The following is a 56834-nucleotide window of genomic DNA, read 5'->3' as shown; positions in this document are numbered from 1 at the left end:
GCGTCTTCAAGATCGAATACGACATCACGGACTACCTGACCGCCTACGCGGGCTATGGCCAGCGCAAACTGGACTGGGACGCCTTTGCCGCCAACCCCGTGCTGCAGAATTCGCAGGGCGATTACTCCTTTTTCGGCGGCTGGCAGCGGATGACGGTGGACAGCAAGTCCACCGAAGCCGGCCTGCGCAGCAATTTCAAGACCGGTCCCGTGAGCCACAAGGTCGCCTTCAGCTACACGCTGCTGGACCAGGACTCCGACCTGGGCTTCAACACCGGTTTCCCGCCCGGCAATTCCAACATCTACGCCGGCAACACCTTCGACACGCCGTCCATCTCCGGCGTCAGCAATCCTCTGAACCGCTACCAGAGCGTCAAGCTGACCAGCTACGCGCTGGCCGACACCCTGGGCTTCATGGACGACCGCCTGCAGTTGACGCTTGGCGTGCGCCGCCAGAACGTGCAGGGCCAGAACTACAACTTCACCAACGGCGAGCCCAGCGGCCCGCGCTACGACAAGAGCGCGACCACGCCGCTGGCCGGCGTCGTCTTCAAGGTGCGGCCGGACCTGTCGGTCTATGCCAGCTACGTCGAAGGCCTGTCCCAAGGCGACACCGCGCCGACCAGCGCGGCCATCACCAACCCGGGCGAGACGCTGTCGCCGTTCAAGTCCAAGCAGAAGGAAATCGGCGTCAAGTACAACCTGAACGACAACATGCTGGCCACCGTCGCGCTGTTTGAGCTGACGCGGCCCAGCTCCGGCATCTCTGGCAACACCTTCGGCGAGTTCGGCGAACAGCGCAACCGCGGCGTGGAAGCCAGCTTTGCCGGCGAAGTCACCAAGGGCGTGCGTCTGTTGGGCGGCATCAGCTATATCGACGCCGTCATCAACAAGGCCACCACGCCCGATCTGCAGGGCAACAAGGCCATCGGTGTGCCCGACTGGCAATTCAACCTTGGCGCCGAGTGGGATACCCCCTTCGTCCCCGGCTTGACGGTGTTGGGCCGCGTCATCTACACCGACAGAACGTATGCCAACGCCGACAACAGCCTGTCGGTGCCAAGCTGGACCCGCGTCGACGCCGGCGCCCGCTACGAAACCAAGATCAGCGGCACCCCCGTCACCTTCCGCTTCAACGTCGAGAACCTGTTCAACCGGAACTACTGGGGCACCGCCACCGCCGGTTATCTGTTCGTAGGCTCGCCGCGCACCTACACGTTCTCGACCAGCATCGCCTTCTAAGGAGGCAGATATGTCCACGCAAGCCTGGTCCTGGATACACAAGTGGAGCAGTCTGATCTGCACGGTCTTCATGCTGCTGCTGTGTCTGACCGGGCTGCCCCTGATCTTTCACGAAGAGATCGAGCACCTGTCAGGCGTGGTCGAAGCGCCGCCCATGCCCGCCGGCACACCCAACGCCAGCATGGACCAGATCGCCCAGACCGCGCTGGAACGGCGCCCGGGCGAAGTCATCCGCTACATGTTCTGGGATCAGGACGAGCATCCCGACATTACGTATGTCTCGATGGCCAGCGCCGTCGACGCCCCGCCCGAGGAGAACAACGCGGTTGTCATCGATTCGCGCACGGCCAAGGTCCTGGACGAGCCGGCCACCGACGAAGGCTTCATGTACGTCATGCTCAAGCTGCATACGGATATGTTCGCCGGCCTGCCGGGCATGCTATTTCTGGGCGCAATGGGCCTCTTGATGGTGGTCGCCATCGTGTCCGGGGTGGTGCTGTATTACCCCTTCATGCGACGTCTGAAGTTCGGCGCGCTGCGCACCCAACGCAGCACCCGTGTCAAATGGCTGGACTGGCACAACCTGCTGGGCATCGTCACCGTCGTCTGGCTGCTGGTCGTTGGCATCACGGGCAGCATCAACACCTTGAATCGCGTTGTGTTGAGCCTATGGCAGATGGACCAGATGGCGGAAATGACCGCGCCGTTCCGCGGCCTGCCGCCGGTTACGCAGCCCGCACATCTGGAAGACTCCATCCGCACCGCGCGTGCCGCGGTGCCGGACATGGCGGTGAGCCTGGTGGCGTTTCCCGGGACGATGTTCTCCAGCCCGCACCATTACACGTTCTTCATGAAGGGCAATACGCCCGTGACTTCGCGCCTGCTCAAGCCGGCGCTGGTGGACGCGACGAATGGGGAACTGACCGACACGCGCGAAATGCCGTGGTACGTGAAGACCTTGTTCCTGTCGCAGCCGCTGCATTTTGGGGATTACGGCGGCTTGCCGTTGAAGATCCTCTGGGCGGTGTTGGATCTGTTTGCGATCGTGGTGCTGGGTAGCGGGTTGTACTTGTGGCTGCGCAAGCCCAAGGCTGCGACGGCCGCCAAGCCCTTAACCGAGGATGCTGCCGAAGCCGCCAATGCGCTGCGTCAGAGCGATAGTCAGGAGGCCGCGCAATGAACAGGACGAGCGAGGCGCGCGGCGCACGCACCGAACACCTGCAGTCGGCTGGCGAGGTGTTCCGCGCGCCCATCTGGCTGGGCGTGGCGTCGGTGGTGGGACTGGTGTCGGCGCTGCTGGGCGATGGGGTGTGGGATGGCGTGTCGTGGTTGGCGATCTTTGCGCCGATCGGGGCGGTGTGGTGGGCGTGGCGGAGGCGGGGCGGGTGAAGTCTCCTTCATCTCGCCGCCGGCAGCTCGTCAGTGGCGCGCGGCCATCAGCGTAAGCACGTCGCTCAGCGATTGAACGGAGTCCGCTGACTTTGACGTGGCTGTGTGCCGGTCAAGGTGATAGCCGTGAATGCCGAATTTTCGTGGCCCGATCATGTCGGCCTCGATGGTGTCGCCGATCATCAGCACTTCATCGGGCCGGCACGCAATGCCATCACAAAGGTATTGGTAGATCTCGGCTTGCGGCTTCACGGCGCCGGCTTCGTACGACCAGGCGCAGAAGTCCGGCCGAATGGGCAGCAAGTCCAGCACCGGCGGGCCATACGGCGCCGCCAGGTTGGAGCAAAGCGCGACCTTGATGCCGCGTTCCCGCAATGCAAGCAACGTCGGCGTGGCATCCGCGAAAAGCGAGATGGATTGAATCTCTTCACGCAATTCGGCTTCAAGCGCGTTCAGGTCTGCATCGCTGACCACTCCGCCAAACAGGCTGGCGGCCTGTCGCAGGTCGATCGGATTGCTCATCGCGCGGACCCCGTCGTCGCGCTGGCGCGGACGACCCGCTTCATGCAGCAGCCGGACCAGCTTGCGGAACGGTCGAGTCGGCCGTTCGATGTGGACCAAGGTTCCGAATACGTCGAATGCCACGGCCTTGATTGCCATTGAACCTCCTGCGCCAATGAGGCTTTCCGGTGATTGGCCGGACCGTGATGTCCAACCTGTCTGCGACGGATTCTAGCGGCAAAACTTCCGGCGGATTGCTGGATCCCTTGGTCTTCGGATGAGCAGGGACGCAGGAGCACCGGGTGAGGGGCTACTCGTCGCGAGCGACCGTGACGAATATGCCGTCGGCTTCGTTCAAGCGGGGGCCCGCCGGCAGGATCATTACCGAAACGTCATCGGGCAGATGGGACGCCAGCGCATTCAGGCGTTCGCTGACGATGCTGTCCAACGAATCGCGGCGCGACTCTGCTGACACCGCAAGGCTTACCCCAACCTTGTTCCAGCTTTCCCAGGATTCCGGCGCTTGCCGGTATGCCACTGTCGTCCATTCCGATGGGTTGATGATGGTGCCGTCCGCCAACCGTGGGGGCGCATCGCTCCAGGCTTCCAACTTCTCACGTGTCGCGCCGGAGTAGATCCACGCAGGGGGCGGGCGGATTCCCTGGGCGGGCTGGGCGGAAATATCCAGTTTGGCGGCCAGCGCCTCCAATGCCTGATCCGTGGACAGCTTGGCTTCCTTAAGCCGGGCGGGATCGATCGACAGCCATAGCTGGATGGGTTCCGGCGTATTGCTCCAGATCTGGGTGATGGTTTGGTTATCGCCAACACCACGACCGATCCTGTCGGCGACCAGTTGTTGCAGCTCGGGCTTGCTGAGACGCGGACTGGCCACCAGCAGGTAGAGATCCGCGCTCGGGACGGCGCCCCACACGAGGGCCGGCGGCTGGATGGCGTCTGATGGCGTTGCCTGCGCGGCATTGGCTGGCAGGTAGACGCAGAGGGCCAATGCGGCAAGCCAGCTGCAGCGCGCCGGCCAAAAGCGGTGAATCCAGGTCATCAGAGGCATAGGTTTTTAGTTGTTCAAATGCTGTTAAATCCCGCACGCGATGGTCACGAGCGGGGAGTTGATGGACATGATCATTGTTTCGATACCGGTCTGGAAGCGCTGAGTCGCGCTCCTGACGGATCTGACGGGTTGAGGTCCGGGATTATCCCAGACGGCAAAAACCCGCAGAGCGCGAGCTGGTGCGGGTTTGAGGTACTACTTGGATATCAGTCCAGACAGGTGTCTGGTGCCCGGCGGCCGGAATCGAACCGGCACGCCTGTCTTGCGCCTGGATTACTCGCTTTTCTCTGCGCGAACAAAATGATCAAGGCAAGATTGATGATGAGCATAAACGAACCAACGTCGATATCTAACGCGCTCACTCACGCGCCGCGGCAAAGGCCGGCCGCGGCGCGTGCGCCTATCACCGCCGACGCGCGGTCAGCCAGTCGATCGGCTGTAGCGCCTGACCGACGATACGGATCTCGCCGACGCTGCCAAAGAACCCATCAGCCCGCGCGCCATCCCACGAACCGGCGCCGACGATCCACGGCATGTTGGCCGCCAACGTCGCCAGGCCGCGAGCGCCTGAGGCGTTGCGCAGAACCGGCGCGCCTTCCACGTACAGAATGGTTTCGTGCGTGGTGTCATCGTTCACCACGGCAACGTGCATCCACTTGTCGGGGATGATCTCGCCAGACCAGTTTGCCTTGGGACTACGCGATCCCGTGTCGTCCGGCACCACTTCCCACTGGATCTCGCGCAGGCTCGACACGGCAAACAGCAGCGGCGGGGATTCGGGATCTCCGCCCGAAAAGCCCGCCAGATCGCCGCGCTTGCCGTCACGCGTCATGATGTTCATCCACGCGTGCTTGGACGCGACCCAGTCGCGGTCGATCTTGATGAAGGCTTCCACCGTGTAGCCGTCGGTCGCGGTTTCACCGTTGATGATGGCCGCGGCATCCGTCGTGAAGTAGCTCATGCGAGCCGTGTTCTTGTCGGTGTTCAGGAAGCGCACCGAGCCGGGCGCGGCCGACAGGTAATGGTGATCGTCGGACCAGACCACATCACCCACCTGCGCACCGGCTACGCCGTCGATATTCAGCGGCGCGCGCCGCATCGGATTCAGACCTGCGCGGTCCGCGATCACCTCGCCCACCGGCACCGGCTGTCCATTGGTGCCGCCAAAGAAGCGCCAGTGCGCCAGCGTGCCTTGCACCTGCGGATAATCATCCGGATCGGCGGCGGGTTTCTGCTCGGCGGCGACGGGATCCGTGTAGTTCGCCAAAATCAATGCGCGCGCCTGGTCGATCAGCGCAGTGTGCGACGGCGTAGCCGCCTTGAATTCCTTATTGAAGCCGCCAAAGCGCTTCGCAAAATCCATCTTGATGGTGAACTGCTCGTTCGCGCCGGTCAGAATGGCCTGGTCAAACGTGTTGAGCGTGTTCTTCGGCTTCTGCGGCACCCACGGCGAGAACGACAGGACCCGGATCTCGTTGTTGCTGAGGTCGAACTCATACAGACGCATCAGGCCGTTGCCGCCCTGATAGGCCATCTGATAATCCACCACCATTTCCTCGACCGAATTGCCGAACGCATTGGTCTTGGTCAGATGCGCGGCGCCGTGATAGTGGCCGTTCAGCGTCATGAAGATCTGATCGTTGTCGCGGATCAGCTTGTCCCAAAGCATCAGCCCGTAGGGCACTTCCAGCGGCGTGACGCCGTCCTTGTCGATGTTCAGCAACTGGTGATTGACCAGGATCACCGGCAGTGTCGGGTTCGCGCGAATGACCTGGTTGGCCCAGGTCAACGCGTCATCGGAGATGCGCCACGACAGCGACAGCACCATGAACTTCTGGCCCTCGGCTTCGAACACGTGATATTCGTGGAACCCGCTAGGATCGCGGCCGCCAAACGTGGCCTGGTTCTTGGCGCGATCGGCGCTGAAGGTTTTCAAATAGGGCTCGTTAGCCAGATTGCGCTGCGCGTCCGTGGCGCTGGCCTGGCTGCTGGCGTCGACGTAGTCGCGGTCCAGGATCACGTCGTGGTTGCCGGCCAGAATCGAGTACGGGACCTTGGCTTCTTCCAGAATCGCCATGGCGGCATCTGCCACTTTCCATTGATCCGGTTTGACTTGTTGATCGACGACGTCGCCTAAGTGGATCAGAAACGGAATCCCCAGCGACTTCGAATGATCGGCCACCCACTGCGTCTGCGCCTTGAACGGCTCGCTGCCGTACTTGCGCATGAACTGCTGGTTTTCGGCGTCGGTTGCGTAGCGCGAATAGAACTGCGTGTCCGGCAGTACTGCTACTGCGAAGCTGGAGATGTTGACGGGTTGGGGTTGCGGCTCGGGTTGGGGCTGCGGTTGTGGTTGCGTACCGGGGGTTTCGGGCGACGTGGTGGCATCGTCATCGTCGTCGCTGGAGCAGGCAGACAGCAGCAGCGATCCGCCAACCGGCAGGAACGTGGCGCCGAAACCAGCCTTGAGCAGACTGCGACGGCGCGGATCGGCGTCGGTCGGCAGTGCCGCGAGTTTGTTGGCAACCTCAAGTTTGCCGTCGTGCTTGTCGTTCGCCATCTGTGCTGCCCTTCAGAAAAAGCGGGAAGCTTAGGTAGGGCGGATGACGGGATGATGAATGATGGTGGCTGATTTTTTTGTCAGGTTTAGGGGGGGGGATTGTGGTCGACGCCACTGTTCAGAGTCTTACGCGCGGCTGAAAATGGATCATGTTGATCTGGACTACGCTGGCGGAGGTCGTTTCGAGTAGCCGCGCTTGACGTCGCTAAGTAGTCTGCTGCGCAAGCAGCGAACCTGCCTGTGCAAACGCCTCGCGCGGTAGCGTGGACATGCCGTGGTCGAAACCCATCGCATAACGGTCGCAACCAGGAAGTTGTGGCCACGCATCAATCAGCGCTGCAACTTGGTCGAGCCACTGGGAGCTGGGACCGATCTGCTTGATCAAAAACCAGATCACAGCGATAAGGCCGAAAAGACGTCCACGCGCGTGGTCGGTCAGTGTTAGCGCATTGAAATAGGGGTGGGGTAGGTGCGCGAGAGCGTTGCTGGATGACTGGTTCCAAACTCGAGCGTGATGCGCACATCGATTTCGCAATGTGTTGATCTGCTGCAACCAGTCCTTCAGAACCAGACTGTTCGCAACCCCCAGTCGATTGGAAATTCGCTGTCGGTGCTTCCCGCGAAGCATCTCGAAGTACTTGGATAGGAGACCAAAGTCCCAGGCTTCGACCGCGACCCAGAACGGAATCGCTCTCCTATTGTCGCGATGCCATACGATGCAGTCTTCCCGGGATCGGTTGAGTTGCGCGCGCTGGCGTTGAGACCATTCTCGCCATTGGTTGCGCACCTTACCCTTGTGAACATAATCGGCACAGGCACGGGGCATGATGAAGCGATCCTGTTCGTACGCCATTGGATCGTGGAAACCGACCTCGTGGGCGACCACTGACCGAAGATGTACTTCGATCCGCTCGATTGCGTCGAGCGCGAGAAGTCTAAGACGCTTATCAAAAAGGTATAGGTCGAAGACATCACGGAAAGCCGTGCCTGGCACAAAATGATCTGCGCGTAACGGTCTGCCTGCGTCCCCGGTCATTTGTCGCCCGTGTTCGTTCATGCACGGAATCCGGCAGGGATACCAGTATCCGCTCAGCCGGTAATAGCCGACCTGGGAGAGCTTGCGCTGAGTGCGGCCTGCGTCACCGATGTCCATGCCGCGCTCGGCGAGCACGCTCGCGAGTTCGACGTATGTCTTATGCGGTTTTGGCGGCGCCGTCTGAACCAAGGCAATGTCTCAGAAATGAGAAGGCCCAAACATGCAGCCGGACAAGCCGACTACAGAGGTTTGGGCGCGATTGCAGTGATTGTTGTCTCTATCGTCGGGAGGGGTCAAGCGTTCGCCCGGCCCTCCGTAGGGTAGGTTGCCAAAACAAGACGAGTCCGACGAAAAATTGGGGCGCCGCCTCTTCTCTGCCTCGCACAGAGTTCAAGTCGGAATCTCGGCACCGTCATCGGACGCGCCACATCGACTCGGCGATATACGCGGGGGAGACTCTGTTATGCAGGCACAGACCGAAAGCGGACTGAGTTTTCAGCAAGAAGGCCCTGCAGGGGGAAATCGCGATTTTGAGGGGGGCGCAGAGATTAGCGCTTTTAACGCGTCACCACGCATGGAATTCTGGTGCCCGGGGCCGGAATCGAACCGGCACGCCTTGCGGCGGGGGATTTTGAGTCCCCTGCGTCTACCAATTTCACCACCCGGGCTAGGGGGTCGCGAGCGCGTCCAGGTGACGGCTGCGGGAGATGCGAAGACCGCGATTATATGCGGTCTTTTTCATCTTGTCAGGCGATGGCTAGGCGAGCCTGCCGTCCAAGGGGAAGGCCAGGGCTGCTAAACCCCGACCGCACCCCCACAATCCTCACTTCTTCTCAGGCAAGAACCAGTTCATCACCAGTGCGCAAATCCCGCCGGTGGCGACGCCCGATTCCAGCACGCTCTTCACCGAGTGCGGCAGGTGCGACAGGATTTCCGGCACTTGCGACACACCCAAGCCCAGCGCCAAAGACACGGCGATGATGAGCAACGCCCGGCGGTCCAGCTGAATGCCCGCCAGGATGTTGATCCCAGACGCGGCCACCGCGCCGAACATTACCATGGCTGCGCCGCCCAGGACGGGTTCGGGCACGGCTTGCAGGACGCCCGCGACAACCGGGAACAGACCCAGCAGAATCAGCATGCCCGCAATCCACACGCCGACGTGGCGGCTGGCGATGCCGGTCAGCTGGATGACGCCATTGTTCTGCGCAAATACCGAGCTGGGAAACGTATTGAACACGCCTGCCAGCAGCGAGTTCGCGCCGTTGACCAGCACGCCGCCCTTGATGCGCTGCATCCAGAGCGGACCTTCAACCGGCTGCTTGGAAACCTTGCTGGTGGCAGTGACGTCGCCAATCGCTTCCAGGGACGTGACTAGATAAATGATCAGCATCGGTACGAACAAGGCCCAAGAGAACCCCAGGCCAAAGTGCAGCGGCACCGGAACCTGGAAGACGGCGGCTTCGCGGGCGCCGGTGAAATCCAGACGGCCCATATAGGCGGCGGCGATGTAGCCGACGGCCAGTGCCAGCACTAGCGCAGTGCTGCGAATCCACACCACCGGCACGCGGTTGAGCAGGATGATGGTGGCCAGGACGAGGCCGGACAGGGTCAGGTTCTCGGCGCTGGCGAAGGTGCCGTTGGCCATGGCGCCGAAGCCGCCGCCCATGCTGATGAGGCCGACCTTGATGAGCGTCAGGCCGATCAGCAGCACGACGATGCCGGTGACGAGCGGGGTGATGAGGCGTTTGACGAAGGGCAGGATGCGGCTGATGCCCATCTCGACAAAGGACCCGGCGATGACGACGCCGAAGATGGCGGCCATGACGGCTTCGACCGGCGTGCCTTGCTTGACCATGACCGAGCCGCCGGCGATCAGCGGGCCGACGAAGTTGAAGCTCGTGCCCTGCACGATGAGCAGACCCGCGCCGAGCGGCCCGAAGCGCTTGCACTGCACGTAGGTGGCGATGCCGGAGATCACCAGCGACATAGAGACGATGAGGGTGGTGTCGCGGCTGCTGACCCCCAGGGCCTGGCAGATGAGCAGGCCGGGGGTGACGATGGGGACCAGGATGGCCAGCAGGTGCTGCAGGGCGGCGACGAAGGCGACGGGAGGCGCGGGGCGGTCGTCGGGGCCGTAGACCAGGTCGTGGCTGGTGTCGGCGTCATCGGACGTGCCGTGGGGGGCGGGTTGGGTCAGGGAGGCGGGTTGCATGGCGGGAGGGCCGGCCGGGAGGGGGTAGGTGAGAAAAGTGCGGGATTTTACCGGGGACAGCCGCCTGTCAGGTTGCTTCTCCGCCACCCCGGTCTTGAAAAGTTCCCATTGGCCCCCACATCAGTAGGGTTTCCGGGCGGCCGCGCGGGCGCATCGCCCCAGTCGACCGATATTTGTCCCTAATTTATTTTCCGAGCCACGTAGAACTATGAGCCAAACCGCCACGAATTCCGCGTCCGAAACCCTGGGGTTCCAGGCCGAGGTGAAGCAACTGCTTCATCTGATGATCCATTCGCTTTACAGCAACAAGGAAATCTTCCTGCGCGAGCTGGTGTCGAACGCGTCGGACGCCTGCGACAAGCTGCGCTTTGAAGCCATCGACCAGCCGGAATTGCTGGAAGGCAACGGCGAACTGGCCATCACAGTCAGCTACGACAAGGCCGCCCGCACCATCACGATCTCCGACAACGGCATCGGCCTGTCGCGCGAAGAAGCGGTGGCCAACCTGGGCACGATCGCCCGCTCGGGCACGCGCGAGTTCTTCTCGCAGCTGACCGGCGACAAGCAGAAGGATGCGCAGCTCATCGGCCAGTTCGGCGTGGGCTTTTATTCGTCGTTCATCGTGGCGGACAAGGTGACGGTGGTCAGCCGCCGCGCCGGTTCCACGGACGCGATCCAGTGGGAATCCGACGGCCAGGGCGAATTCACGATTGCCGCCGCTGAAAAGGCCAGCCGCGGCACGGACGTGACGCTGCACCTGCGCGCTGACGAAGACGAACTCCTGAATGGCTGGAAATTGCGCGAGATCCTGCGCCGCTACTCCGACCACATCTCGCTGCCGATCCGCATGGCCAAGGAAGAGTGGGATCAGGAAAAGGGCGAGCAGGTCAAGACCGACGAACTGGAAACGGTGAACCAGGCGAACGCCCTGTGGGCCCGCAGCAAGTCCGAGGTCACGGAAGAGCAGTACCGCGAGTTCTACAAGACGGTCTCGCACGACTACGACGATCCGCTGGCCTGGACGCACAACCGCGTCGAAGGCCGCAGCGAGTACACGCAACTGCTGTACGTGCCCAAGCATGCGCCCATGGACATGTGGGACCGCGACGGCCGTCATGGCGTGAAGCTGTACGTGAAGCGTGTCTTCATCATGGACGACGCCGACCAGCTCCTGCCGTCGTACCTGCGCTTTGTGCGCGGCGTGATCGATTCGGCGGACCTGCCGTTGAACGTGTCGCGCGAAATCCTTCAGGAAAGCCGCGACGTGCGCGCCATTCGCGAGGGTTCGGCCAAGCGCATCCTGTCGCTGCTGGAAGACCTGGCCGAGAACAAGCCGGAAGACTACGCGACGTTCTGGTCGGAGTTTGGCCAGGTGCTGAAGGAAGGTGCGGGCGAGGACTCGGCGAATCTTGAGCGCATCGCCAAGCTGATGCGTTTTGCGTCGACGAATTCCGGTGATCAGGCGCAGACGGTGTCGTTTGCCGACTACGTGTCGCGCATGAAGGAAGGCCAGGACAAGATCTATTACGTTACGGCGGACACCTTCGCCGCGGCCAGCAACAGCCCGCATCTGGAAATCTTCCGCAAGAAGGGCATCGAAGTCCTGCTGCTGTCGGATCGCGTTGACGAGTGGATGCTGTCGTACCTGCGCGAATTCGACGGCAAGTCGCTGGTGTCGGTGGCCAAGGGTGGCCTCGATCTGGCGGAACTGGCCGACGAGGAAGAAAAGAAGCACCAGGCCGAAGTGGCCGAGGACTTCAAACCGCTGGTCGAGCGTCTGCAAAAGACGCTGGAAGATCAGGTCAAGGAAGTGCGCGTGACGCTGCGCCTGGTGGATTCGCCGGCATGCGTGGTGGTGGGCCAGAATGAACTCAGCCCGCACCTGTTGCGCATGCTGAAGGCCGCCGGCCAGGAAGCGCCGAACGTGAAGCCGGTGCTGGAGATCAATCCCGAGCATCCGCTGCTGGCGCGAATTCGTGCGGCTGATGATGGCGAGTTCGATCAGTGGGCGCGTCTGCTGCTGGATCAAGCGCTGCTGGCCGAGGGCGCGCAGATTGCGGATCCGGCGGCGTTCGTGAAGCGGTTGAATGCGCTGCTGTTGAAGTAAGCGGCTGGGTGGTTCAACAGAGAGGGCGTCCGAAAGGACGCCCTTTTTGTTTTTGGGTCCCACGGGCGGGGCGCGAAGCGGCCGCGCCTTCGGAAGACGTCTGATTTGATCTTGAGGATTACCGCTCGGTAAGTTTCCAGCTCGAATGTCGTGAAAATGGCCTTAGGATTACCGATCGGTAACTTTGGGGATAAGGCGATGACGACCACGCGCGAGCTTGATGCGATTCCTGCGGTCGTGTCTACGTCAACCGAGTTGGGGGCTCTGATCAGGGCTGTGCGCCGGCGGCAGGGCTTGCTGCAAGTCGACTTGGCGGGACTGGGAAATTCCGGAAACCGGTTCGTGGTCGACTTGGAACGGGGAAAGCCCACCGTGCAGCTGCAAAAGGTGTTCGACATGTTGGACCTCCTCGGCCTCGAAGTGGAAGTTCGAAGGAAGCGCCCTCGGTTTGGCTAATCGCTTGTCGATTAATGACCTGAAGTCAAAAGTGTTTGCCCGCTAGACGCCTTTTTCTGCAAGTATCCGGCCGTCATACTGCACGCCTGTCTATCCGATGCGCCGGCCATTTCAGGCCGGGCGCGCCCCAGGAACTCCCTGCCGGCGCCGTCGAACCCAAGGAACTTGCATGAATCCCCAAGAAACCCAGCCGGTGAAGGCCGGCCCGCCGTTGTTGGCGCTTGCCGTCGGTGCGTTTGGCATCGGCGTGACCGAGTTTTCTCCCATGGGCCTGTTGCCCGTCATCGCCGAGGGGGTGAACGTGTCCATCCCCAGCGCGGGCATGCTGGTCAGCGCCTACGCGATCGGCGTCATGATCGGCGCGCCGCTGATGACGCTGGCGTTCTCGCGGTGGTCGCGGCGCAAGGCGCTGATTCTGCTGATGGCGATCTTCACCATCGGCAATATCCTGTCGGCGCTGTCGCCCAACTACACGACGCTGCTGCTGGCTCGCCTGGTGACCAGCCTGAACCACGGCGCGTTCTTTGGCCTGGGCTCGCTCGTGGCCGCCAGCGTGGTGCCGCGCCATAAGCAGGCCAGCGCGGTGGCGACGATGTTCATGGGGCTGACCATCGCCAACGTGGGCGGCGTGCCGGCCGCGACGTGGCTGGGTCAGACGATCGGCTGGCGGATGTCGTTCTTCGCGACGGCGGTGCTGGGCCTGATTGCGATGCTGTCGCTGTGGTTCGCCCTGCCGGCGGGCGAGGCGGGCCGGCGTCCCAACGTGCGCCATGAACTGGCCGTGCTGCGCAGCCCTGCGGTGCTGCTGTCGCTGCTGACCACGGTGCTGGGCGCGGGCGCGATGTTCACGCTGTACACGTATATCGCCCCGACGCTGGCCGAGATTACCGGCGCGTCCCCGGCGTTCGTGACGGGCATGCTGGTGCTGATCGGTCTGGGCTTCACGTTGGGCAACGGCGTGGGCGGACGCATGGCCGACCGCTCGCTCGATGGCACGCTGATCTTCTTCCTGGTGCTGGTCATCGTGGACCTGCTGGCGTTCCCGTGGCTGGCGTCCACGCCGGTCGGCGCGGCTGTGGCGCTGCTGATCTTCGGCGTCGCGACGTTCGCGGTGGTTCCGCCCCTGCAGATGGGCGTGATGCGCGCCGCGACCGATGCGCCGGGACTGGCCTCGTCGATGAACGTGGGCGCGTTCAACCTGGGCAACGCGGTGGGCGCGGCGGCCGGGGGCGCGGTGATCTCGGCGGGCTTGGGTTACGCGGCGGTGCCGATCGCCGGCGCGGTGATCGCAACGGCGGGACTGGCGCTGGTGCTGGTGCAGCGCGCCGGGAACATGCGGCGGCGCAAGCTGGCAGTGCAGGGCTGCTGAGGTTTCGGCCTGCGGGCCGCCCAATGAAAAGCCTCGGTGGACGTGGATCCGCCGGGGCTTTTTGTTTGCCGTGAGCATCGCAGCCAGACTGGCACTCCCCACGGTCAGGATTTCGCCTGATCAGACAGAAGAATAAGCTGCGCCAGATTCGCCCCATATGAAAAAGGGCGTCCCGCAGGACGCCCCTTCATTCAAAGCCAGAATTCAAATCTAGGCCGATTCATCAAGCCTCGATCCGCTCAACCTTTCCGACCAGCAGGATGTACGACAGCGCGCCAAGCAACGCCAGCGACGATACGTACACGATGGCCGGCGCAAAGCTGTCCTTGGACACCAGCAAGCCAATCACGATGGGCGTGCAGATCGACGACAGGTTGCCGACGAAGTTGAACACCCCTCCGGTCAGGCCCAGGAGGCGAACCGGGGCCAGGGTTGAAACGAGCGACCACGTGATCGACGCCAGACCGTTCCCAAAGAACGCCACGGCGAGGAAGAAAATGACCCACGGCGTGGAGTCCGTGAAGTTCGCGCCGATCATGGACGTGGAGATCAACAGGCCCAGAATGATCGGCAGCTTGCGCGCCATGCCGACGGTGGCGCCGCGCCGGATCAGGAAGTCGGACAGCACGCCCGAGCACAGCACGCCGATGAAGGCCGCCAGGAACGGCACCGAGGCCAGGAAACCGGACTTGATGAAGTCCATGCCGCGGTACTTGACCAGATATGTGGGAAACCAGGTCAGGAAGAACCACAGCGTGGAGGTCAGGCAGAACTGGCCGAGGTACACGCCCCACAGCTTGCGCTTGCTCATGACCAGGCCCAGGTCGTTCCAGTTGAACGGGGCCTTCTTTTCACGCACGCGCGTGTCCAGGTCGACGACGCCGCCGCCTTTCTGGATCAGCTCGATTTCCGCTGCGTTGGCGCCTTTGAACTGGCGCGGTTCGCGGTAGATCATGAACCACAGCACGCCCCAGATGATGCCCAGGAGACCGGTGCTGACGAACACCATGTGCCAGCCGTAATGATGCTGCAGCCAGGCCAGCACCGGCGTCAGGAACGCCAGGCCGACGAACTGGCCCGACGTGTAGAAGCCGATGGCGGTGGCGCGTTCGCGTTCGGGGAACCACGTGGTGACGACGCGGTTGTTGATGGGATAGGCCGGGGCTTCCAACGCGCCCACGGCCAGGCGCAGGACGAACAGGATGACGAAGCTGCCGGCAAAGCCCATGAAGAACGTGGCCGCGGACCACAGGATCAGCGCGGCGGCATACAGCACGCGGGGGGACACGCGGTCCACCAGCCAGCCGCCGGGGATCTGCATGGCGGCGTAGGTCCAGCCGAAGGCCGACAGGATCAGGCCTTCATGCCAGGTGTCCAGGCCGAACTCGTCCTTCAGGGCGGGGGCGGCGATGGACAGGTTGCTGCGGTCCAGGTAGTTGATGACGACGGTGATGAACAGCATCACCATGATGATGTAGCGGCTGCGGGTCGGGCGCTGAGCGCCTTGCAGGCCGGCTTGGGCGGCGGTGGACAATGGAGTCTCCTCTCTCTTTTATCGGCTTACCACTCGGCGAAGCTGCCGTCGGCGTGACGCCAGATGGGGTTGCGCCAGCGGTGGCCCACTGCGGCCCGTTCCTTGACGTATTCCTCGTTCACTTCGATGCCCAGGCCCGGCCCTTGCGGGATCGCGACCATGCCGTCCTCGTACGCGAAGACCTCGCGGTTGCTGACGTAGTCGAGCAGGTCGTTGGCGGCGTTGTAGTGGATGCCCAGGCTCTGCTCCTGGATGAACGCGTTGTAGCAGCCGGCGTCGATCTGCAGGCAGGTGGCCAGCGCGATGGGGCCGAGCGGGCAGTGCAGCGCCAGCGCGACGTCATAGGCTTCGGCCATCGCGGCGATCTTGCGCGTTTCGGTGATGCCGCCTGCGTGCGACGGGTCGGGCTGGATGATGTCGACGTAGCCTTCGGACAGCACGCGCTTGAAGTCCCAGCGCGAGAACAGGCGCTCGCCCAGCGCGATGGGCGTGGACGTCAGCGGCGCCAGTTCCTTCAGCGCTTCGTAGTGTTCGCTCAGCACGGGCTCTTCGATGAACATGAGCTTGAACGGATCAAGTTCCTTCATCAGCACCTTGGCCATGGGCTTGTGGACGCGGCCGTGGAAGTCCACGCCGATGCCCACGTTCGGGCCAACGGCGTCGCGCACGGCGGCCACGTTCTCCAGGCACTTCTCAACCTTGTCGAACGAGTCGATGTATTGCAGCTCTTCGGTGCCGTTCATCTTGACGGCGGTGAAGCCACGCTCGACGGCGCTCTTGGCGGCCGCGGCGGTGTCGGCGGGACGGTCGCCGCCGATCCACGAGTACACGCGGATGCGGTCGCGCACGTTGCCGCCCAGAAGTTGCGACACGGGCACGCCAAGGTGCTTGCCCTTGATGTCCCACAGCGCCTGGTCGATACCGGCCAGCGCGCTCATGTGGATGGCGCCGCCGCGGTAGAAGCCGCCGCGGTACAGGACCGTCCAATGGTCTTCGATGTTGCGCGGATCCTTGCCGATCAGGTAATCGGACAGTTCTTCGACGGCGGCGGCAACCGAGTGCGCGCGGCCTTCGACGACGGGTTCACCCCAGCCGACGATGCCTTCGTCCGTTTCAATCTTCAGGAAGCACCACCGGGGCGGCACGATGTAGGTGGTGAGCTTGGTGATCTTCATGCTTGTGTCTCCTGGGCAGGATAGGCGCGTTGCCAGGCCGCGACGAAAGCGCGTGCGTTCTGGCCGGTTGCTTCGGCCGACAGGCCGGGTTTGTACAAGGCGGAGCCCAGGCCGAAGCCGCTGGCGCCCGCCTGGGCGTAATTCGAAAGGTTGTCGGGCGTGATGCCGCCCACGGGAACCAGCGCGATCGGCGGGCGCATCACCGCGCGCCAGGCCTTGAGCACGGCCGGGCCAAGCTGCTCGGCCGGAAACATCTTCAACACGTCGGCGCCGGCAGCCAGCGCGGCAAAGGCCTCGGTGGGCGTGGCGACGCCGGGGCAGGACGCCATGCCCAGCTTCTTGGCCTGCCGGATGACGGCCGGGTCGCTGTGCGGCATGACGATGAGTTCGCCGCCGGCCTGCTGGATGCGCGCGCAGTCGTCGGGGTTGAGGACGGTGCCGGCGCCGATGAGGCAGTCGGTGGGCAGCGCGGCGCGCATGGCGCGGATGCTGTCCAGCGGATCCGGCGAATTCAGCGGCACTTCGATCAGGCGGAAGCCCGCGTCATACAGCGCTTGCCCGACGGGTTCGGCTTCGGCGGGCGTGATGCCGCGCAGGATGGCGATCAGGCCGCAGTGGGCCATGGCGGTTTGCAGACCGGGATGGTTCATCGAAGGTTCCTAGGCGGGGATCGGGGTGGAGGGGGACACAAGCCCGGCGCAGAGGGCCAGGTGCCACAGGCCGCGCTCGGTGGCGTTCTGCGCCTGCTCGGGCGCGCCCAGGCCGTAATGCTGCATGGCCAGGAGATAGCGCTTGCACAGCGCGGGCTCGCCGCACAGCACGATGTGGGGCAGTTCGCCCTGCTGGCGAAGCATCTCGGCCAGCGCGGCGACTTCATGGCCGATCAAGAGGCCCGACAGATAGTCGGCCTGCGACTCAGGCGCGAGTTCGCCGGTCAGGCCCAGCGCGCGCGTGCTGAAGATGGTGGACATCACGCCCGCCCGGCCAGCCGGCGCGCCTGCAACTTTCACGCCGCGCTCGAAGGCGGCCATGTCGGCGTTGGGGGCGTCGGCCATCGTGCGGCCCAGAATGGTGTGGCCGCGCAGCGCCGCGTAGACCTCGCCGGTCATGAAGGTGTCGAAGTGCGTGACGCGGCCTCGGCGCGCGTTGACCCATTTGGAGTGCGTGCCGGGCAATCCGATGAGCACGCTGTCGGCATTGGCACTGGCCTCATCGGCCATCACGCCGAAGACCTGCGTCTCTTCGCCTCGCATCACGTTGGGCAGGCCGTGGCGCTGGATGAGACCGGGCACGATGTGCACGGGCGTGCCGCCGGGGCGTTCCACCACGGTCAGCAAGGTGCCGATGCGCTCCAGGTCGACGGGCACGTCCAGATAGGCGGCTTCCTTCCAGCCCTGCGCGCTGCCGACCATGCCGCAGGCAATGACGGGCAGGGCGGGCTCGGCGCGCAGCCAGTCGCCGCATGCCTGATCAAAAGCCAGTTCAAAGCCGGATAGTGTGGTGGTGGCGGCGCCGTCCTGCAGCGGTTGCGGCAGGCGCATGATGCCCCAGGGCAGATGGCGCGTATCGAGCGTACGGCCCGTGGCGTCCAGGCGATAGGCGCGAAGTGAAGAGGTTCCCCAATCCAGCGCGATGAGAGCCGCACGGGCGGGCGATCCGGTATTCATCAGAGTCTGTCTCGTCTCTGGCCGCGCATCCGGCCGCCGTCGTTGCGCCGTCATGCGCGCGGGACTGGGTGGAGTGGTCGCGGACCTTGTTGTCTGAAATCTTGCCGTGCGCGCGCGGGAGGCGCGCGGTGCACGATGGCAAAAATTCTAGTTCAGCGCTTGAAAAATCTCAAAATATAGAATTAAATCCCACATACAGGGAATTCAGAGTGCATTTCGAATAGGCTTTCAGTTGAGCCTTCGAAGTGTTTTGTTCGCTCGGCGAAGCGCCGTGCATATCCCTATCACCCACGCATCCGTGCCGCGGCACCCGGTATGCTTGCTGATCTTTCCCATCGCGCCGCAACTTTGCCTTTGCCACATGACCGCCATCACACTGCCCCCCGAGCAACCTGCCACGCTTGACCCCGATGCCGCCGCGCCCGCCGGCACGCAGACGCTGATGCGCGGTCTTGCCGTGGTGCAGGCAGTGGCCGACGGCGCACGCGACCTGAAGGAAATCTGCGCGCGCATCGGCGTGGCGCGCAGCACGACGCACCGGCTTGCAAGCTGTCTGGTGCAAGAGCGCTACCTGCGCGCACTGCCGGGCGTGGGCTACGTGCTGGGTCCCAAGCTGATCGAGCTGGGCTTTCAGGCGCGCGAGGCGTTTCCGCTGGCGACGCTGGCGCGGCCCTATCTGGACAACCTGGCCGACATGACCGGCGACACGATCCACCTGGCCGTGCGCGACAACAACGACGTGCTGTACCTGGAGAAGATTCCGGGCAAAAAGGGATTGGAAATGCGATCGCGGGTCGGCCACCGGATGCCGCTCGCCGCGACCGGTGTGGGCAAGGCATTGCTGCTGGACGCGGATGAGCCGCAGTGGAAGGCGCTGCATCGCGTCGGCGCACCGGTGTCGTCGCGCGCGCCCGGCGGACAGCAGGGATGGGAGGCGTTCCGTGATCGCATGCGCGATTACGCGTCGCAGGGTTATGCGTTCGACCTGGAAGACAACGAGCCTTCGATCCGCTGCGTGGCAGCGCCCGTGCGCGACGCCTCCAGCGGCATCGTCGCCGCCATCAGTGTGTCGAGCACCGTGCCTTATATGTCGCTGGAGCGCATGCGCGAGATGGTGCCGGTGGTGCAGGGCGCGGCTGCGGGGATTTCGGCCGAGATGGGATGGAAGGTTGAGCGGGGCTGAGGGCTACTCAGGCAGATGATCCCGGACCGCGTGGCCATCGACGCGCGCTTTCGAGCCACTGGCGATCAGGCGCGCGCCACACGCTGTCTTCATGCCGTGCAGCGCCACCGGGATGCCATTGACCTTGTATGTCGGGCTGCCCTCGACGATGGGAAAGACGCCCTCGCATTTTGGGCATGAGACCTGATGGCCGACGCCGGCCATGGGTCTGCCATTGAGGTTGGTGTGCGGGAAACCCTCGAGCACCAATCCACCGTGGTCTGTGGTGTCGGCTTTGCGGATGATTTCTGGCATGTGGTTGTTGCCTCCGCTATAGCGCTTTGACAAGACGCCAGGTGACTATTTGGCCGTTCACTTCCGGCAAGAGGTCGTTGTGCATGAACGTCTTCCTTCCCTGTGACGGCTCCTCCTCGCAGATCCAGATGCCAGGCCATGGGCAGGGTGAGCCGGAGAGCATGCGCAGGAAGTGCCGTTCGTTTGTTTTGACGTTGCCTGCCTCGTCGATTACGGCCTTGATTTCCTGCGGCGTATCGAAGCGGCGCAGCCAGAGGTTGCTGGTCAGCGGATTGAAGCGAATCTCGCCGGCGATGGAGCCGTAGTGCAGTGATCCGATGTCTTGCACGCGCAATGAACGGATGGCGTTGTTGACCTTTACGTAGAGTTCGGGAGTGGGGTCTGTCTCGGCTTTGCCGAGTGCTGGCCAATCACCGGCGCGGATGGCGGTGCCCCATTCGTAGGGGAGAAGGGCGATGCGTTCGTCGTTGAGCTTGGTCTTCAGTTCTTCCGGCGTGCCCAGCGTGGCAATCCAGTGGTGGGCGAGGAAGGTGTACCAGTTGAGATTCTGGTAACCCTGGCGCAAGTTTTTCTCTCCGGTCGGTCCGCAGACGTCTACCCCTCGGTATGCCCAGGCCGTTTCGTATTCAAGGGTCTGGTAGTCCTCCCAATCGTGGCATTCCTGAATCCCGAGTCCGGCCGCGCCATGGAGAGGACGAAGCAATGCACAGCACTGCAACAAGAAAGCCTCGAACCGTGCTTTTCCTTCTCCCGCAAGCTCTTCTACGGGCAAATACGCCCTTACCGTGGTGAGAGGTTTGTGAACTTGCTCATACCATCCGGCAGGAGAATAGACCCCAAACATATAGTCACTGACATGGCCGAGACTTAACTTGGACATACATTTGAACTCGACGACTCCCATGGGACTCGTGTCCACGATGTAGTCTTGATAGGCCTCAAAGTCCATTTTGGCGAAGGGCCGGACGATCATGCGCTTATCTTCGCGATAACCGCCCTTGAGTTTGTCGCCATAGAGCTCGTAGTAGAGCGAGAATGCCTCCGCGATGCCTTTGCGGCGAACCGGTAGATAGGCGTCAACGAGATGGAAGATGGCAACGATGCCGACTTGTTGGACCAGTAGTGTGTTGTCGTCCTCATCCGCAAAGGTGAAGTACCAGCGTTCGGCATCGAACTCTTTGAAGAAATCGGTCATTTTTTTGTCTCCGGGGCGTCGGGCCAGAACAGATACAGCTGTTCCGTGCGCGGCTGGTATCTTTGGCTGGCTTCCCATTCCTGATAGGCCTGCCATTGGCGTTGAACTTCGGGAGTCAGTACTGGCGCTGAGCTTCCGTCTCGTGATCGTGCGTAGGCCATAGTGGCTCCAGCTGAACCAGTTCCTCCGATGAGACGGCCCCAGCCGACAAGGCGGCCGTAGTGAACCATTCTTGGGCCGGCGCTTGCAGTCAGCGTTGAACTGGGAATCGCTGCACTGCCTCCAGCAACCGTTGCCATGCCGGCGCTGATACCTGCCGCGCCTACAAATAAGAACGGGGCGGCAAGCGATATTTCGATTTGCGCTCGCGCCTGAGCGGCCCGCCGATTGGCCTCTCGAATGTCGGGGCCGGCGCTCATCACAGGGGTTCCCGGAGGCGGCGGACCGACTTCAAGGATGTGCCGTGCAGCTTGGTGTTCGGCATCAATCAGCCCAACGACCAACCTGTGAGGATCCGCCGAAGCTCTCAATGGGAGCGACATGACCTGTGATACGGGCTTGTAGACCGGTTCGTTTTGGGCAGCGGTCATCCATTCGCGACGCTGGCGCTTGTCGGCTCTGTTGCATCGATCCGTATGAAGCAAGCGGAACTTATCGCTGGTGCCAGCAATATCTCGGTATGCTCTTCTTTGGTCATCAGAGAGCGAGTCGTTCCCAAACTTCATTTCGATCACACCGGCCAGATTCGGCTGGCTGTATTGCGTCGCGCCTCCCATCGTGTGGTTGACGACCCGAACAACGTCGGGAATACGCATCGGGCTTGTCGGCGGTTTCTGAATATCCTGCCAAATCCCATTCTCGACATCTGGCGGCAACGGCACTGGAATCATCTCCTCAAGCTCCTCCAGCCCCAACAGGTCCACCACGACCTCAACGCTGCTGTACTGCGGAAATTGCCGGCTGCTGATTCGCTTGTATTGAGACAGCGGAAAGGAACTCGGCCGATGCGAATGTTTCCTGCTCATGATCGGCGCCGGCGGCGTCTTCGTCATGTCGTAGCCGACTTCGGCGCAGTAAGGCCAGCGATACTCAAAGAGCTCGTTATCCGCCCGGATCATCAGGGCCACCGTGCGTTGATACATGGGCGCGCCATCGCCTGAGCGCCTGTACGGATTAGCGCTGGCATAGCGCGCTTTCTCGCACAGATACCAAAGGTCGAGAGGATTGGTCACGGGCAGCACCTGGCCCGAAGCGTCCGGTTTGGTCGAGCCTCGGGTGCTGCCCCCGGGATTCTTCGGCCCGGTACGTATATGCTGGGTGGGCATGGTTAAGCCTTTCTCCTTGAAGGAGTTGTGGATGAGTTTGGCAGGGCTACGCTTGTCGGTGCGCTGATGCACAGACGAGAAGCTGACCCGCTACAACGCTTTGACCAGACGCCAGGTAACTACCTGCCCGTCCACTTCCGGCAAGAGTTCGTTGTGCATGAACGTCTTCCTTCCCTGTGACGGCTCCTCCTCGCAGATCCAGATGCCAGGCCATGGACAAGGTGTGCCCGAGGGCATGCGGAGGAAGTGACGTTCGTCTGCTTTGACGTTGCCCGCCTCGTCGATTACGGCCTTGATTTCCTGCGGCGTATCGAAGCGGCGCAGCCAGAGGTTGCTGGTCAGCGGATTGAAGCGAACCTCGCCGGCGATGGAACCGTAGTGGAGCGAGCCGATGTCCTGCACGCGCAATGAGCGGATGGCGTTGTTGACCTTCACGTACAGTTCGGGCGTCGGGTCTGTCTCGGCTTTGCCTAGCGCGGGCCAGTCACCTGCGCGGATGGCGGTGCCCCATTCGTAGGGGAGGAGCTCGATGCGATGGTCATTGAGCTTGCTCTTCAACTCCTCGGGTGTGCCCAGGGTGGCGATCCAGTGATGGGCCAGGAAGGTGTACCAGTTGAGATTCTTGTAGCCCTCGCGCAGGTTTTTCTTACCAGTCGGTCCGCAAACATCTACCGCTCTGTATGCCCAAGCTGTCTCGTGTCCCAGGGTCTGGTAGTCCTCCCAATCATGGCATTCCTGAATCCCAAGCCCGGCCGCGCCATGGAGAGGACGAAGCAACGCGCAACACTTCAACAGGAAACTCTCGAACCGAGCTCTCCCTTCCGCCGCAAGCTCTACTACAGGTAGGTAAAACCGTACCGTGGTAAGGGATTTATGAACTTGTTCATACCAGCCGGCGGGAGAGAAAACACCAAACATGTAGTCACTTGCATGCCCCAAGCTAAGCCGGGACATGCAATCGAACTCAACGGTGTCCATCGGGCTTGTATTGACGATGAAGTCTCGATAAGCGTCAAACCCCATCTTGGAGAAGGGGCGAACGATCATGCGCTTGTCTGCACGATATCCGCCCTTGAGATTTTGGCCATAAAGTTCATGGTAGAGAGCGAACGCCTCTGCGATGCCCTTGCGGCGAACCGGCAGATAGGCGTCAACAAGATGAAAGATGGCAACGATTCCCACTTGTTGGACGATGAGCGTGTTGTCCTCCTCATCGCCAAAAGTGAAATACCAGCGTTCGGCATCGAACTCTTTGAAGAAATTGCTCATTGTGTTGTCTCCGGCAAATCGGCCCAGAACAGATACAGCTGTTCCGTGCGTGGTTGATCGCGTTGGCTGGCGTCCCACTGCTGGTAGGCTTCCCATTGCCGTTGACGTTCCGGAGATGGCGCGGGCGCGGAGCTTCCGTCTTCTGATTGGGCATAGGCCACAGTCGCTCCTGCTGCGCCGGTTCCTCCGGTGATACGGCCCCACGTAATAAGGCGGTCGTATTGCACGACGCGTGAGCCGGCGCGTGCGGTTAGCGCCGAACCCGCGATGGCGGAACTGCCCCTTGCGATGGCGGTCATGCCGGCGCCGACACCAGCGGCGCCCATAAGAACGAAGGGGCCAGCAAGCGAAATTTCAATTTGTGCGCGCACCTGTGCAGCGTGCCCGTCAGCCTCTCGCATCTCTGGGCCGGCGCTTATTACGGGGGTGCCTCGCGGTGGCTTAACCTCCAGCACTTGCCGGGCGACCTGATGCTCCGCATCGATCAAGCCGACAACGAGGCTGTGTGGATCGGCCGAAGCGCGCAAGGGGAGAGACATGACCTGCGACACGGGCTTATAGACGGGCTCGTGCTGCGCCGCGCTCATCCAATCGCGACGCTGACGCCTGTCGGCTTTGTTGCACCTGTCGGTTTGGAGAAGGCGAAATTTTTCGCTATGGCCCGCGATGTACTCATAAGCGAACTTCTGTTCTTTCGTGAGCGAGTCCGCTCCAAACTTCATTTCAATAACGCTGGCCAGATTCGCCTGGCTGTATTGAGGCGCTCCCCCCAACGTATGGTTGTTGACCCTAACGACATCCGGAATTCGCAACGGGCTTTTCTGCATTACCTGAATATCCTGCCAAATCCCGTTCTCGACATCTGGCGGTAACGGCACTGGAATCATCTCCTCAAGCTCGTCCAGCCCCAACAGGTCCACCACAACCTCAACGCTGCTGTACTGCGGAAATTGCCGGCTGCTGATTCGCTTGTATTGAGACAGCGGAAAGGAACTCGGCCGATGCGGATGTTTCCTGCTCATGATCGGCGCCGGCGGCGTCTTCGTCATGTCGTAGCCGACTTCGGCGCAGTACGGCCAGCGATACTCAAAGAGCTCGTTATCCGCCCGGATCATCAGGGCCACCGTGCGTTGATACATGGGCGCGCCATCGCCTGAGCGCCTGTACGGATTAGCGCTGGCATAGCGCGCCTTCTCGCACAGATACCAAAGGACAAGATGATTAGTTACGGGCAACACCTGACCCGAAGCGTCAGCTCTGGTGGATCCTCTGGTGCTACCCCCGGGATTCTTCGGCCCGGGTCGTGCAGTTTGGTTGGCCATGATTCAGCCTGGCTCCTAGTTGGGATTGCGAAGAAAATCCAGCGAATAGCTGCCACCGCCATCCCAATAGCTGGCGTCCAGATGCAAGAGATCGTCAGGGTCCGGTATTGCCGAAGCCTCCAGAGGTTCTCTTGCGTCGCTGGTGATGACCTGCGTACGGCCTTGCGCGTCGGTACGTCCGCGCACGATGTCGCCGCTGGCGCGGACGATCTCGTAGGCGTGATCCGGCAGAGCTTTGTTCGTGCTGGCGTCGCGCAGCACGAAGAACTCTTCAAACGGCCCGGGCCGGCCGGAGAATTGGCCCAGCGTGGGCACCATCGTTCCCGGCCCGGTGAAGTTATGGTCGGTTGCCTTGACGGTGAAGACGCCGGGCATGCCCATCTCGATGTTGCCGCCAGCCAACTTGATATAGGCGCCGCCGCACAACAGGGTGATGTGTTCTTCGGCGGACACCGTGACATGGTTGTTGTTGGCGCGAACCTCCACGCTCTTGTCGGCATCGATACGGATGGCGTTGTGCTGCGCCTGCAAGAGCAGCTGGCCGGTATGCGCGATGTGGCGCATGTCTCCCCGTTGCGCGAACGTGCCCAGGCCATTGCCGGCGTTGACGACCACGCGTTCACCGGCTGTCAGTTGCAGGTTTGCGTGGGCGACGGCATCCAGATGCTCGCCCGCGCCCAACGCGATGGAGAGGGGCGTTCCGGCCGCGATGCCGGCGGGGGCGGAGAGCGCCATGACAGGCGCCGCGCCTTCGCCTGTGCCGCGGGTCTGGTCGTTGGCGCCATGGCCCAGGTCTCGCACCAATGCGGTCAGGTCCCGGCGGGGCTCGGCGTCGTGCGGGGCTCCTTGATGTTCACTGGCGTAGTTGCCCAGGCTGCGGGCAAGTTGTAGCGCTGCCTCCAGGACGGCCACGATTTCGTCGCGGTCGAGTTGGCCGCCCTGGGCGTTGGCTTGCGCTTCCGTGGTCAACAGCAGGCCTTGCGCTGCGCGCAGCGTCCCGTGCAAGTCGGTGCGTAGTTCGAAGCCTTCGCCGCGCGGCGCGCCGCCACTCGGACGCGGATGGGTGAGGTAACCCAGGTGCAGGTGGCTTGCGCCATGATCGTTCATCAGGGCGGCGCTGATTTGGGATGGCGTGTCATCCAGGCGCAGTTCGCTGGCCCGCTTGCCCTTGTGCTCCTTGCTCTTGACGGTTGCGAGGTCTTTGAACTTGGGAAGTTCGTATGGCGGCAACTGCAGGCGGTTGTAGACGCGGCCGGTGATCACGGGCTGGTCCGGATCCCCGTCGAAGTACGAGACGATGACTTCCTGGCCGATGCGTGGAATGGCCATGTGGCCCCAGGTGGCGCCGGCGATGTTCTGGGAGACACGAATCCAGCAGGAGCTGAACCCATCATGTTTGCCCACGCGGTCCCAGGGAAACTGGACCTTCACGCGTCCATATTCGTCGGTATGGATTTCTTCGTTGGGCGGACCGACCACCACGGCGTTCTGCGGGCCATCGATGCGAGGCCGGGGCAGCGGCTCGGCGCGCCATTCGGCATCGTCCGGCACCAGTTCGGCTTCGTAGCGGTAATGCGTACCCGACTGCGCCTCAGCGCTTTCCTCGGCCTGGCTGGTGTGCTGCCTGCCCCGGTGGACGATGCGTACGGGGCGCCAGCCGCGATTCATGTCTTCGCGTGGATGACCGGCCAGCGTGAATGAAATGCCCGGCTGCAAGCGGGGATCGTCGCCTTCGACCAGCGCAATGCGCGCATCGTGGCGATGGCCGCGCAGGCGGTTCTCGGCAAAGGGCTTGCCGGCTTCGTCGAACTTGGCGCGCGCCGGATAGTCGTAGCGCTCGTAGCGGCGGCCCTGGTGGTTCAGGTCTTGCCCGTCGCGGCTGTGCTGGTGCGCGTATTGCGGATGGTGGAAGGTGTAGTCGCGCTGCGTCTGGCGCGCGGTGCGCACGTTTTCGGTGTACGCGAAGCGCCGCAGTGCGGGCTGCGGCTGATCCCCGCCGGGTGTGGGGTTGAACTGGACCGGTTCGTCGCCCACGCGGCCATGGATGAACAGGCGGTCGCTGTGGACCAGCCGATGGCCTTCGGGGCTGTGGCGGAAGGAATAGAAGAAGCCTTCCTCGCGCATGATGCGCTCGACGAAGTGGTAGTCGGTGTCGCCGGCCTGCACGCAGTATTCGCGGGCCTGGTGCTCGGTGGTGTTGCGCTGCTCGTAGTCTTGAGTCAGACCATGCGCTTTGAGCACTGCTTCGGCGATCTGCGGGACCGTGACGGCCTGAAAGATGCGCCAGTCGGCACTGAGTTTCAGGCGCGCCAGCCGCGGCTCGACGACTGCGCGATAGCGGGTGCGGCGAAAGCCTGTGTCGCCCTGGACAAATGAAGACACCGCGCCATGCACGTACCGCGCCGGGGTGTCGCCATGCCAGAGAGTGAGCAGCGCGGCGCGGTCCAGCACCTGGGCGAAGTCGATGGCGGCGTTGCTGCTGGCCAGTTCCACTTCAAGCAGGAAGGTCTCGGACAGGCCTTCTTGCAGGGTGAATTCGACGACCTCAAAGGATTCGTCGCCGACGGAGAACGTGAAGCGAAGATCGGATTGGATAGGTATGACGTGCTCCCGCAACGACAGACCTTTCCCTTCAACGGTGAGCGTCGGGTCCGCCTATAGGCAAGCGTCCGCCGCAATCGGAGAATTGCAATGGACTCGCATGGCATGCGCTTCCATTTCGTCATACCGGCCAATTTCTGGGTATCGAACCGTTCTTATATTTGTCGGCAAGGGCGCTGAAAACGCGCGGGAACAGCCGGGCGCGATGGTGTCAGCCCGGATCTGCAACGTGGCATTGCATGATGCGTGTTCGGCGCGGACGTGCTGTCCCTCGCTCACCGCTACTTTGCGCTGCCGCGGTGCTCGATGGTCGACAGCATCTCCAGCAACACGTCCATATCCACCGGCTTGACCAGATGCGCGTCGAAGCCGGCTTCCATCGAGGCTCGGCGGTCTTCTTCCTGCCCCCAACCGCTAAGCGCGAGAATCGTTGCGCGCTGGCCCCAGTCCAGGGTACGGATGTGGCGGCAGGCCTCGTGGCCGTTCATGCCGGGCATGCCGATGTCCATGAGGATCACTTGCGGCCTGACCTGCTCGCCCACGGTGATCGCTTCTTCGCCATCGTACGCCGCGGTGACGTCGTGGCCCTCAATGGCGAGCACCGCAACCAGGGACTCGACCGCATCGCGGTTGTCATCGACAACGAGCACCTTGCTTGCCACCGGTGACAGCGCGCCGGCAGGGAGTTGCGGCGCCACCTCCTGAATGTCGGTGACCGGCAGCTGCACGACGAATGCGCTGCCTTTGCCTTGACCGTCGCTGTGCGCGCGCACCGTGCCGCCGTGCATCTCGACCAGGCGTTTGACGAGCATCAGGCCGATGCCCAGTCCGCCCTGCGCGCGTTCCAGCGTTCGGTCGACCTGCGTGAACATCTCGAAGATACGGTCGAGCTGATCCGGCGGAATGCCCGATCCGTTGTCGCGGACCGTGATGTCGACGCTGTCCTTGCCGGGCTCGACGAAGAGTTCGATGTCACCGCCGGGTGGCGTGTATTTGGCCGCGTTGGACAGGAGATTGCCGAAGACCTGTGTCAGACGTTCGGCGTCGCCGTGCAGCATGATCTGCGCGTCGGGCTGCACCAGTCTCAGCCGGTGGCCGTGCTGTTCCAAGGCCGGCTTGCACGACTCGACGGCATGCTGCAGAACCGAGTCGAGCGTGAGGGCGGTCAGCCGAAGTTCCAGCTTGCCGCGATTGATGCGGTTGACGTCGAGCAGGTCGTCGACCAGCCGGACCAGCTGGCGCAGTTGGCGGTCCATCACTTCGCGGGCGCGCGCCGTCATGCCGGGGTCTCGTTCGGCGCGCTTCAGCACTTCCAGCATGTTGCGCAGCGCGGCCAGCGGATTGCGCAGCTCGTGGGCCAGCACGGCCAGGAACTCATCCTTGTGCCGCCGTTCGCGCGCCAGTTCGGACTCCGCGATATGGCGTTCCAGCAGTTCGGCGGCCTGCCGCGCCAGCAGGTCGATGTAGCGCAAGGCTTCGGGTGTGGGGCCGCCGGGCCAGCGGTAATGGTTGTTGAGCATGCCCAGCAGCTGGCCGCTGCGGCTGAGCAGCGGCGTGCATTGGATCGACCGGATGTTGTCTTCCATGACGATCTCAAGCCCCAGCGTGCCTTGCAGATCCGTCAGTTGCTCGACATCGGGCACGACCAGCCGTTCCAGGTGCTGGGCGGCTTCGGCGCAGCTTGCGACCCAGCCGTCTTCGGCGAAGTGTTCGACCAGGCGCGCGCTCAGGCCCTGGTGCACGGCGATGCGCAGTGTGTTCTTTACCGGATCGTAGATCTGGATGTTGCCCTTTTCCGTTCCGGAAATGTCGGCGGCGGCGGCCAGGATCTTCTTGAGCAGCGGTTCGAATTCGCCGGGGCCGACAAGTTCGGCGCTCAGTGCCTGCAACCGGGATAGCGCGTTGACCTCGTTGCGCAAATCTGCCGCGGCGCGGTCGCGTTCCACGACGATGCTGGTTGCCAGCGCACCGAACTCGGCGACGCGCTGTTCCCACGGCGTGCAATGACGCACCTGCGGCAGGCAGAGCAGAAACCAGCCGACCGGCGTGCCGTCGGGCGCCATCGCGGCGCGCGCGTGGCAGGCGTGGATGCCGTTGTCGCGGCAGATGGTGCGCCAGGACTCGGCCCACGTCGTCGACTGCTCGATGTCTTCGCTCTCGATGGGGTTGCCCCGCCGGATTGCCGGATCATCCGTCGCAAAGAGCGCCTCGTGGATCGGCAGGCCGCGCAGGGGGCAGGCGATCGAGGCGGGGAGATGGGTGGAATAGGCGTCGCCGACGGTGACGCGATCGGAGCCGGTCAACAGGACGCATGCCCGGCTGCCGGGCGCCAGGCGGCAGACGGCTTCGGTAAGCGCTTCCAGGCATGACCCCGTTGGGGCCCCCGAAGCGACAAGGAGCAGAAGCTGCCGCTGTTCTTGGTCCAGGGCAGCTTGGCTCGCGGAATCTGGCGGCTCGTGGGTCAAGTGCATCTCCTCTTCTTGCGACGCCTTGGCGGCGGCCGTCCCCCGGCAGGGAGGGGGATTGAAACGAGGCGCTCAAGGCAAGGGCCAAGGCGCCTCAGAGGCTTCAAATAATTGCACGAATCGCGCAGAAGGAATGTTGCAATTTGTCCCGGTTGTGGCGGGGCGTGACGGCCCCCGTCCGGTTACTCCAGCGGCAGGGTCAGGACGCCTTGCGGAGCGGGGCGCATCATGACGCGCCGATACCACGCGGACAGCGCGGGCGTGTCGGGCCGCTCGATGGGCAGGGCCAGCCAGCGGTGCGCGGCGGCGACAAGCGCGATGTCGCCCATGGTGAGGTGACGCCCGGCGATGAACTCGCGGCCTTGCAGGGCCTGGTCCAGGATCAGCGCACGAGCGTTGGAGCGTTTGATCGAATTTTCGATGGCGGCCTTGTCCCGCTTGTCTTCCGGGGTGCGGATCAGGCCCAGAAAGGCCGGCCCCATGGCCGGCTGCCATTCGGTCGCCTGCCAGTCCATCCAGCGGTCCGCATCGGCGCGCAGGCAGACGTCCTCGGGCCACAGCGTACCCACGCCGTAGCGCGCCGCCAGGTAGCGGACGATGGCGTTGGATTCCCACAAGATGAAGCCGCCGTCGTCGATGACGGGGACGAGGCGGTTGGGATTGAGCTTGGCGGCGTAATCGGCGGTGTCGACCACCCCGAACGGGCCGCCGGCCTGGACAAAGGTGTGCGGCAGGGCCAGCTCGCGTACGGCCAGCATCACTTTCTGAACGTTGACGGAGGTCAGGCGTCCCCAGATCTTCAACATAGCCAATCCTTCTAAGGGTCAGGCCGGCGGCAGGTGCCGCCGCGCAAAGCCGCTGTCGCGCCCGAAGCGCGTCCAGTCGAATGCCGGCCCGGGATCGGTCTTGCGCCCCGGGGCGATATGTTCGTGTCCCTGGGCGGCAACCAGGGGATAGCGCGCGCGCAGGGTGTGGGTCAGCCGGCGCAGCGACGCGTACTGTTCGCCAGTGTAGGGCAGCGTGTCCGTGCCTTCCAGTTCAATGCCGATGGAAAAATCGTTGCAACGCTCGCGGCCGGCAAAGCGCGACACGCCAGCGTGCCAGGCACGCCGGTCCGTCGAGACGAATTGCACGATGCGGCCGTCGCGGCGGATGAAGAAGTGCGCCGACACGCGCAGGCCGCGCAGGCGTTCCAGCCAGGGATGCGAGCGGTAATCGAGCGTATTCAGGAAGAGGCCTGCGACCTCAGGTCCGCCAAATTGGCCTGGCGGCAGGCTGATGTTGTGCACGACCAGAAGCGAGACCTGCTCGCCCGCGGGGCGCGCGTCGCAGTTGGGCGACCGCATCAGGCTAATGCCCGGCGCCGGCGCCAGCCAGCCATGTCGATCCAGGAACAAAGGCATAGAGAGAGATGGTCAGCGTTTGGCCGGACCCAGGCGGGCGTGGTCGGGGCTGCACCAGGTCTGGCCGTCCTGCAGCAGGGCCTCGGAGCGGGGCAGATGGATGCCGCAATGGGCGCAGCGCACCATGGATTCGATGGCGGGCGGGGGCTGCGCGCCCTGCGCCTTTTTCTTCTGGCCGCCTTGTGCGTCGGCCTGGCGCTGCGCGGCCATGCGGCCGGCAATGCGGGCGACAAACAGAACCAGGATGATCAGAACGATCCAGAACAGCAACTTGCCCACGTCAGCCTCGATGCAGAATCATTTCCAGCACGAACCGGCTGCCGGTGTAGGCCAGAATCAAAAAACCAAAACCCGTCAGGGTCCAGCGCAGCGCGACGCGGCCGCGCCAGCCCCAGATATGCCGGCCGGCCAGCAGCACGCCAAAGGTCAGCCAGGACAGCAGGGTGAAGACGGTCTTGTGGTCGAACGGCAGGATCTTGCCGGTCAGCTTCAGGGAGGCGACCGAGCCCGAGCCCACCGCCAGCGTCAGCACGACAAAGCCGATCCAGATGATGCGGAAAAGCAGCTGCTCCTGCACCAGCAGCGGCGGCTGCGAATCGAGCACGCGCCCGATGATGCTGCGTTCGGCGGGGGCGTCCAGGGGACGGTGCAGGTGGCGGTCCAGCAGGGCCATCATCATGGCGTGCAGGGCAGCGATGGTGATCAGGCCGTAGGCGGCCAGGGCGATCAGGAGGTGCACGCGCAGCCAGGGGTCGTCGGCATGGGGCACGAATTGCCCCTGCGGGAAGATGGCGGCGAGGCCGCTGGCGATGGCGGCGGCGGGCAACAGCAGCAATTGCAGGCCGTCGATGCGCACCAGCAGGCTTTCCAGCCAGAACACCACCATGCCCAGCCAGATGGCGGCGGACAGGGCCAGCGCCCATCCAATGAAAAGATGCTGGGATCCCAGCATCGATTGTTGCAGCCCGATTCCATGGAGAACCAGGGCGCCCAGCAGGCACAGACGGGCGATTCTGCCGGTCTGTTCCACTTCCCCGGCGCCGGCCAGGCGGATCCAAAGCGACCCCCCTAGCACCGCGTACGCCAAGGCAGCCGCTGTGTGAAATACAATGCCGAGTGACATAGAAACCGTTGTCTGGATGGGGCCTTGGGGTGCGCGTCACCCGAAAGCGCAGAATCCGCGCCTGCGGCCACCGTTCAATCAACTAGTTTAAGCGGAAACGCCTCTCATGCTCGATAACCTAACTCAACGCCTGTCGCGCGTCGTCAAGACGCTGCGCGGGGAAGCCCGCCTGACCGAGGCCAACACGCAGGAGATGCTGCGCGAAGTGCGCATGGCGCTGCTGGAAGCCGACGTCGCGCTGCCGGTCGTTCGCGACTTTGTCGCGCGGGTGAAGGAAAAGGCGCTGGGCGAAGAAGTCGCCGGCAGCCTCAGCCCGGGCCAGGCGCTCGTCGGCGTCGTCAACAAGGAACTGACTGCCCTCATGGGCGGCGACCTGGGCGCCGACGCCAACGAACTGTCGCTGGCCGTCCAGCCGCCCGCCGTGATCCTGATGGCGGGCCTGCAGGGCGCCGGCAAGACCACCACCACCGGCAAGCTGGCGCGCTGGCTCAGCGAAGGGCAGCACACGCAGCACGGCCGCAAGACCGGCAAGAAGAAGGTACTGGTGGTGTCCGCCGACGTGTACCGTCCGGCCGCTATCGACCAGTTGAAGAGTGTGGCCGCGCAGGTCGGTGTGGATTTCCTGCCGTCCGATCCCAGCCAGAAGCCTGAAGACATCGCGCGCGGCGCGGTTGATCACGCCCGCCGCCATCATTACGACGTGCTGATCCTGGACACGGCCGGCCGCCTGGGCATCGACGAGGCCATGATGCGCGAGATCCGCGCGCTGCATGACCTGGTCAAGCCGGTGGAAACGCTGTTCGTGGTGGACGCGATGCAGGGCCAGGATGCGGTCAACACCGCGCGCGCCTTTGCCGACGCGCTGCCCCTGACCGGCGTCGTCCTGACCAAGCTGGACGGCGACGCCCGCGGCGGCGCGGCCCTGTCGGTGCGCCACGTCACCGGCAAGCCGCTCAAGTTTGTCGGCGTGTCGGAAAAGCTGGATGGCCTCGAGCCGTTCTACCCCGACCGCATGGCGCAGCGCGTGCTGGGCATGGGCGACATCGTCTCGCTCGTGGAGCAGGCGCAAAAGAACATCGACATCGCCGAAGCGCAGAAGCTTGCGTCCAAGATCAAGTCGGGCAACAAGTTCGACCTGAACGACTTCCGCGATCAGCTCGGTCAGGTCAAGAAGCTGGGCGACATGGGCTCGCTGCTGGAAAAGCTGCCGGCTCAATTTCAGCAGGCCGCCGGGCAGTTGCAAGGCGGCCAGGCGGAAAAGCAGCTGCGCCGCACCGAAGGCATCCTGAATTCCATGACGGCCGCCGAACGCGCCAAGCCCGAACTGATCAAGGCCTCGCGCAAGCGCCGCATCGCCGCCGGCTCCGGCGTGCCGGTTCAGGAGGTCAATCGTCTGCTGGCTCAGTTTGAGCAGATGCAGGGCATGATGAAGCAGATGAAAAAGGGCGGCATGGCCAAGATGATGCGCGCCATGGGCGGCATGAAAGGGCTGGGCCGCTTCGGAATGAAATAGGGCCCCCACGCCGCACTCGCTTCGCTCGCTTGCTGCCCCCCGAGGGGGCTGCCCCGCCTCCGGGCGGCCGAGCGGCGGGGCGGCTGGATTTGAAGCCCCCACGCCGCACTCGCTTAGCTCGCTTGCTGCCCCCCGGGGGGGCTGCCCCGCCTTCGGGCGGCCGGGCGGCGGGGCGGCTTTTCTAGCGCAGGACTGTAAGTCCGCAGTCAAAAAAATGGCCAGACATTGCGTCTGGCCAAGCAATCGCGGCAGGCAGGGGGCGCCGCGCCGCGACACAAGCCGGAGAACGCATGGGTGTCCTCCGGTTTGTTTGAATTCGGTGCCGCTTACGACAGCGGCGGGATGCGCAGCACTTGGCCCGGGTAGATCTTGTCGGGGCTGGTGAGCATGGGCTTGTTGGCTTCGAAGATCAGGGTGTTCTTGGCGCCCTGGCCCTTGCCGTATTGCGCTTCGGCGATCTTCCACAGGTTGTCGCCCTTTTGCACGGTGTACATCTTGGCTTCGGGCGCAGCCTGCTTGACCTGCAGCTGATTGTCCACCGCGGCCACGCCGACGGTGTTGCCCAGTGCCAGTGAAATCTTCTCGGCGTCTTCCGTGCTCAACGCCTGGCCCGCGACCGTGACCTTGTCGCCGTCCACCGTGATTTGCAGGCCATCCGCGTTCAGGCCGTGCTTATCCAGCTCTTTCTTCAATTCCTCTGCCGTCGCGGCCTTGGCCTCGCTGGCGCCGAAGAGTTTTTCTCCAACGTCCTTGATGAAATTGAGCAGACCCATAGCGTTTCCTTTATCGATATTGCGGTGAGAAAACCTGTGCTCTCGAAGGCGCCTGTCCGGTTGAAGGCGGCGCGATAGAAACGATTATGACTCGCACATTTGCCCTACGACGAGGGGTTGTGGTGTAACAGGTTGCTAGCCTCTTGCCAGACTACGCAACAATGCTGGCACCTTCGCAGGACGTTTGTATCCGGGGGCGTAAGCCCCCTCGTGCGTGGGGCGGCATGCAAAAAGGCCGCTGGGTGTCAGCGGCCTTGAAGGGGGTGTCGCGATGCGGCGCCGGAGCGCTGCGGTGACCGTAGTTCAGCCGCCGCCCACCGCGACCACGATCTCGATCTGGTCGCCGTCCGACAGCGCCGTCTGCGCGTGCTGGCTCTTGGGCACGATTTCGCCGTTGCGTTCGACGGCCACGCGCTTGCCCGCATAGCCCAGCGTTTCGAGCAATTCGTTGACCGTGGTGTTCAGCGGGAACTCGCGGGCGTCTCCGTTCAGGGTGATGTGCATGTCAGGGCTCCTCACTGTTTGGCGTAGGCGTCGGTGGCGGCGATCAGGCGCGCCAGCGTGCCGGGTTCGTCGAAGGCATGGCCGGCATCGGGCACCAGGTGAAACTGCGCTTCCGGCCACGCGCGGTGCAGGTCCCACGCGGTGCGCGCGGGCGTGCAGACGTCGTAGCGGCCCTGCACGATGGTGCCGGGGATGCCGCGCAGCTTCTGCGCGTCGCGGATCAACTGGCCTTCTTCCATGAAGCCGGCGTTGAAGAAATAGTGGTTCTCAATGCGCGCAAAGGCCAGCGCCGCGCGGTCCGCGGCGTGGCTTTGCTGATGGCGCGGGCTGGGCAGCAGCGTGATGGTGCTGTCTTCCCATTTGCTCCAGGCCTTGGCGGCTCGCAGTTGCTCGGCGGGGTCGTTGCCCGTCAGGCGCTTGTGGTACGCGGTGACCAGGTCGCCGCGTTCGGCCTCGGGGATCGGCGCCAGGTATTCTTCCCAGCGGTCCGGAAACAGCCACGATGCGCCTTCCTGGTAGAACCATTGGATCTCGGCGCGGCGCAGGCCGAAGATGCCGCGCAGCACCAGTTCGCTGGTGTGTGCCGGGTGCGTCTCGGAATAGGCCAGCGCCAGCGTCGACCCCCAGGATCCGCCAAACACCAGCCACTTCTCGGCGCCCATGACTTCGGTGCGCAGTCGCTCGATGTCGGCGACCAGATGCCACGTGGTGTTGTTGTCCAGGCTGGCGTGCGGATGCGATCGACCGCAGCCGCGCTGATCAAAGAGCAGCACGTTGTAGCGTTGCGGATCGAACAACTGCCGGTGCACGGGCGAGCAGCCGCTGCCGGGCCCGCCATGCAGGAAGACGGCGGGCTTGCCGTTGGGGTTGCCGCACATTTCCCAATAGATCTGGTGACCGTCTCCGGTATCCAGCATGCCTTGGCGGTAGGGTTCGATCGGCGGATAGAGCATCAGGCGGCTCGCTTGAAGATCAGGTCCCAGACACCGTGGCCCAGGCGCAGGCCGCGTGTCTCGAATTTGGTGAGGGGGCGGTAGTCGGGTCGCGGCGCGTAGCCGTCGACGGTGTTCTTAAGGAGCGGTTCGCCGCTCAGCACTTCCAGCATCTGCACCGCGTAGTCTTCCCAGTCGGTGGCGCAGTGGATGTAGCCCCCGGGCGCGATGCGGCTGGCCAGCAGCGAGATGAACGTAGGCTGGATCAGGCGGCGCTTGTGATGGCGCTTCTTGGGCCACGGATCCGGAAAGTAGATGTGCACGCCGGCCAGGGAGTCGGGGGCGATCATGTCGCGCACCACTTCAACGGCGTCGTGCTGGATGATGCGCAGGTTCTGGATGCTGGAGTCTTCGATGCGGCGCAGCAGCGATCCGACGCCGGCGTTGAACACTTCCACGCCCAGGAAGTTGTCGCCAGGCCGGGCCAGCGCGATCTTTTCGGTGGTTTCACCCATGCCGAAGCCGATCTCCAGCACCGTCGGGGCCTGCCGTCCGAAGGCGGCGGCCGGATCCAGGCGGCGGGGAGCGTACGGGATGGACCATTGGCCCATCAGGCGCTCCAGCGCAGCCAGCTGGCCCTGCGTGATGTGGCCGCGGCGATGGACGAAGCTGCGGATGTGCGCGGCGCCCGGGCTGTTGGGCGCATACGCGGCGCTGGCCAGCGCGGCCTGGGTTTCCGGGGAAACGGGGGCGGGCGCGGCGTCGGCGGCGGGCGAGGCGGAAGGACTCACGCCCGGCTTGGCGGGCGCGTCTGCGGGGGTGTCCGCAGGGGTGTTCGTGGCGTTGTTCGCGGGGTTGTTCGTATTCATAGGCGGGATTGTAGTGGCAGGTCTGCCCGCGCGGAGCCGGTCATAGGGACTAAAACAGGGACACATTTATTCCGGACGCCTGCGGCTATAGTTTCTGCCCGGTTTCCCTGCGCCGTAGTCCTTTGTCATGAACTTTGCCCGGATCGACCTCGTCACGCTTGCCCTGTTTGTTTCTGTTGCGCGCCAGGGAAGCATCTCGGCCGGCGCGCGCCAGTCGCATCTGGCGGTGGGCGCGGCCAGCAAGCGGATTTCCGACCTGGAAGCCGCGCTGGGGTCGCCCCTGCTGTTTCGCAATGCCGCCGGCGTGGAGCTGACCGACGCCGGACAGGCGTGCCTGGTGCACGCGCTGCGGGTGCTGCAGGAAGTCGAGCAGATGGCCGGCGCGCTGTCCGACTTTGCGCAGGGCGTGCGAGGCCAGGTGCGCATTGCCGCCAACACCTCGTCGCTGACCCAGTTCCTGCCCGAGGACCTGGCCGCCTTCATGGACGAGCATCCTGCCGTGCGCATCGACCTGGAAGAGCAGAACAGCAGCGACATCGTCACCGCCGTGCTGGAGAACCGCGCGGACATCGGCGTCTTTGCCGACCGCACGCTGGCAGACGGTCTTGCCACCTTCCCGTATCGCCTGGACGAGCTGGTGCTGATCGTGCCGCAGCGCCATCCGTTGGCCGCGGAGCCGCAGGTCGCCTTTGCGGACACGCTGGCCTACGACTACGTCGGCCTGCCGCCCGCGACGTCGCTGGCGACCCGGCTGTCGGAAGAAAGCGGCCGCATGGGCCGGGCGATGCGGCTGCGCATCCAGGTGCGCAGTTTTGACGCCATCTGCCGCATGGTCGCGGCCACGCGTGGCGTGGGCATCCTGCCGCGCATCGCCGCCGAGCCGCACGCGCGGTCCATGCCGATCCGGCTGATTCCGCTGACCGACGAGTGGGCGCGCCGCTGGCTGCTTCTGGGCGTGCGCGACGCCGACACCCTGACCGTGGCCGCGCGGCTGCTGCTGGCCCACCTGCGCGGCGAAGGCTGAGGGTTAGCCCGAGGTTTCTCGTTCCGGGAATGCCCCTTTCCCCGATTGTCCATTCCGCTCCCCGGCGCTTTGCGCGCACACTGCCGTCCATCACTACCGTAAGACGCGCCTGGGAGGCGATATGGCAGGGCAGATTCTCGCCGGCATTCGTGTGCTGGAACTGGGACAACTCATCGCGGGGCCTTTTGCGGCCAAGACGCTGGCGGACTTTGGCGCCCAGGTCATCAAGATCGAGCCGCCAGGCCAGGGCGATCCGTTGCGTAAGTGGCGTCTGCTACACGAGGGCACCTCGGTGTGGTGGGAGGCACAATCGCGCAACAAGCAGTCGGTCTGCGTGGACCTGCGCCAGCAGGAAGGCCAGGACATCGTGCGCATGCTGGCGCGCGAGGCCGACGTGCTGATCGAGAATTTCCGCCCCGGCACGCTGGAAAAATGGGGCTTGTCGTGGGAAGCCCTGCACGAACTGAATCCCCGCCTGATCATGTTGCGCATCTCGGGCTACGGCCAGACCGGTCCCAAGGCGCGCGAACCCGGCTTTGCCGCGATCGGCGAAGCCATGGCGGGCCTGCGCTACCTGAACGGTGAGCCGGGCCGCGCGCCGGTGCGCGCCGGCCTGTCGCTAGGCGACACCATCGCCGGCCTGCATGGCGCGCTGGGCGTGATGCTGGCGCTGTATCAACGCGATGCGCGCGGTGGCGTGGGGCAGGTGATCGACACCGCGCTGTACGAAAGCCTGTTCAACCTGAGCGAGAGCCTGCTGCCCGAGTATTCGGTGTTCGGCGCGGTGCGTGAGCCCGCCGGCGCGTCGCTGCCCGGCATCGCGCCGTCCAACGCCTACCCGTGCCAGGACGGCTACGTGCTCATCGCGGGCAACGGCGACGCCATCTACACCCGGCTGATGGCCCGCATCGGCCGCGACGACCTGGGACAGGACCCGGCGCTGGCGCACAACGACGGCCGCGCGCGCCGTGTGGAAGAGATCGACGCCGCCATCGGCGCGTGGACGCAGGAACAGCAGATCGACGACGTCCTGGCCGCGATGCTGGAAGCCGGCGTGCCCGCCGGCCGCATCTATTCCGTTGCCGACATTGCCAAGGATCCGCACTACCGCGCCCGCAACGCCATCACCTCAATGGAATCCGCGGCGGGCGTGCAGGTGGAAATGCCCGCCGTCTTCCCGTACCTGTCGTCCAATCCGGGCGCAGTGCGCGAACGCGCGCCGACCCTGGGCGAACACACCGACACGGTGCTGGCGTCGGCGGGCCTGACCGAAGAACAGCGCGGCGCGTTGCGCGCCAAGGGAGTGATTGCATGAACCACGGACCCGCCCGCATCGAGATCAACGAGGTCGGGCCGCGCGACGGCCTGCAGATCGAGAAGACCCTGGTGCCCACGGACGACAAGGTCGCCTTCGTGGACGCGCTGTCCGACTGCGGCTTTGCCCGCATCGAGGTCACCAGCTTCACGTCCCCCAAAGCCATTCCCGCGCTGGCCGACGCCGTCGACGTCATGCGCCGCATCCGCCGCCGTCCCGGCGTGATCTATACCGCGCTGGTCCCGAACGTGCGCGGGCTGGAACGCGCGCTGGAGGCCGGCACGGACGAGATGAACCTCGTCATGTCGTGCAGCGAGACGCACAACCGCGCCAACCTGCGCATGACCCGCGACCAGTCGTTTGCCGAGCTGTCGCAGGTTCTGGCCGCCGCGGCAAAGGCTGGTGCGCCGTGCAACGTGTCGTTGTCGACCGCGTTCGGCTGTCCGTTCGACGGCGACGTGCCCGCGGACACGGTGCTGGACCTGGCGGCGCGTCTGGTCGATGCGGGCGCGGCCGGCATCACGCTGTGCGACACGACAGGCATGGCGTTTCCGACGCAAGTGGCTGCCCTCTGCGAACAGGTGGCGGCGCGCCTGCCGTCCACCGCGCTGACCGTACACCTGCACAACACGCGCGGCATGGCGTTGGCCAACGCCATCGCGGCCTGGCAGACCGGCATCACCCGCTTTGACGCCGCGGCTGGCGGCCTGGGCGGATGTCCTTACGCGCCGGGCGCCAGCGGCAACGTCAACACCGAAGAGCTGGTCCACATGTTTGCTTGCATGGACGTGGAGACCGGCGTGTCGCTGGAGCCGCTGCTGGCGATCGTTCGCAGCCTGCCCGGTTTGGTCCAGCGCGATCTGTCCAACGCATTGCTGCAGGCGGGGCCGAGGCTGGCCCTGCATGCGCCGCCCGCGTGGCTGGCTGAACGGTTTCCGGCCGACGCCTGATTGATCTTTTCCAAGCTGTACCTGCCGTACCCGAACCACCCACAGATAAAACAATACCCAGGAGACAACGCATGGCCTCTTTCCGCCTGCCCACCGCACTGCGCGTCAGCGCCGCCTTCGCCCTGATCACCGCCGCCGGCGCCGCCAGCGCACAGGCCGATTTTCCGAACCGCCCCGTCACGCTGATCGTGTCCGCTGCGCCCGGCGGCACCACCGACATCGCCGCCCGCCTGATCGCGCAGCCCTTGGGTGCGGCGCTGGGCCAGAGCGTCGTCGTCGAGAACAAGCCCGGCGCCTCCGGCGGCATCGCTGCGCAGGCCGTGGCGCGCGCCAAGCCGGACGGCTACACGCTGCTGCTGCAGTACTCGGGCTTTCAGGTCATCACGCCGCACGTGACGCCCGCCGCCGGCTGGGATCCCATCAAGGACTTCGCCCCGGTCGCCAACGTGCTGTCCGCGCCGCAAGTCGTGGTCGTGCGTCCCGATCTGCCCATCAAGTCCCTGAAGGAACTGGTCGCGTACGCCAAGGCCAACCCGGGCAAGCTGAACTACGCGTCGTCGGGCAACGGTTCGCTGCAGCAGGTCGCCACGGAGCTGCTCAACCAGATGGCCGGCACGCAGATCACGCACATCCCGTACAAGGGCACCGGCCCCGCGCTGAATGACTTGCTGGGCGGCGCTGTCGACATGACGATCACCACGCCGCCGCCGCTGCTGGGCCAGATCGCCGCAGGCAAGCTGCGCGCGCTGGCGGTCACGGGCAATGCCCGCTTGCCGTCGCTGCCCGACGTGCCCACGGCCGCCGAAGCCGGCTACCCCGACCTGATCGTGTCGTCGTGGTTTGCCATGTACGCACCCAAGGACACGCCCGCGCCGGTCGTCGACAAGATCGCGGGCGAGATCCAGAAAATCATGAAGACCGACGAGTTCCGCAAGAAGGCGGCCGAGCAGGGCGCCGAGGCGATCTTCATGGGGCCGAAGGAACTGGGCGCCTACACGCAGACCGAACTGGACCGCTGGGGCAAGGTGGTGAAGGCCGCCAACATCACGGCGAACTGATATCGGCGGGTTTTTGGTCGAAGCGGGCGAGTTTTCTTGACCCGCCCCGACCGAAAAAACCCGCGCTATAATCGCGGCTCTGCCCGGCCCACGGCTGCGGCACGACACCCGAGCGGGTGTAGTTCAATGGTAGAACGGCAGCTTCCCAAGCTTCATACGAGGGTTCGATTCCCTTCACCCGCTCCATCAATCCCGGCAAGTTCCCTTCATGCGACGCTGACCACTTGATTCTGCGGCGTCGGCATTCATTCCCCGCATCGATTCAACGCATTGCCCGAGGATGTCCGGGTCGACCTGCGAGGGGCATTCCTGAGCGCGCCTTGCCGTCAAGCGACGCGGTGATAAACGGCCTCGATGTTGTAGCCGTCGGGGTCCAGGATGAAGGCGCCGTAGTAGTGGGGGTGGTAATGCGTGCGCAAGCCTGGCGGGCCGTTGTCGCGGCCGCCGGCTGCCAAGGCGGCGCGATGGAACGCGTCGACCGCTTCGCGGCTGCGGGCGCGGAAGGCCACATGCACGCGTGGCGCGCAGGGCGTGCCCTCATGTATCCAGAATTCGCCACCGGGGTTGTTCTCGTTGTCCGGTTCTCCGACGCCGAAGCCCATGTCGGTCTCGAACGTCTTGCGTGCCACATAACCCAGCGCCGCCAGCGCGCTCAGGTAAAACGCGCGGCTGCGCTCGAAGTTGCTCACATGGATCGTGATGTGGTCCAACATGCAACGCTCCTTCAGAAAGGTGGCCGATCGGGCCGGAACGATCAGCATAGGCCATCAGGGCGGACGACAGGGCGGTGATTCGCAAGGTGGCGCGATTGGAGGGAGCCGGCGCGGGAGGCGCTCACACCTCCGGCATCCCGCCATCGACAAACAGCGCGATGCCATTGACGAAGCTTGCCAATCGATCACCGAAATAATGGACAACTCCGGAAAGATTGGAACGACTATGCGTGTTTGTGGATAATCGCTTCATCTCAAGGAGTCTTCGGCATGGATCAATTGACCGCGATTCGCGGGTTTGCGCGCGTGGTGGAGGCGGGCAGTTTCACGCGGGCGGCGGATTCGCTGGATATGCCCAATGCCACGCTGAGCAAGATCGTGCAGGACCTGGAGGCGCACCTGGGCGTGCGCCTGCTTCAGCGGACGACTCGGCGCGTCACGGTCACGCCGGAAGGGCGCGAGTACTACGAGAAAGCGTTGCGCATCGTACGCGACCTGGAAGACATCGACGGGTCGTTCAATGCTGTGCAAGGCAAGCCGAAAGGACACCTGCGCATCGACGTGGGCGGCTCCACCGCGAGCGACGTGCTGATCCCCGCGATCTCCGATTTTCTGACGCGCTATCCCGACATCCGGATCGACTTCGGGGTGTCAGACCGCCCCGTCAACCTGATCAGCGACAACGTCGACTGCGTGATCCGCGGCGGACCGCTCGACGACTCTTCGCTGGTGGCGCGGCAGATCGGCACCGCCGATCTGATCACCTGCGCCACACCGGGATACCTCAAACAGTTCGGCACGCCTGCCTATCCGGATGAGTTGAAGAACGGCCACAAGCTGGTCAGCTACCTGTCGCCGCAGAACGGCCGCGCCTTTCCGTTCCGCTTTGAGCGCGATGGGGAAAAGACGGAGGTCAAGGTCGAGCATCGCGTCGGCGTCAATGAAAGCAACGCGCATCTGGCGGCGGCGCTGGCGGGCCTGGGGATCGTTCAGACGTTCACCTATGCGGCGGGCCCCGCGTTGCAAAGCGGCGCGCTCGTCGAGATTCTGAAACCGTGGCGGCCCCAGCCTTATCCGTTTCATGTGGTGTACCCGCATAACCGCCATGTGACGCATCGGCTGCGCGTGTTCATTGATTGGCTCGTGGCGAATCTGCCCGCGCGGCTCAAAGGATGAAGGGCAGGTGCTGGTAGCCCAAGCCCTCATCGAATATGTCTTGTTGGGAAAGGCGCACCCCGTCAACACGAAGCGCGCCCCGTTCAGAATTACTGATACGCGTTAGAAGCTGGGCTTTCTGGACTGGCTGCGCTGCACATACTCGATCCGCGCATTCATCCATGCCGGGTCATGCATCTGAATGCTGACGCCGCTGTATTTCAATACCGCCTGCGTCAGGTCCGTCGAGCAGCCCATACCGGGGTTCGTGCTGGGTTTGGTGCACCATTCCATGTTCAGGTCGTTGGGATAGTTCGACTGGCGGCCGTATTTTTCCAGCACGGCTTTGCCCATGGCTTCCTTGTTGGCCGGCGTCCACGGCAGTTCATAGCGGATCTGCGACACCGCCAGCGGCCGTTGCTTGTCGACAGGCACGCGCGGCTCGAAGTGGACGATGAAGCTGACGCCATCTTTGTCGTAGCTGAAGTTCATCGGCATCTTGGTGTTCGTGACCGGGTTGTTCGTCGCGTAGCCGATCCGGATGTCCTTCTTGCCAACATTGAAGTTCTTGGCGGTGGCGGCAAGGGCTTCGTCGAAGTCCATGCCCGTCTTGACGCCGGCGACATCAAACGTGCGGGCGTCGACCGAACGGGGAGACGCGGCATTCGCGGGAGCAACGACGACGGCGGTCAGCGCGGAAATGAGGAGTGCAGCTTTCAACTTCAAAATAAAGATCCTTTTCGAATAGCGCGAGGATTATCCGATCGGGTCTTTCTTATGTCCCTAATAAAGTGCAACCAAAATTGTCATCGAGGCGTTTTATTCAAAGGCTGAAGGCCAGGACAAAGCCCAGCAGGGCAACGGTCATCAGCCCGCCCGCGACGGCTGCGGAAGGACGGTGATCCGGGCCGGAGCCGTTGTCCTTGAACCGGAAGGGCCGTTTGACGCTGATGTACGCGCTGGCCGCCAAGGCGGCCGCCGCAACTGCGCCGATCGTGTAGGCAAGCATCTGAACTCCGGGACCCATGAAGCGGCCGGGCGCGCGCCCGGCCACCATCTCAAACCGGCTGGCTCGGCTCTTCGGCCAGGAAACCCCCACTCTGATGCCGCCACAGGCGCGCGTACACGCCGTTCATTGCCAGCAGTTCCGCATGGCTGCCCTGTTCGATGATCTGGCCTTGATCCATCACGATGAGCCGGTCCATCGCGGCGATGGTCGACAGGCGGTGCGCGATGGCAATGACGGTTTTGCCCTGCATGACTTCGTCCAGGCTCTCCTGAATGGCGGCTTCCACTTCCGAATCCAATGCGCTGGTAGCTTCGTCCAGCAGCAGGATGGGCGCGTTCTTGAGCATGACGCGGGCAATCGCGATGCGCTGGCGCTGGCCGCCCGACAGCTTGACGCCGCGTTCGCCGACGAGCGTGTCGTAGCCGGTGTTGCCGTGCGAGTCGCTGAGCTGCTGGATGAAGTCGTCGGCCTGTGCCCGGGCCGCGGCGGCGCGGATTTCTTCGCGGCTGGCGTCGGGGCGGCCATAGGCGATGTTGTCGCAGATGGAGCGGTGCAGAAGCGATGTGTCCTGCGTGACCATCCCGATGGCGCTGCGCAGGCTGTCCTGCGTGACCTTCGAGATGTCCTGGCCGTCGATGCGGATGTGTCCCCGTTCGACGTCGTAGAAGCGCAGCAGCAGGTTGATGAGCGTGGACTTGCCGGCGCCGGATCGTCCGACCAGGCCGATCTTTTCGCCGGGGCGCACGGTGAGGGTCAGGCCGTCGAGGACCTGGCGCTCGTTGTTGTAGTTGAAATAGACGTCGTCGAACTGGACTTCGCCTTGCGTGACTTGCAAGGTGGCGGCGTTGGGCGCGTCCTGCACTTTCGGGACGTGGGTCAGGGTGGCGATGCCGTCCTGCACGGTGCCGATGTTCTCGAACAGCGAAGTCATCTGCCACATGATCCAGTGCGACATGCCGTTCACGCGCAGCGCCATGGCGGTTACGGCCGCCACTGCGCCGGTGCCGACTTCGTTGCCGTGCCACAGCCACAGCGCGTAGCCGCCGGCCGCCAGGATCAGCGCCGACACCAGCGCCTGGTTCACGATTTCAAACTGGCTGACCAGACGCATCTGGCGGTAGCCGGTTTCCTTGAAGTCCTCCATGGCGGCGCGCGCAAAGCGGGCCTCGCGATTGGTGTGCGAGAAAAGTTTGACGGTGGTGATGTTGGTGTAGGCATCGGTGACGCGTCCGGTCATGGACGAGCGGGCATGCGCCTGCTCTTTGCCGACCTTGCCCAGCCGCGGCACGAAATACATCATGGCCAGGCCGTAGAGCGCCATCCAGCCGATGAAGGGCAGCATCAGACGCCAGTCGAAGCCCCCGGCCAGCGCGACGATGGTGACGAAGTAGACAGCGATGCCGAGCACGATTTCGCAGAAGGTGAGCAGCACTTCGCGCACGGCAAGCGCGGTCTGCATGACCTTGGTGGTGACGCGGCCGGCGAATTCATCAGAGAAAAACGACAGGCTTTGCCGCAGCATCATGCGGTGAAAGTCCCATCGCAGGCGCAGCGGCAGGTTGATGGCCAGGACCTGATGCTGGACCAGTGTGCGTAGCGCGACGACGCCAACGCTGACGCACAGCACGATGGCAATGCCCCACAGGACCTGGCGTTCGTGTGCCGACGCGGCCTCGCCGGCTTTCCAGGCGGTGAGCATGTCGACAACCTGCCCCAGAAAGGCGAAGAGCCACGCTTCGTAGATGGAGACCGCCGCGCTCAGGACCGCCAGTGCGGCGATGTAGCGGCGCGATCCGTGCGTGCAGAACCACAAGAAGGCGAAGAAACCCGTGGGCGGCGGGGGGACGTTCTCGGAAGGGAACGGATTGAGCTGGCTTTCAAATCTGCGGAACAAGGCAGAGACTCCAAATTCACGAATTAATGCGAGGCGGTCGTGCGGCGGACCCGACAGGTGATACCTCAGCGATATTTCAGCGCGTCGACAAAGGCGGAGAAGGCGGGCGAGGCGGGGGCATGCAGGTGAATGCCCCGGGATGCCGGGTCGTTCTTCCGCGAACTTGCAGGCGTGGATGGATCCGGATGGCCGCTGCCGGATGCTGTCGCGGGATGGCCCGGTCGGATCTTGCGGCGTGGCGGGTGTCGGATTCCGCGCGGCGTACGCAGGCGATCCTACCACCATCAGACGCCGGGCCGTCCGCGCTGGAAGGGATGACCACGCACACGGCAGTGATCAGGACTTGAAATACCGCGCCGGCGTCGTGCCGAACACCGCCTTGAATGCAGCGACGAAGCTGGACGCGGATTCATACCCCACGTCGAGCGCCACGTTCGTGACGCTTTCCCCGTAGGCAAGCTGTTCCAGCGCGGTGAGCAGCCGCTGGCGCTGGCGCCATCGGCCGAATGACAGGCCGGCCTCCGTCTGGAACAGGCGCTCGATGGTGCGGGGGCTGGATCCCACTTGGCGGGCAAGGGCGGCCAGCGGCTGGCGGTTGGCGGGGTCGGCGCGAAGCAGGTTCGCCAGGCGCAGCGCGCGGGTGTCGGTGGGATAGGGCAGGTCGACCGAGGTGTGGTCCGTTGCGCGCACCTGGTCGATGAGCACGCTGGCCAGCCGCGCTTCGGGCGAGTTAGCCGGATAGTCCCAGGGCGCAGCCGCACAGCTGGCGATCACCTCGCGCATCAGGGCGCTCACCGCCACGACGCGGCATTGCGCGCCGTCGGGCATGGGATAGACCTCGGGGTCGATGTACAGCACGCGCGTGTGCACCGGCCGCCTGACCAGCGTGGAATGCAGGGTGCCGCTGCCGATCCAGATGGCGCGGGTGGCGGGTAGCACCCATTCGCCGACGCTGGTGGTGACGTGGATCACGCCGCTGGCCGCGCACAGCAATTGATGACGGCGATGGACGTGCGGCGCCTGGTCGGCCGGCATCCATTCCTCCATCAGCCCTACGACCGGCGCGGTGGCGAGGTCGGGGTCAGGCATTTCGCCAAGAGGCTCGGCGGCGGTAGGTTGGCGGATTTTAGACATAAGTCGGCCAAGTATAGACAGAACCCGCCACGCGCTCCTGATAACTTGGACCGTTTCCCAAACGCTTGGCTGCGTCCCTTTCGACCAGGCGTTCATGCGGTTCATATCAGGAGTTCGTTTTGCAGCAGGCTGACATTCACGCCCCGGGCAGGCCACCGGCCGTCCAGGGCCAAGCCGCGTCGCTGCGGGCGCCCAAGCGCGCCACGCAGTTGTCGCTGTTCATCGCAGGCTTCGCCTTGTCGTCATGGGCGCCGCTGGTGCCGTTTGCGCAGCAGCGGCTGGGCGCCGACGCGGCCACGCTGGGTTCCGTGCTGCTGTGCCTGGGCCTGGGCGCCGTGATCGGAATGCCAGGGGCGGGCGCGCTGGTGGGGCGCGTGGGTTGCAAGGCGCTGATCGTGACGGCTGGGCTCACGCTGGCCGCCGTGCTGCCCTTGATGGCGATCGCGTCGACCGCGTTCACACTGGGCCTGTGCCTGCTGATCTTCGGCGCGGCCACCGGCGCCATCGACGTGGCGGCCAACGTGCATGGCACCGAGGTCCAGCGGATTGCCCGGCAGCCGCTGATGTCGGGCTTTCATGGGCTGTACAGCATCGGGGGTCTTGTGGGCGCAGCGGCAATGACGGCAATTATTGCCATCGGCGCCAGCGCGGCGGCCGCCACCATCGCAGCCAGCCTCGTCATCGCGCTCTGCGTGCTGCTGGCCGCACCCGGCTTCCTCACCTTGCCGCAGGCAAAAAAGGCGCCGTTGCTGATCGTGCCGCGCGGCATTGTGGTGGGCATCGGCCTGCTGGCGATGGTGATCTTCCTGGCCGAGGGTGCCATGCTGGATTGGAGCGCGCTGCTGTTGTCGCGCGAGAAGGGCGTGGACCAGCGGTTTGCCGGCGCCGGGTACTCGGTCTTTGCGTGCGCCATGACGTTGATCCGCTTTGTGGGCGATCGATTCGTGGCGCGGGCGGGTGAGCGCGTCGTGCTGATCGCGGGGTTTCTGATTACGGCGGTCGGTCTGGCGCTGGCCGCGTGGAGCAGCAACCTGGCGGTCGTGTATCCCGCCATCGCCTTTGCGGGGCTTGCCGCCGGCAATGTGGTGCCGATCCTGTTTTCGCTGGCGGGACGCCAGACTGCCATGCCGCCGTCGCAGGCCATTGCGGCGGCCAGCATGCTGGGCTATCTAGGCGTGCTGCTGGGTCCGGCGGTGCTCGGCTACGCCGCGCATGCGGTGGGAATGGTTGACGCGTTCCTCTGGCTTGCCGGATTGGTGGCCGTGTCGGCGGTTGCGATTCGCTTGGTGGTGCGGCGCTGATCGCCCCCGCGCATTGACGCGCCGCGGGTGATGCGCCGGGGGTGATGCACCTCCACGCGTCGCGGCGATGCGCTTCACGGCATACCGGCCATCCGCCTTACGCCATTGCCGCCACGCGCCGCCGGAACATATCCGCCATCGTGGCGGCCGCCAGCGATAGCGGCGTGCCCTGCAGCGTCATGATGCCGATGCTGGCGACCGGCATCGGCACGTCCGCGCGGATGCGCCGGGCCTCGTCGCCATAGGGTTTGATGTCGAGCATGCTAGACGGGCAGATGATGAGCGCGTCGCTGCGGGTCATGAGGCTCCACATGACGCCGAAGGTGTCGCATTCGATCACGCGGGCGGGCTCGGGCAGGCCGTGCGCGCGCAGGCCGCGCAGGAAGGCTTCGGTATGGCTGCCGCCCGAGACGTTGAGCAGCCATTCGCTGCCGCGGATGTCTTCCCAGTGCCGCGCGCGCGCCAGCGGATGGCCCTTGCGGCAGGCAATCATGAATTCCAGCGGGCGCAGTTCTTCGAATTCAAATTCCTGGCCGCCAGCGCCGTCGTTCATGCGCGAGGCCAGCGCAAAATCCAGCGCGCCGTTGCGCAGGGCCGGCTGCACCGAGGCCAGCAGGCCTTCCGAGACCTTGACCTTCGCGGCCGGCATGCTGGCCCGGAATTCGGTCAGCACGTCGGGCAGCACGCTGAGCATGACCATGGGTGTCACGCCGACCGCCACCCGCGCCTGCGCACCGCTGAGCAATTGGCGGATGTCCTGGCGCGCCAGTGCGAGCTGCGCCTGCGCCAGGCGGGCCCGCACCGTCAGGTGTTCGCCGCATTCGGTGACGGCGATGCCCTTGGGGCTGCGCGTCAGGAGCGGCGCGTCCAGTTCGGTTTCGAGTTCCTTGATGGCCTTGGTCACGGCGGCCTGGCTCAGGTGCAGGCTGCGCGCGGCGGCGCGAATGCTGCGCAGTTCGGCGACCTTCAGCCACGCCCGCAATTGATGGTCCTTCATGACGGCTTTCCGGCTGACAACCTGGGGTGGTCACCTTAACAAAAATATAGCCTTACGGGCAGCGCGGACCATCCCTAAGCTGATCGTCGATCAGGCCCGGCAAGACCGAGAGGCCTGGCCCGAAAAGCGCTTCAGGAGAATGCCATGCCGATCTTTGCCCGCCGTGCCGTTTCCTTGTTTCTTGTCCTTGTGGCCGCCACCGCTGCCGGCGCCGCCCGTGCCGATTGGCCGGAACGGCCGATCAAGCTCATCGTCCCGTATGCCGCGGGCTCCGGTCCCGACGTGGTGCTGCGCCCGATTGCCGACGCGCTGGGCCGCGAACTGGGGCAGCCGGTCATCGTGGAAAACCGGGGCGGGGCGGGCGGCATCGTCGGCACGCAGGCCCTGGCGTCGGCGCCGCCCGACGGCTACACCATCGGCTTCGGCAACATCGTCACGCTGGCGATCAACAAAAGCATGTACGCCAAGCTGCCCTACGACCCGCAGCGCAGCCTGGCGCCCGTCAGTCTGGCCATCAGCAACGCGCTGGTGCTGATCGCCCGCAACGGCCTGCCGGCCAGCAATGTGCAGGAGCTGGCCGCGTATGCGAAGAAGAATCCCGGCAAGGTCAGCGTGGGATCGCTGGGGGTCGGTTCCAGCGCCCACCTGGCGGGCGAAATGCTCAAGAGCGAGACCGGCACCACCATGTTGCACGTGCCGTACAAGAGCGGCCAGCAGGCGGTTGTGGATCTGGCGGGCGGGCAGCTTGACGTGATGATCGACAACGTCGCCGGCGTTCTGCCCTTCATTCGCTCGGGGCAGGTCAAGGTGCTGGGCGCCACCAGCTTGAAACGCGTGCCCGTGCTGCCGGACGTGCCGACGCTCGACGAGTCGGGCTTGAAGGGGTTCGAGGTGGTGTCGTGGGGTGGCATCGTCACGCCGGCGGGTGTGCCCAAGCCGGTGATCGATAAGCTGAATGCCGCAGTCGCCAAGGCGCTGCTGGACCCCGCGGTGCAGAAGCAGAACGAAACCCTGTCCGTCGACGCCACGCCGTCCACGCCCGAGCAGTTCGCCAGCCTGATCGCCGCCGAGATTCCGCGCTGGGCGGCGATGGTGAAGCAATCCGGCGCGTCCGCCGATTGAGCGCGCGTCACAGGATGGGGCGGGCAGAACGCGTGCCGCGCAGCGGTTCCTGCACATCCGGTATTTCAGAATAGGGAGACAACATGACTAACGCACTCTGGCGCTGGAACGCGCTCGACCTGGCCCGCGCCATCCGCAACGGTGAAGTATCCAGCCGGGAGGCGGTGCAAAGCTGCCTGGACCGCGCCCAAGTCGTCAATCCAGCCTTCAACCCGCTGACCGAGACCTATGCTGAGCAGGCGCTGCGCGCCGCGGATGCGGCCGACGCGGCGGTGCACGGCAAGCAGGAGTTGGGCGCGTTGCATGGCGTGCCGGTCACGATCAAGGCCAACGCGGATCTGGCGGGCACGGCCACGACCAACGGCGTGACGGCCTACCGGGACCTCATCGCGCAGGAAAACAATCCGGCGGTCGACAACTGGCTTCGCGCGGGGGCGATCGTCATCGGACGCACGAACGTCCCGGCGTTTTCCTGGCGTTGGTTCAGCGACAACGATCTGCACGGCCGCACCGTCAATCCATTCGATGTGGCGCGAACGCCGGGCGGCTCCAGCGGCGGGGCGGCGGTGGCGGCCGCGCTGGGCGTCGGGCCGCTTGCGCATGGCAGCGACCAGGGCGGCTCCATCCGCTATCCCGCGTATGCGTGCGGCGTGGCAGGGCTGCGGCCCTCGCAGGGCCGGGTGCCCGCGTATAACGCGACCCAGCGCGCCGAGCGCCCGGTAGCCTCTCAGATGGCGGCCACGCAAGGCCCGCTGGCGCGCACCGTGGCGGATCTGCGCTTGGGGCTGGCGGCAATGTCGGGCGGCGACGCCCGCGATCCCTGGTGGGTGCCGGCGCCACTGGAATTTCCTGACTTGAACGGCAGCCGTCGTGTCGCGCTGTTTGCGGGCACGGCGCAGCACAAGGCCGACGCTGCAGTCACCGACGCGCTGCAGCGCGCCGCCGGCTGGCTGCAGGACGCGGGCTACTTCGTCGAGGTTGCCGAGCCGCCGCAGTTCGACACCGCGGCCGCGCTGTGGCTGGACGTGCTGATGAACGAAGCCGCCGGGTCCATGCAGCGCGAGATCGAACGCGCCGGCGACCGCGCCATCCAGAACGCGTACCAAAGCATGCTTGCGCACACGCCCCGCCGGGACAAGGACGGCTTCATTCAGGCGATGGCGATGCGCACGACGATCCTGCGCGAGTGGGGCCGCTTCTTTGAGCGCTATCCGGTCCTGTTGATGCCCGTGTCTTTCGCGCTGCCATTTCCGGTGGATCGGGATCAGCAGGGCGCGGACGTGATGGCGGACATCCTTCGGGCGCAGAGCCCGTTGATTTCAACGGCGATCCTGGGATTGCCGGGACTCTCCGTACCCGTTGGCCGCGCCGAGGGCGTGCCGGTTGGGGTGCAGTTGGTCGCCGGGCGCTTTCGCGAAGACCTGTGCCTGGCGGCCGGCGAGGTCATTGAGGCGCGGGCCGGGTGGTCGGTGCTGGACCAGCTGCACGTGTGAACGCGGCGCGTCCGCGTTTCAGCGGGACGCGCCGGTGTCTTGCAGACGCGCGTGGACGGTCGCGCCCAGCGCCGCGCCATGCACGGCCAGATGGGCGCCCAGTTGAATGGCTTGCAGGATCTCGCTGCGCGACAGGCCTCGTGCGAGCCCTTCACCGATGCACGCGCGCGTGTTTGCCATGTCGCCCTGCGTGAAGCACGCGTGCAAGGCGATGCGAATCAGCAAACGTTCCGTCTGCGACAGACCGCCGGCCGGCGCGCCGCCTTCCAGGAAGTCGAGCAGGACGGCGACATAGCCCCGGTCCTGCGCCGCCAGCCGCAACAGGCTGGGCGCCTGTTCCGGCCACAGCGCGGCGATGCGGGCGCGCAAGGGATCCTGCGCGTCTAGCGCAGGTAGCGGTGCGGCCTCATGCAGCAGGTCGGCGGCCAGAAGGACCGCGCTCAACCCCTGCAGGGTCACCAGATGCAGCACGTCGAAGACGTCGGCATCCGTCGCGCCGGCCTCGCGCGCCATGCGCAGATGGGTGGCAAGTCCCGCTTCGTAAAGATGCGTGGCCGATGCGTCCAGCGCCACATAGATCAGTTCGACCATGCGCGGCGACAGCGGACCCGTGCTGGCGGGATGGCCCGCGTAGTCGGCATAGTGCGCGAGAAACCCCGGATTGGCGCGCAGCATCGCGTCCGTCCACGGCCGCCAATAGCCGCGCGCGGCGATGAAGCGCGCCTTGATCTCGTCCAGATCGCTTATTGGCTGCATAGCACCTGACCCGTGAGGTATTGCGCCTGCGCGCCCGCGACGAAGCGCAGCAGCGGCGCCAGCGCCTCGGGCGCGGCGCCCGGCGCAACCTGCACAGCGTTGATGCGGCGCGCCGCGGGGCCCCATTCGCAGGCCAGCGAGGCCACGAGCATCCGCGCCGCCGCGTGATCCCCGGCATGCTCCCACGCCAGACCCTCGCCGCCGGGCAGCAGTAGCGTGAGGCTGGCGGGTCCGTCCAGGTCGAAGCGGCGCGCGGCATTCAGCACGGCCGCCAGGCGTTGCCCCGGCGGGCTGGACAGCACCGTGGCATCCAGCACGGCGGGATAGCCGCCGGCTGCGGCGTCGTCACACAGCGAGGGCCAATCGCCACGCACGGTCAGCGACAGGGGCGCGTCGATTTGAATACGGTTTTCGGTCGCGGTCGGCGCATAGGTCTGGCTGCCGCCGTACACCGACGAGCCGCCATCCACGCACAGCAGACTGCCTGCCAGGGGCTTGGCCTGCGCACCCGCTGCAAAGACCAGCGCGCAGGCGATCTCGTCGGGATCTGCCAGCCGGCCCAGCGGAATCTTGGCGACCGCGCGCGCGGGGTCCAGGCGGCCGGATGCGATCAGGCCGTCCACCAGTTCCGTTTGCACATATCCCGGGCACAGCACGGTGACGCAAAGTCCGGGGTCGGCCTGCGCCAGCGCGCGGCTTTGCGCGATCAGGCCGGCTTTGCTGGGGCTGTAGCCGCCGCGCCATGGGATGGCGCGCAGCCCCGCGCCCGAGGCCACGTTGACGACACGCGCGCCCGCGGCGAGGCAACCGCGCAGGGCGCTGACCACGCGCGCAGGCGCGTGCAGGTTCAGGTCCAGCAGCCGCTGCCAGTCCTCGTCCGTCTGGTCGACGGTGGGACGATTACTGCTGTCCGTCATGCCCGCGTTGTTGATGATGGCGTCCAGTCGCGGCATGCCGTCCGCCAGCGCCGCTATCTGCCCGGCATCGGTCAGGTCCGTCACGCAGGCAAGATGGTCGTCGCCTGCGAGGGCGGGCAGTTCCGCCTGCAGCGCGTGCAACGCCGGCGCGTTGCGATCGACCAGCACGCAGCGATGGCCCGCAGCGGCCAGCCGGCGGGCCGTCGCCCGGCCGATGCCGCTGGCCGCGCCGGTGAGCAGGACGGTGTCCATCAGAGCGTCGTGAACGTGATGCCGCCGTCGACCACCAGCGCCTGCGCGGTGATGAAGCGCGCCTCGTCGCTGGCCAGGAACACGATGGCGTCGGCGATGTCGTCCACCGTGCCCAGGCGGCCCATCGGCGTGCTTGCGACGCGCCGCGCGTCGCGCTCGGCGTTGCGGTTGCGCTGCGTGCCTTCGGTGGGCACCGCTGACGGGCACACGGCGTTCACCCGGATGCGGCGCGCGCCCAGTTCGGCGGCCGCCGCGCGCGTCACGCCCAGCACGCCTGATTTGATGCCGGAGTACACCATCGAACTGGGGGCGGACTTGAGCGCCGCGGTTGACGCCACGTTGACAATGGCGCCGCCGCGTTCGGGGTCCATTACCTCGGCGGCGGCCTGGATGCCCCAGATCACGGCCTTGAAACCGATGTCCAGCATGCGTTCCAGCGTATCGGGCTGAATCTCCAGCACGCTCTGATAGCGGACCCAGGCCGCGTTGTTGACCAGGATGTCCAGGCGCGAGCCCTGTTCGGCGGTCTGTCGCACCGCTTCGCCGATACCTTCACGCGTGGCGACGTTCTGCACGACGGGGAAGGCCTTGCCGCCGTCGGCGGTGATGCCGGCGACGGCCTCGTCCACCAGCTCCTGCTTGAGGTCGTTGACGCCGACCGTGGCGCCGCGCGCGGCGAGCAGGCGCGCGGTGGCCCGGCCGATGCCGGCGCCCGCGCCGGTGACGAGCGCGACGCGCCCGGCGAGATCTTGTGCCATGGTGTCTTCCTATACCGATTGGATGAATGCGCGGCCGTTGCCGCTGGCCAGACCCGCGAAGGCGCCGTCCAGCTTGCGCACCGCGCGCAAGGCGCGATGCAGGGGCAGTTCCCACGTGAAGCCCATGCCGCCGTGCAGGTGGATGGCTTTCTCGATGACGAAAGCCGCGTTGGCGAGCGCGCCGGCCAGCGCGGGCTGCGTCTCGCGCGGCGCGCCGTATTCGTCGGCTTGCGTGGCGCGGCGGATCGCGGCGCTGGACACGTCCTGCAGCAGCCGCATGCGGGCCAGGAGGTGGCGCACGGCCTGCTTGGCCGACAGGGGGCGGCCGAACTGCACGCGGGTCGCCATGTACTCGGCCGCGGCCTGCAGGGCGCCTTCGGCGGCGCCGTTGGCGAACTCGGCAAGCAGCAGATGGGCCTTGCGCTGGAGCGCGTCCCAGGCCCGAGCGTCCAGGCGCGCCAGCACGGGCGCGCCGTCCAGCGCGATCCAGGCTTGCGGATGATCGGGATCGAGCGCCGCCTGTTCGTCGCGGGGCAGGGCGCTGGCATCGAGCAGCGCGGCGCCCTCGCCGTCAGCCACCAGCACCCAGTCCGCCGGGCCATTGTCCAGACGGGCATGGCCCGACTGCAGGCTGCCTTGCCACGCGATGCCGGCCAGGCGCTCGCCGGCGGCCAGCGCGGCGGCCTGCGGCGTGCCGGCCAGTGCGCTGGCAAGCAGGATCTGTTCGGGCAGCGGCAGCGGCAGGCGCAGGCGTCCGGCGGCGTGCGCGATCGGCAGCGCGAAATCGAGTGAGAGGCCCAGCCCGCCGTCTTCCTCGGCTGCCATCACGCCGGTCAGGCCGGCCTGCGCCAGCACCTGGGCCATGGCGCCGGCATCCGGGCGGGACAGGGCGTCGGTGATCGCGGCTTCGGCGGCCTGCGCGAATTCCTCGGGCCGAAGTTCTTCGTGGCTCATGTCAGGTCCTTGGGCAGATTCATGACGCGCTGCGCGATGACGTCCAGCTGCACTTCGGTGGTGCCGGCGTAGATCGTCTCGGCGCGCGAGAAGAGGTAGGCGGTGGTAAAGGCCTTCTGGGCGCGGCGCGCCAGGGGACTGGAGTGCGGGCCGACCTGCGACAGCAGAGACAGCGCCAGGCCGGCAAAGGCCTGGTGGCATTCCGACCAATAAAGTTTGGTCAGCGATCCGCGGGCGCCGATGGTCTCGCCACGCAGCATGCGCGCCACCGTGAGTTCGACCAGACCCTTCAATCCGTCGATTTCGCTGACCAGATCGCCGACGCGGCGCTGGACATAGCCGTCGTCGAGCGCGGACGCCAGTTGCGCATCGGACTTGCAGGCCGCAATGAGCTGGCGCAATTCGCACTCGAAGCGCCACGGGCGATACATGCGGTTGGTGGCGCGCTCGATGGACAGCACGCGGATGGCGGCGTTCCAGCCTTCGTCCGGCGCGCCCAGGCGTGCACTGTCGGGAACCACCACGTCGTCGAAGAACACCTCGGCAAAGGATTCCTTGCCGTCGATGGACTTGATGGGAACGACGCGGATGCCCGGCGTGTCCATCGGCACGGCGAACATCAGCAGGCCGCGATGTTTGTCGGCCACGGTGCCGGTGCGCGTCAGCAGCAGGCAGTAATGCGCCTTGGCCGCGCCGCTGGTCCAGATCTTCTGCCCGTTGATGCGCCACGTGTCGCCTTCCTGCACGGCCTTGGTGCGCAGCCGTGCCAGATCCGAGCCGGCGTCCGGTTCCGAAAATCCCTGGCACCAGTACTGCCGCATCGCCAGAATCGCGGGCAGGAATTCCTGCTTCTGTTGCTCGGTGCCGACGGCCATGATGATTGGCCCAGCCAGTTCCTTGCCGATCGAGCTGACGCTTTCCGGCATGGGCAGCGCGCCGATCTCC

The 56834-nt window shown here is 64.9% G+C and carries 51 protein-coding genes and 2 tRNA genes (2 of these 53 cut by a window edge); 17 read left to right on the top strand and 36 right to left on the bottom strand.

The features are described 5' to 3' along the window. The 3 genes in view from AC6CIE_RS20765 to AC6CIE_RS20755 are tightly spaced (at most 10 nt apart) and all read left to right on the top strand, a layout consistent with a single transcriptional unit that may run on beyond the window. Positions 1–1241: the 3' portion of a TonB-dependent receptor gene (locus AC6CIE_RS20765; RefSeq protein ID WP_498093710.1), read on the top strand. Its footprint begins 955 nt before the window's first position; the window shows 1241 of its 2196 coding nt (coding positions 956–2196); its start codon lies off the left edge, out of view; the stop codon is at positions 1239–1241. Positions 1242–1251: 10 nt separating this feature from the next. After that, positions 1252–2421, top strand: a complete 1170-nt coding sequence (locus AC6CIE_RS20760) for a PepSY-associated TM helix domain-containing protein (RefSeq protein WP_498093708.1) — start codon at positions 1252–1254, stop codon at positions 2419–2421. Next, positions 2418–2630 (top strand): hypothetical protein, encoded by a 213-nt coding sequence (locus AC6CIE_RS20755; protein WP_175122292.1) that lies wholly within the window; start codon positions 2418–2420, stop codon positions 2628–2630. The genes AC6CIE_RS20760 and AC6CIE_RS20755 overlap by 4 nt, the downstream gene beginning before the upstream one ends. Positions 2631–2660: 30 nt before the next feature. Here the strand turns inward: AC6CIE_RS20755 and AC6CIE_RS20750 are convergent, their stop codons facing one another. From AC6CIE_RS20750 to AC6CIE_RS20725, 6 genes are all read right to left on the bottom strand, one after another. Next, complete coding sequence (locus AC6CIE_RS20750; protein ID WP_279973550.1) at positions 2661–3290, bottom strand: HAD family hydrolase; 630 nt, start codon at positions 3288–3290, stop codon at positions 2661–2663. Between the two features lie 151 nt (positions 3291–3441). Beyond that, complete coding sequence (locus AC6CIE_RS20745) at positions 3442–4197, bottom strand: hypothetical protein (protein WP_498093706.1); 756 nt, start codon at positions 4195–4197, stop codon at positions 3442–3444. 403 nt (positions 4198–4600) lie between these two features. Further along, positions 4601–6757, bottom strand: a complete 2157-nt coding sequence (locus AC6CIE_RS20740) for a LamG-like jellyroll fold domain-containing protein (RefSeq protein ID WP_239216189.1) — start codon at positions 6755–6757, stop codon at positions 4601–4603. A 205-nt stretch (positions 6758–6962) separates the two neighbouring features. Then, positions 6963–7982 (bottom strand): Abi family protein, encoded by a 1020-nt coding sequence (locus tag AC6CIE_RS20735; RefSeq protein ID WP_498093704.1) that lies wholly within the window; start codon positions 7980–7982, stop codon positions 6963–6965. 394 nt (positions 7983–8376) lie between these two features. Continuing rightward, positions 8377–8461: transfer RNA gene (locus tag AC6CIE_RS20730), tRNA-Leu, on the bottom strand. 155 nt (positions 8462–8616) lie between these two features. Then, entirely contained in the window at positions 8617–10008 is a 1392-nt protein-coding gene (locus AC6CIE_RS20725) for a uracil-xanthine permease family protein (protein WP_498093702.1), read from the bottom strand. 208 nt (positions 10009–10216) lie between these two features. Here AC6CIE_RS20725 and htpG point away from each other — a divergent pair, with 208 nt between their 5' ends. From htpG to AC6CIE_RS20710, 3 genes are all read left to right on the top strand, one after another. Beyond that, positions 10217–12115, top strand: coding sequence for a molecular chaperone HtpG (gene htpG, locus AC6CIE_RS20720; RefSeq protein ID WP_481146942.1), 1899 nt, complete (start codon positions 10217–10219; stop codon positions 12113–12115). Positions 12116–12313: 198 nt separating this feature from the next. Continuing rightward, on the top strand, positions 12314–12571 hold the full coding sequence (locus AC6CIE_RS20715) for a helix-turn-helix domain-containing protein (RefSeq protein ID WP_175137926.1): 258 nt from the start codon (positions 12314–12316) through the stop codon (positions 12569–12571). 169 nt (positions 12572–12740) lie between these two features. Further along, positions 12741–13940 carry an MFS transporter gene (locus AC6CIE_RS20710; protein ID WP_498093700.1) on the top strand — a complete coding sequence of 400 codons (1200 nt, stop codon included), beginning with the start codon at positions 12741–12743 and terminating at the stop codon, positions 13938–13940. Positions 13941–14163: 223 nt separating this feature from the next. Here AC6CIE_RS20710 and AC6CIE_RS20705 read toward each other — a convergent pair whose 3' ends face one another. From AC6CIE_RS20705 to AC6CIE_RS20690, 4 genes are read right to left on the bottom strand one after another with little or no spacing between them, the layout of a single operon-like run. Further along, entirely contained in the window at positions 14164–15474 is a 1311-nt protein-coding gene (locus AC6CIE_RS20705; RefSeq protein WP_286939497.1) for an MFS transporter, read from the bottom strand. Between the two features lie 26 nt (positions 15475–15500). Then, positions 15501–16649 carry a galactonate dehydratase gene (gene dgoD, locus AC6CIE_RS20700; protein ID WP_056559450.1) on the bottom strand — a complete coding sequence of 383 codons (1149 nt, stop codon included), beginning with the start codon at positions 16647–16649 and terminating at the stop codon, positions 15501–15503. Then, positions 16646–17299, bottom strand: a complete 654-nt coding sequence (locus AC6CIE_RS20695) for a 2-dehydro-3-deoxy-6-phosphogalactonate aldolase (RefSeq protein WP_056324859.1) — start codon at positions 17297–17299, stop codon at positions 16646–16648. The genes dgoD and AC6CIE_RS20695 overlap by 4 nt, the downstream gene beginning before the upstream one ends. A gap of 9 nt (positions 17300–17308) precedes the next feature. Further along, on the bottom strand, positions 17309–18316 hold the full coding sequence (locus AC6CIE_RS20690; protein WP_498093698.1) for a 2-dehydro-3-deoxygalactonokinase: 1008 nt from the start codon (positions 18314–18316) through the stop codon (positions 17309–17311). 361 nt (positions 18317–18677) lie between these two features. Between AC6CIE_RS20690 and AC6CIE_RS20685 the strand changes: the two genes are divergently transcribed. Continuing rightward, the gene (locus tag AC6CIE_RS20685; RefSeq protein ID WP_279973521.1) at positions 18678–19499 is read left to right on the top strand and encodes an IclR family transcriptional regulator; all 822 of its coding nucleotides are present in this window, start codon (positions 18678–18680) and stop codon (positions 19497–19499) included. A gap of 3 nt (positions 19500–19502) precedes the next feature. Here AC6CIE_RS20685 and AC6CIE_RS20680 read toward each other — a convergent pair whose 3' ends face one another. The 11 genes from AC6CIE_RS20680 to AC6CIE_RS20630 form a co-directional block, all read right to left on the bottom strand. Beyond that, positions 19503–19793 carry a PAAR domain-containing protein gene (locus tag AC6CIE_RS20680; protein WP_498093696.1) on the bottom strand — a complete coding sequence of 97 codons (291 nt, stop codon included), beginning with the start codon at positions 19791–19793 and terminating at the stop codon, positions 19503–19505. 16 nt (positions 19794–19809) lie between these two features. After that, positions 19810–20988 (bottom strand): type VI immunity family protein, encoded by a 1179-nt coding sequence (locus AC6CIE_RS20675; RefSeq protein ID WP_498093694.1) that lies wholly within the window; start codon positions 20986–20988, stop codon positions 19810–19812. Then, complete coding sequence (locus tag AC6CIE_RS20670; RefSeq protein WP_498093692.1) at positions 20985–22313, bottom strand: VRR-NUC domain-containing protein; 1329 nt, start codon at positions 22311–22313, stop codon at positions 20985–20987. The genes AC6CIE_RS20675 and AC6CIE_RS20670 overlap by 4 nt, the downstream gene beginning before the upstream one ends. Positions 22314–22403: 90 nt before the next feature. Then, positions 22404–23582, bottom strand: a complete 1179-nt coding sequence (locus AC6CIE_RS20665; protein WP_498093690.1) for a type VI immunity family protein — start codon at positions 23580–23582, stop codon at positions 22404–22406. Beyond that, complete coding sequence (locus AC6CIE_RS20660) at positions 23579–24721, bottom strand: VRR-NUC domain-containing protein (protein WP_498093688.1); 1143 nt, start codon at positions 24719–24721, stop codon at positions 23579–23581. The genes AC6CIE_RS20665 and AC6CIE_RS20660 overlap by 4 nt, the downstream gene beginning before the upstream one ends. A gap of 198 nt (positions 24722–24919) precedes the next feature. Further along, the gene (locus tag AC6CIE_RS20655; protein ID WP_498093686.1) at positions 24920–27520 is read right to left on the bottom strand and encodes a type VI secretion system Vgr family protein; all 2601 of its coding nucleotides are present in this window, start codon (positions 27518–27520) and stop codon (positions 24920–24922) included. 266 nt (positions 27521–27786) lie between these two features. Then, positions 27787–29808 (bottom strand): hybrid sensor histidine kinase/response regulator, encoded by a 2022-nt coding sequence (locus tag AC6CIE_RS20650; RefSeq protein WP_498093684.1) that lies wholly within the window; start codon positions 29806–29808, stop codon positions 27787–27789. A gap of 344 nt (positions 29809–30152) precedes the next feature. Further along, entirely contained in the window at positions 30153–30776 is a 624-nt protein-coding gene (locus AC6CIE_RS20645; RefSeq protein ID WP_175122355.1) for a glutathione S-transferase family protein, read from the bottom strand. Positions 30777–30794: 18 nt separating this feature from the next. Then, positions 30795–31373: a 1,6-anhydro-N-acetylmuramyl-L-alanine amidase AmpD gene (gene ampD, locus AC6CIE_RS20640; protein WP_239211231.1), complete on the bottom strand. Its 579-nt coding sequence runs from the start codon at positions 31371–31373 to the stop codon at positions 30795–30797. 12 nt (positions 31374–31385) lie between these two features. Next, positions 31386–31652, bottom strand: coding sequence for a PP0621 family protein (locus AC6CIE_RS20635; RefSeq protein ID WP_286890451.1), 267 nt, complete (start codon positions 31650–31652; stop codon positions 31386–31388). A 1-nt stretch (position 31653) separates the two neighbouring features. Then, entirely contained in the window at positions 31654–32496 is an 843-nt protein-coding gene (locus AC6CIE_RS20630; protein ID WP_175122358.1) for a cytochrome C assembly family protein, read from the bottom strand. Positions 32497–32602: 106 nt separating this feature from the next. On the opposite strand from AC6CIE_RS20630, the gene ffh reads away from it, so the two are divergent. Beyond that, the gene (gene ffh / locus AC6CIE_RS20625) at positions 32603–34009 is read left to right on the top strand and encodes a signal recognition particle protein (RefSeq protein ID WP_056559422.1); all 1407 of its coding nucleotides are present in this window, start codon (positions 32603–32605) and stop codon (positions 34007–34009) included. Positions 34010–34335: 326 nt separating this feature from the next. Here the strand turns inward: ffh and lysM are convergent, their stop codons facing one another. The 4 genes from lysM to trmB all read right to left on the bottom strand — a co-directional run bounded on the left by lysM (position 34336) and on the right by trmB (position 37087). After that, positions 34336–34782, bottom strand: coding sequence for a peptidoglycan-binding protein LysM (gene lysM, locus AC6CIE_RS20620; RefSeq protein WP_175137914.1), 447 nt, complete (start codon positions 34780–34782; stop codon positions 34336–34338). A gap of 303 nt (positions 34783–35085) precedes the next feature. Next, on the bottom strand, positions 35086–35286 hold the full coding sequence (gene thiS / locus AC6CIE_RS20615) for a sulfur carrier protein ThiS (RefSeq protein ID WP_498093682.1): 201 nt from the start codon (positions 35284–35286) through the stop codon (positions 35086–35088). An 11-nt stretch (positions 35287–35297) separates the two neighbouring features. Beyond that, positions 35298–36239, bottom strand: a complete 942-nt coding sequence (gene pip / locus AC6CIE_RS20610; RefSeq protein ID WP_218342798.1) for a prolyl aminopeptidase — start codon at positions 36237–36239, stop codon at positions 35298–35300. After that, entirely contained in the window at positions 36239–37087 is an 849-nt protein-coding gene (gene trmB, locus AC6CIE_RS20605) for a tRNA (guanosine(46)-N7)-methyltransferase TrmB (RefSeq protein WP_239211232.1), read from the bottom strand. The genes pip and trmB overlap by 1 nt, the downstream gene beginning before the upstream one ends. Positions 37088–37214: 127 nt before the next feature. Here trmB and AC6CIE_RS20600 point away from each other — a divergent pair, with 127 nt between their 5' ends. The 5 genes from AC6CIE_RS20600 (at position 37215) to AC6CIE_RS20580 (ending at position 41620) form a co-directional block, all read left to right on the top strand. Then, positions 37215–38111 carry a LysR substrate-binding domain-containing protein gene (locus tag AC6CIE_RS20600; RefSeq protein WP_175122360.1) on the top strand — a complete coding sequence of 299 codons (897 nt, stop codon included), beginning with the start codon at positions 37215–37217 and terminating at the stop codon, positions 38109–38111. A 121-nt stretch (positions 38112–38232) separates the two neighbouring features. Continuing rightward, a complete protein-coding gene (locus AC6CIE_RS20595; RefSeq protein ID WP_498093679.1) occupies positions 38233–39426 on the top strand; it encodes a CaiB/BaiF CoA transferase family protein in 1194 nt (397 codons plus the stop codon). Then, a complete protein-coding gene (locus AC6CIE_RS20590; RefSeq protein WP_452002417.1) occupies positions 39423–40376 on the top strand; it encodes a hydroxymethylglutaryl-CoA lyase in 954 nt (317 codons plus the stop codon). The genes AC6CIE_RS20595 and AC6CIE_RS20590 overlap by 4 nt, the downstream gene beginning before the upstream one ends. Positions 40377–40447: 71 nt before the next feature. Further along, a complete protein-coding gene (locus tag AC6CIE_RS20585) occupies positions 40448–41434 on the top strand; it encodes a Bug family tripartite tricarboxylate transporter substrate binding protein (protein ID WP_175184770.1) in 987 nt (328 codons plus the stop codon). A 112-nt stretch (positions 41435–41546) separates the two neighbouring features. After that, positions 41547–41620 (top strand) — tRNA-Gly (locus AC6CIE_RS20580). 140 nt (positions 41621–41760) lie between these two features. Here AC6CIE_RS20580 and AC6CIE_RS20575 read toward each other — a convergent pair. Next, positions 41761–42147 carry a VOC family protein gene (locus AC6CIE_RS20575; RefSeq protein ID WP_218342801.1) on the bottom strand — a complete coding sequence of 129 codons (387 nt, stop codon included), beginning with the start codon at positions 42145–42147 and terminating at the stop codon, positions 41761–41763. Positions 42148–42417: 270 nt separating this feature from the next. Between AC6CIE_RS20575 and AC6CIE_RS20570 the strand changes: the two genes are divergently transcribed. Then, a complete protein-coding gene (locus AC6CIE_RS20570; RefSeq protein ID WP_239211940.1) occupies positions 42418–43323 on the top strand; it encodes a LysR family transcriptional regulator in 906 nt (301 codons plus the stop codon). 102 nt (positions 43324–43425) lie between these two features. Here AC6CIE_RS20570 and AC6CIE_RS20565 read toward each other — a convergent pair whose 3' ends face one another. The 4 genes from AC6CIE_RS20565 to AC6CIE_RS20550 all read right to left on the bottom strand — a co-directional run bounded on the left by AC6CIE_RS20565 (position 43426) and on the right by AC6CIE_RS20550 (position 47294). Further along, entirely contained in the window at positions 43426–44028 is a 603-nt protein-coding gene (locus AC6CIE_RS20565; protein ID WP_175137906.1) for a hypothetical protein, read from the bottom strand. 97 nt (positions 44029–44125) lie between these two features. Beyond that, a complete protein-coding gene (locus AC6CIE_RS20560) occupies positions 44126–44311 on the bottom strand; it encodes a hypothetical protein (RefSeq protein WP_367353249.1) in 186 nt (61 codons plus the stop codon). A gap of 49 nt (positions 44312–44360) precedes the next feature. Further along, positions 44361–46205 (bottom strand): ABC transporter ATP-binding protein, encoded by a 1845-nt coding sequence (locus tag AC6CIE_RS20555; RefSeq protein ID WP_175137905.1) that lies wholly within the window; start codon positions 46203–46205, stop codon positions 44361–44363. Between the two features lie 336 nt (positions 46206–46541). Beyond that, a complete protein-coding gene (locus tag AC6CIE_RS20550) occupies positions 46542–47294 on the bottom strand; it encodes an AraC family transcriptional regulator (RefSeq protein ID WP_498093676.1) in 753 nt (250 codons plus the stop codon). A 164-nt stretch (positions 47295–47458) separates the two neighbouring features. Here AC6CIE_RS20550 and AC6CIE_RS20545 point away from each other — a divergent pair, with 164 nt between their 5' ends. Next, a complete protein-coding gene (locus AC6CIE_RS20545; RefSeq protein ID WP_498093674.1) occupies positions 47459–48640 on the top strand; it encodes an MFS transporter in 1182 nt (393 codons plus the stop codon). 97 nt (positions 48641–48737) lie between these two features. On the opposite strand, the gene AC6CIE_RS20540 is transcribed toward AC6CIE_RS20545, so the two are convergent. Beyond that, positions 48738–49637, bottom strand: a complete 900-nt coding sequence (locus AC6CIE_RS20540; protein WP_498093672.1) for a LysR substrate-binding domain-containing protein — start codon at positions 49635–49637, stop codon at positions 48738–48740. 144 nt (positions 49638–49781) lie between these two features. On the opposite strand from AC6CIE_RS20540, the gene AC6CIE_RS20535 reads away from it, so the two are divergent. Then, positions 49782–50759: a Bug family tripartite tricarboxylate transporter substrate binding protein gene (locus AC6CIE_RS20535; RefSeq protein ID WP_498093670.1), complete on the top strand. Its 978-nt coding sequence runs from the start codon at positions 49782–49784 to the stop codon at positions 50757–50759. Between the two features lie 83 nt (positions 50760–50842). After that, positions 50843–52252: an amidase family protein gene (locus tag AC6CIE_RS20530; protein ID WP_498093668.1), complete on the top strand. Its 1410-nt coding sequence runs from the start codon at positions 50843–50845 to the stop codon at positions 52250–52252. A gap of 18 nt (positions 52253–52270) precedes the next feature. Here the strand turns inward: AC6CIE_RS20530 and AC6CIE_RS20525 are convergent, their stop codons facing one another. The 5 genes in view from AC6CIE_RS20525 to AC6CIE_RS20505 are tightly spaced (at most 9 nt apart) and all read right to left on the bottom strand, a layout consistent with a single transcriptional unit that may run on beyond the window. Beyond that, the gene (locus AC6CIE_RS20525) at positions 52271–53008 is read right to left on the bottom strand and encodes a carboxymuconolactone decarboxylase family protein (RefSeq protein ID WP_367353245.1); all 738 of its coding nucleotides are present in this window, start codon (positions 53006–53008) and stop codon (positions 52271–52273) included. Continuing rightward, on the bottom strand, positions 52996–54177 hold the full coding sequence (locus AC6CIE_RS20520; protein ID WP_498093666.1) for an SDR family oxidoreductase: 1182 nt from the start codon (positions 54175–54177) through the stop codon (positions 52996–52998). Before AC6CIE_RS20520 ends, AC6CIE_RS20525 begins: the two co-directional genes overlap by 13 nt. Next, on the bottom strand, positions 54177–54935 hold the full coding sequence (locus AC6CIE_RS20515; RefSeq protein WP_498093664.1) for an SDR family NAD(P)-dependent oxidoreductase: 759 nt from the start codon (positions 54933–54935) through the stop codon (positions 54177–54179). Before AC6CIE_RS20515 ends, AC6CIE_RS20520 begins: the two co-directional genes overlap by 1 nt. A 9-nt stretch (positions 54936–54944) precedes the next feature. Continuing rightward, a complete protein-coding gene (locus tag AC6CIE_RS20510) occupies positions 54945–55889 on the bottom strand; it encodes an acyl-CoA dehydrogenase family protein (RefSeq protein WP_498093662.1) in 945 nt (314 codons plus the stop codon). After that, a protein-coding gene (locus AC6CIE_RS20505) for an acyl-CoA dehydrogenase family protein (protein ID WP_498093660.1) crosses the window boundary here: on the bottom strand, positions 55886–56834 show its 3' portion. It continues 257 nt past the right edge of the window; the window shows 949 of its 1206 coding nt (coding positions 258–1206); its start codon lies beyond the right edge, outside the window; it ends in the stop codon at positions 55886–55888. The genes AC6CIE_RS20510 and AC6CIE_RS20505 overlap by 4 nt, the downstream gene beginning before the upstream one ends.

The sequence above is a fragment of the Achromobacter sp. GQ309 genome (genome assembly GCF_059759315.1).
This window is presented reverse-complemented; position numbering and strand designations above follow the sequence as displayed.

What these genes read in the sequence shown, in the direction of transcription:
- AC6CIE_RS20535 (WP_498093670.1), top strand. Translation starts at nt 49,782, where the DNA reads ATGCCGATCTTTGCCCGCCGTGCCGTTTCCTTGTTTCTTGTCCTTGTG.
- AC6CIE_RS20630 (WP_175122358.1), bottom strand. Translation starts at nt 32,496, where the DNA reads ATGTCACTCGGCATTGTATTTCACACAGCGGCTGCCTTGGCGTACGCG.
- pip (WP_218342798.1), bottom strand. Translation starts at nt 36,239, where the DNA reads ATGCTCTATCCGCCGATCGAACCCTACCGCCAAGGCATGCTGGATACC.
- AC6CIE_RS20520 (WP_498093666.1), bottom strand. Translation starts at nt 54,177, where the DNA reads ATGGACACCGTCCTGCTCACCGGCGCGGCCAGCGGCATCGGCCGGGCG.
- AC6CIE_RS20690 (WP_498093698.1), bottom strand. Translation starts at nt 18,316, where the DNA reads ATGAATACCGGATCGCCCGCCCGTGCGGCTCTCATCGCGCTGGATTGG.
- AC6CIE_RS20510 (WP_498093662.1), bottom strand. Translation starts at nt 55,889, where the DNA reads ATGAGCCACGAAGAACTTCGGCCCGAGGAATTCGCGCAGGCCGCCGAA.
- AC6CIE_RS20595 (WP_498093679.1), top strand. Translation starts at nt 38,233, where the DNA reads ATGGCAGGGCAGATTCTCGCCGGCATTCGTGTGCTGGAACTGGGACAA.
- ffh (WP_056559422.1), top strand. Translation starts at nt 32,603, where the DNA reads ATGCTCGATAACCTAACTCAACGCCTGTCGCGCGTCGTCAAGACGCTG.
- AC6CIE_RS20550 (WP_498093676.1), bottom strand. Translation starts at nt 47,294, where the DNA reads ATGCCTGACCCCGACCTCGCCACCGCGCCGGTCGTAGGGCTGATGGAG.
- AC6CIE_RS20685 (WP_279973521.1), top strand. Translation starts at nt 18,678, where the DNA reads ATGACCGCCATCACACTGCCCCCCGAGCAACCTGCCACGCTTGACCCC.
- AC6CIE_RS20515 (WP_498093664.1), bottom strand. Translation starts at nt 54,935, where the DNA reads ATGGCACAAGATCTCGCCGGGCGCGTCGCGCTCGTCACCGGCGCGGGC.
- thiS (WP_498093682.1), bottom strand. Translation starts at nt 35,286, where the DNA reads ATGCACATCACCCTGAACGGAGACGCCCGCGAGTTCCCGCTGAACACC.
- AC6CIE_RS20750 (WP_279973550.1), bottom strand. Translation starts at nt 3,290, where the DNA reads ATGGCAATCAAGGCCGTGGCATTCGACGTATTCGGAACCTTGGTCCAC.
- AC6CIE_RS20745 (WP_498093706.1), bottom strand. Translation starts at nt 4,197, where the DNA reads ATGCCTCTGATGACCTGGATTCACCGCTTTTGGCCGGCGCGCTGCAGC.
- AC6CIE_RS20760 (WP_498093708.1), top strand. Translation starts at nt 1,252, where the DNA reads ATGTCCACGCAAGCCTGGTCCTGGATACACAAGTGGAGCAGTCTGATC.
- AC6CIE_RS20540 (WP_498093672.1), bottom strand. Translation starts at nt 49,637, where the DNA reads ATGAAGGACCATCAATTGCGGGCGTGGCTGAAGGTCGCCGAACTGCGC.
- AC6CIE_RS20670 (WP_498093692.1), bottom strand. Translation starts at nt 22,313, where the DNA reads ATGCCCACCCAGCATATACGTACCGGGCCGAAGAATCCCGGGGGCAGC.
- AC6CIE_RS20725 (WP_498093702.1), bottom strand. Translation starts at nt 10,008, where the DNA reads ATGCAACCCGCCTCCCTGACCCAACCCGCCCCCCACGGCACGTCCGAT.
- AC6CIE_RS20560 (WP_367353249.1), bottom strand. Translation starts at nt 44,311, where the DNA reads ATGCTTGCCTACACGATCGGCGCAGTTGCGGCGGCCGCCTTGGCGGCC.
- AC6CIE_RS20575 (WP_218342801.1), bottom strand. Translation starts at nt 42,147, where the DNA reads ATGTTGGACCACATCACGATCCATGTGAGCAACTTCGAGCGCAGCCGC.
- htpG (WP_481146942.1), top strand. Translation starts at nt 10,217, where the DNA reads ATGAGCCAAACCGCCACGAATTCCGCGTCCGAAACCCTGGGGTTCCAG.
- AC6CIE_RS20645 (WP_175122355.1), bottom strand. Translation starts at nt 30,776, where the DNA reads ATGTTGAAGATCTGGGGACGCCTGACCTCCGTCAACGTTCAGAAAGTG.
- AC6CIE_RS20525 (WP_367353245.1), bottom strand. Translation starts at nt 53,008, where the DNA reads ATGCAGCCAATAAGCGATCTGGACGAGATCAAGGCGCGCTTCATCGCC.
- AC6CIE_RS20530 (WP_498093668.1), top strand. Translation starts at nt 50,843, where the DNA reads ATGACTAACGCACTCTGGCGCTGGAACGCGCTCGACCTGGCCCGCGCC.
- AC6CIE_RS20660 (WP_498093688.1), bottom strand. Translation starts at nt 24,721, where the DNA reads ATGTATCAACGCACGGTGGCCCTGATGATCCGGGCGGATAACGAGCTC.
- AC6CIE_RS20585 (WP_175184770.1), top strand. Translation starts at nt 40,448, where the DNA reads ATGGCCTCTTTCCGCCTGCCCACCGCACTGCGCGTCAGCGCCGCCTTC.
- AC6CIE_RS20590 (WP_452002417.1), top strand. Translation starts at nt 39,423, where the DNA reads ATGAACCACGGACCCGCCCGCATCGAGATCAACGAGGTCGGGCCGCGC.
- AC6CIE_RS20675 (WP_498093694.1), bottom strand. Translation starts at nt 20,988, where the DNA reads ATGACCGATTTCTTCAAAGAGTTCGATGCCGAACGCTGGTACTTCACC.
- AC6CIE_RS20710 (WP_498093700.1), top strand. Translation starts at nt 12,741, where the DNA reads ATGAATCCCCAAGAAACCCAGCCGGTGAAGGCCGGCCCGCCGTTGTTG.
- lysM (WP_175137914.1), bottom strand. Translation starts at nt 34,782, where the DNA reads ATGGGTCTGCTCAATTTCATCAAGGACGTTGGAGAAAAACTCTTCGGC.
- ampD (WP_239211231.1), bottom strand. Translation starts at nt 31,373, where the DNA reads ATGCCTTTGTTCCTGGATCGACATGGCTGGCTGGCGCCGGCGCCGGGC.
- AC6CIE_RS20695 (WP_056324859.1), bottom strand. Translation starts at nt 17,299, where the DNA reads ATGAACCATCCCGGTCTGCAAACCGCCATGGCCCACTGCGGCCTGATC.
- AC6CIE_RS20740 (WP_239216189.1), bottom strand. Translation starts at nt 6,757, where the DNA reads ATGGCGAACGACAAGCACGACGGCAAACTTGAGGTTGCCAACAAACTC.
- AC6CIE_RS20755 (WP_175122292.1), top strand. Translation starts at nt 2,418, where the DNA reads ATGAACAGGACGAGCGAGGCGCGCGGCGCACGCACCGAACACCTGCAG.
- AC6CIE_RS20665 (WP_498093690.1), bottom strand. Translation starts at nt 23,582, where the DNA reads ATGAGCAATTTCTTCAAAGAGTTCGATGCCGAACGCTGGTATTTCACT.
- trmB (WP_239211232.1), bottom strand. Translation starts at nt 37,087, where the DNA reads ATGAATACGAACAACCCCGCGAACAACGCCACGAACACCCCTGCGGAC.
- AC6CIE_RS20600 (WP_175122360.1), top strand. Translation starts at nt 37,215, where the DNA reads ATGAACTTTGCCCGGATCGACCTCGTCACGCTTGCCCTGTTTGTTTCT.
- AC6CIE_RS20680 (WP_498093696.1), bottom strand. Translation starts at nt 19,793, where the DNA reads ATGCCAGAAATCATCCGCAAAGCCGACACCACAGACCACGGTGGATTG.
- AC6CIE_RS20570 (WP_239211940.1), top strand. Translation starts at nt 42,418, where the DNA reads ATGGATCAATTGACCGCGATTCGCGGGTTTGCGCGCGTGGTGGAGGCG.
- dgoD (WP_056559450.1), bottom strand. Translation starts at nt 16,649, where the DNA reads ATGAAGATCACCAAGCTCACCACCTACATCGTGCCGCCCCGGTGGTGC.
- AC6CIE_RS20715 (WP_175137926.1), top strand. Translation starts at nt 12,314, where the DNA reads ATGACGACCACGCGCGAGCTTGATGCGATTCCTGCGGTCGTGTCTACG.